Origin of the sequence: Streptomyces melanogenes, assembly GCF_014649795.1 — a bacterium.
GTDB classification, from domain to species: domain Bacteria; phylum Actinomycetota; class Actinomycetes; order Streptomycetales; family Streptomycetaceae; genus Streptomyces; species Streptomyces noboritoensis.
On the sequence record NZ_BMTS01000030.1, the window covers coordinates 1 to 57,094 of the forward strand.

General features: G+C 70.7%; 49 protein-coding genes and 3 pseudogenes. 30 read left to right on the forward strand and 22 right to left on the reverse strand.

The annotated features are described in order from the left end of the window. Positions 1-530: 530 nt before the first annotated feature. Positions 531-1,121: a hypothetical protein gene (locus tag IE252_RS37215; protein ID WP_190093911.1), complete on the reverse strand. Its 591-nt coding sequence runs from the start codon at positions 1,119-1,121 to the stop codon at positions 531-533. Positions 1,122-1,324: 203 nt separating this feature from the next. Between IE252_RS37215 and IE252_RS37220 the strand changes: the two genes are divergently transcribed. Then, the gene (locus IE252_RS37220; protein WP_190093912.1) at positions 1,325-2,773 is read left to right on the forward strand and encodes a M1 family metallopeptidase; all 1,449 of its coding nucleotides are present in this window, start codon (positions 1,325-1,327) and stop codon (positions 2,771-2,773) included. Between the two features lie 229 nt (positions 2,774-3,002). After that, entirely contained in the window at positions 3,003-4,136 is a 1,134-nt protein-coding gene (locus IE252_RS37225; protein WP_190093913.1) for an MraY family glycosyltransferase, read from the forward strand. 47 nt (positions 4,137-4,183) lie between these two features. On the opposite strand, the gene IE252_RS37230 is transcribed toward IE252_RS37225, so the two are convergent. Together IE252_RS37230 and IE252_RS37235 are read right to left on the reverse strand one after the other, a co-directional pair. Next, positions 4,184-5,218: a glycosyltransferase family protein gene (locus IE252_RS37230; RefSeq protein ID WP_190093914.1), complete on the reverse strand. Its 1,035-nt coding sequence runs from the start codon at positions 5,216-5,218 to the stop codon at positions 4,184-4,186. A 99-nt stretch (positions 5,219-5,317) separates the two neighbouring features. Continuing rightward, on the reverse strand, positions 5,318-5,977 hold the full coding sequence (locus IE252_RS37235) for a C1 family peptidase (RefSeq protein WP_190093915.1): 660 nt from the start codon (positions 5,975-5,977) through the stop codon (positions 5,318-5,320). A 283-nt stretch (positions 5,978-6,260) separates the two neighbouring features. On the opposite strand from IE252_RS37235, the gene IE252_RS37240 reads away from it, so the two are divergent. The 5 genes and pseudogenes from IE252_RS37240 (at position 6,261) to IE252_RS37260 (ending at position 11,727) form a co-directional block, all read left to right on the forward strand. Continuing rightward, positions 6,261-6,962, forward strand: coding sequence for a L,D-transpeptidase family protein (locus tag IE252_RS37240; RefSeq protein WP_190093916.1), 702 nt, complete (start codon positions 6,261-6,263; stop codon positions 6,960-6,962). A gap of 58 nt (positions 6,963-7,020) precedes the next feature. Continuing rightward, positions 7,021-8,838, forward strand: coding sequence for a SpoIIE family protein phosphatase (locus tag IE252_RS37245; protein ID WP_190093917.1), 1,818 nt, complete (start codon positions 7,021-7,023; stop codon positions 8,836-8,838). A gap of 415 nt (positions 8,839-9,253) precedes the next feature. Continuing rightward, positions 9,254-9,634 (forward strand): annotated as a pseudogene (locus tag IE252_RS43595) (CAP domain-containing protein); the annotation flags it as partial. A gap of 249 nt (positions 9,635-9,883) precedes the next feature. Further along, positions 9,884-10,021 carry a hypothetical protein gene (locus tag IE252_RS37255; protein ID WP_190093919.1) on the forward strand — a complete coding sequence of 46 codons (138 nt, stop codon included), beginning with the start codon at positions 9,884-9,886 and terminating at the stop codon, positions 10,019-10,021. Between the two features lie 1,166 nt (positions 10,022-11,187). Next, the gene (locus tag IE252_RS37260) at positions 11,188-11,727 is read left to right on the forward strand and encodes an SMI1/KNR4 family protein (protein ID WP_190093968.1); all 540 of its coding nucleotides are present in this window, start codon (positions 11,188-11,190) and stop codon (positions 11,725-11,727) included. On the opposite strand, the gene IE252_RS37265 is transcribed toward IE252_RS37260, so the two are convergent. Further along, the gene (locus tag IE252_RS37265; protein WP_190093920.1) at positions 11,728-11,958 is read right to left on the reverse strand and encodes a cold-shock protein; all 231 of its coding nucleotides are present in this window, start codon (positions 11,956-11,958) and stop codon (positions 11,728-11,730) included. It lies immediately after the preceding gene. A gap of 565 nt (positions 11,959-12,523) precedes the next feature. Here IE252_RS37265 and IE252_RS37270 point away from each other — a divergent pair. The 3 genes from IE252_RS37270 (at position 12,524) to IE252_RS37280 (ending at position 16,764) form a co-directional block, all read left to right on the forward strand. Beyond that, on the forward strand, positions 12,524-13,375 hold the full coding sequence (locus IE252_RS37270; RefSeq protein ID WP_190093921.1) for a DUF459 domain-containing protein: 852 nt from the start codon (positions 12,524-12,526) through the stop codon (positions 13,373-13,375). Next, positions 13,372-14,697: an acyltransferase family protein gene (locus IE252_RS37275; RefSeq protein WP_190093922.1), complete on the forward strand. Its 1,326-nt coding sequence runs from the start codon at positions 13,372-13,374 to the stop codon at positions 14,695-14,697. Before IE252_RS37270 ends, IE252_RS37275 begins: the two co-directional genes overlap by 4 nt. Before the next feature lie 126 nt (positions 14,698-14,823). Then, positions 14,824-16,764 carry a phage tail sheath subtilisin-like domain-containing protein gene (locus IE252_RS37280; protein WP_229849050.1) on the forward strand — a complete coding sequence of 647 codons (1,941 nt, stop codon included), beginning with the start codon at positions 14,824-14,826 and terminating at the stop codon, positions 16,762-16,764. Between the two features lie 277 nt (positions 16,765-17,041). Here the strand turns inward: IE252_RS37280 and IE252_RS37285 are convergent, their stop codons facing one another. Continuing rightward, entirely contained in the window at positions 17,042-17,824 is a 783-nt protein-coding gene (locus IE252_RS37285; protein WP_190093924.1) for a MinD/ParA family ATP-binding protein, read from the reverse strand. Positions 17,825-18,734: 910 nt separating this feature from the next. Between IE252_RS37285 and IE252_RS37290 the strand changes: the two genes are divergently transcribed. Next, on the forward strand, positions 18,735-19,400 hold the full coding sequence (locus IE252_RS37290; protein WP_190093925.1) for a hypothetical protein: 666 nt from the start codon (positions 18,735-18,737) through the stop codon (positions 19,398-19,400). 446 nt (positions 19,401-19,846) lie between these two features. Here IE252_RS37290 and IE252_RS37295 read toward each other — a convergent pair whose 3' ends face one another. Beyond that, on the reverse strand, positions 19,847-20,881 hold the full coding sequence (locus IE252_RS37295) for a Ppx/GppA family phosphatase (protein WP_190093926.1): 1,035 nt from the start codon (positions 20,879-20,881) through the stop codon (positions 19,847-19,849). Between the two features lie 157 nt (positions 20,882-21,038). Here IE252_RS37295 and IE252_RS37300 point away from each other — a divergent pair, with 157 nt between their 5' ends. Next, positions 21,039-21,452 carry a hypothetical protein gene (locus tag IE252_RS37300; RefSeq protein WP_190093927.1) on the forward strand — a complete coding sequence of 138 codons (414 nt, stop codon included), beginning with the start codon at positions 21,039-21,041 and terminating at the stop codon, positions 21,450-21,452. 172 nt (positions 21,453-21,624) lie between these two features. On the opposite strand, the gene IE252_RS37305 is transcribed toward IE252_RS37300, so the two are convergent. From IE252_RS37305 to IE252_RS37325, 5 genes are all read right to left on the reverse strand, one after another. Further along, the gene (locus tag IE252_RS37305; RefSeq protein ID WP_190093928.1) at positions 21,625-22,389 is read right to left on the reverse strand and encodes a hypothetical protein; all 765 of its coding nucleotides are present in this window, start codon (positions 22,387-22,389) and stop codon (positions 21,625-21,627) included. A gap of 533 nt (positions 22,390-22,922) precedes the next feature. Further along, on the reverse strand, positions 22,923-23,066 hold the full coding sequence (locus IE252_RS37310) for a hypothetical protein (RefSeq protein ID WP_190093929.1): 144 nt from the start codon (positions 23,064-23,066) through the stop codon (positions 22,923-22,925). 975 nt (positions 23,067-24,041) lie between these two features. Further along, complete coding sequence (locus IE252_RS37315) at positions 24,042-24,779, reverse strand: peptidylprolyl isomerase (protein WP_190093930.1); 738 nt, start codon at positions 24,777-24,779, stop codon at positions 24,042-24,044. Positions 24,780-25,014: 235 nt separating this feature from the next. Then, on the reverse strand, positions 25,015-25,644 hold the full coding sequence (locus IE252_RS37320) for a thiol:disulfide interchange protein DsbA/DsbL (protein WP_190093931.1): 630 nt from the start codon (positions 25,642-25,644) through the stop codon (positions 25,015-25,017). Between the two features lie 382 nt (positions 25,645-26,026). After that, positions 26,027-26,581: a hypothetical protein gene (locus IE252_RS37325; RefSeq protein WP_190093932.1), complete on the reverse strand. Its 555-nt coding sequence runs from the start codon at positions 26,579-26,581 to the stop codon at positions 26,027-26,029. Between the two features lie 319 nt (positions 26,582-26,900). Between IE252_RS37325 and IE252_RS37330 the strand changes: the two genes are divergently transcribed. The 3 genes from IE252_RS37330 to IE252_RS37340 all read left to right on the forward strand — a co-directional run bounded on the left by IE252_RS37330 (position 26,901) and on the right by IE252_RS37340 (position 29,760). Continuing rightward, positions 26,901-27,281: a hypothetical protein gene (locus tag IE252_RS37330; RefSeq protein ID WP_190093933.1), complete on the forward strand. Its 381-nt coding sequence runs from the start codon at positions 26,901-26,903 to the stop codon at positions 27,279-27,281. Positions 27,282-27,971: 690 nt separating this feature from the next. Then, positions 27,972-28,886, forward strand: coding sequence for a zinc-binding dehydrogenase (locus IE252_RS37335; protein ID WP_229849046.1), 915 nt, complete (start codon positions 27,972-27,974; stop codon positions 28,884-28,886). Between the two features lie 115 nt (positions 28,887-29,001). Further along, complete coding sequence (locus tag IE252_RS37340) at positions 29,002-29,760, forward strand: MIP family channel protein (RefSeq protein ID WP_190093934.1); 759 nt, start codon at positions 29,002-29,004, stop codon at positions 29,758-29,760. 127 nt (positions 29,761-29,887) lie between these two features. Here IE252_RS37340 and IE252_RS37345 read toward each other — a convergent pair whose 3' ends face one another. Next, positions 29,888-30,439, reverse strand: coding sequence for a hypothetical protein (locus tag IE252_RS37345; protein WP_190093935.1), 552 nt, complete (start codon positions 30,437-30,439; stop codon positions 29,888-29,890). A gap of 228 nt (positions 30,440-30,667) precedes the next feature. On the opposite strand from IE252_RS37345, the gene IE252_RS37350 reads away from it, so the two are divergent. Then, positions 30,668-31,492, forward strand: coding sequence for a DUF4344 domain-containing metallopeptidase (locus IE252_RS37350; RefSeq protein ID WP_268248454.1), 825 nt, complete (start codon positions 30,668-30,670; stop codon positions 31,490-31,492). A gap of 694 nt (positions 31,493-32,186) precedes the next feature. Here the strand turns inward: IE252_RS37350 and IE252_RS37355 are convergent. Continuing rightward, entirely contained in the window at positions 32,187-32,327 is a 141-nt protein-coding gene (locus tag IE252_RS37355; protein ID WP_190093937.1) for a hypothetical protein, read from the reverse strand. 589 nt (positions 32,328-32,916) lie between these two features. Here IE252_RS37355 and IE252_RS37360 point away from each other — a divergent pair. From IE252_RS37360 to IE252_RS37395, 8 genes and pseudogenes are all read left to right on the forward strand, one after another. Continuing rightward, positions 32,917-33,381 (forward strand): FxLYD domain-containing protein, encoded by a 465-nt coding sequence (locus tag IE252_RS37360; RefSeq protein WP_190093938.1) that lies wholly within the window; start codon positions 32,917-32,919, stop codon positions 33,379-33,381. Between the two features lie 17 nt (positions 33,382-33,398). Beyond that, entirely contained in the window at positions 33,399-34,694 is a 1,296-nt protein-coding gene (locus IE252_RS37365; protein WP_190093939.1) for a hypothetical protein, read from the forward strand. A 487-nt stretch (positions 34,695-35,181) separates the two neighbouring features. Next, entirely contained in the window at positions 35,182-35,733 is a 552-nt protein-coding gene (locus IE252_RS37370) for a carboxymuconolactone decarboxylase family protein (protein ID WP_190093940.1), read from the forward strand. A gap of 58 nt (positions 35,734-35,791) precedes the next feature. Continuing rightward, positions 35,792-36,757, forward strand: coding sequence for a hypothetical protein (locus IE252_RS37375; protein ID WP_190093941.1), 966 nt, complete (start codon positions 35,792-35,794; stop codon positions 36,755-36,757). Positions 36,758-36,770: 13 nt separating this feature from the next. Further along, positions 36,771-37,037 (forward strand): annotated as a pseudogene (locus tag IE252_RS37380) (LysR substrate-binding domain-containing protein); the annotation flags it as partial. A 98-nt stretch (positions 37,038-37,135) separates the two neighbouring features. Beyond that, positions 37,136-37,615 (forward strand): hypothetical protein, encoded by a 480-nt coding sequence (locus IE252_RS37385; protein ID WP_190093942.1) that lies wholly within the window; start codon positions 37,136-37,138, stop codon positions 37,613-37,615. A 118-nt stretch (positions 37,616-37,733) separates the two neighbouring features. After that, positions 37,734-38,921 (forward strand): PLP-dependent cysteine synthase family protein, encoded by a 1,188-nt coding sequence (locus IE252_RS37390; protein ID WP_190093943.1) that lies wholly within the window; start codon positions 37,734-37,736, stop codon positions 38,919-38,921. Further along, positions 38,918-40,195, forward strand: coding sequence for an MFS transporter (locus IE252_RS37395; RefSeq protein WP_190093944.1), 1,278 nt, complete (start codon positions 38,918-38,920; stop codon positions 40,193-40,195). Before IE252_RS37390 ends, IE252_RS37395 begins: the two co-directional genes overlap by 4 nt. 237 nt (positions 40,196-40,432) lie before the next feature. Here the strand turns inward: IE252_RS37395 and IE252_RS44420 are convergent, their stop codons facing one another. Further along, a complete protein-coding gene (locus IE252_RS44420) occupies positions 40,433-40,543 on the reverse strand; it encodes a hypothetical protein (protein ID WP_190093945.1) in 111 nt (36 codons plus the stop codon). 107 nt (positions 40,544-40,650) lie between these two features. On the opposite strand from IE252_RS44420, the gene IE252_RS37405 reads away from it, so the two are divergent. Both IE252_RS37405 and IE252_RS37410 read left to right on the forward strand, forming a co-directional pair. Then, the gene (locus IE252_RS37405; RefSeq protein WP_190093946.1) at positions 40,651-40,992 is read left to right on the forward strand and encodes a hypothetical protein; all 342 of its coding nucleotides are present in this window, start codon (positions 40,651-40,653) and stop codon (positions 40,990-40,992) included. Between the two features lie 177 nt (positions 40,993-41,169). After that, on the forward strand, positions 41,170-43,149 hold the full coding sequence (locus tag IE252_RS37410) for a heavy metal translocating P-type ATPase (protein WP_190093947.1): 1,980 nt from the start codon (positions 41,170-41,172) through the stop codon (positions 43,147-43,149). Here the strand turns inward: IE252_RS37410 and IE252_RS37415 are convergent. After that, on the reverse strand, positions 43,131-44,051 hold the full coding sequence (locus IE252_RS37415) for a helix-turn-helix domain-containing protein (RefSeq protein ID WP_190093948.1): 921 nt from the start codon (positions 44,049-44,051) through the stop codon (positions 43,131-43,133). The genes IE252_RS37410 and IE252_RS37415 overlap by 19 nt on opposite strands. A gap of 670 nt (positions 44,052-44,721) precedes the next feature. On the opposite strand from IE252_RS37415, the gene IE252_RS43600 reads away from it, so the two are divergent. Beyond that, positions 44,722-44,865 (forward strand): hypothetical protein, encoded by a 144-nt coding sequence (locus tag IE252_RS43600; RefSeq protein WP_229849047.1) that lies wholly within the window; start codon positions 44,722-44,724, stop codon positions 44,863-44,865. Positions 44,866-44,950: 85 nt separating this feature from the next. On the opposite strand, the gene IE252_RS37420 is transcribed toward IE252_RS43600, so the two are convergent. From IE252_RS37420 to IE252_RS37430, 3 genes and pseudogenes are all read right to left on the reverse strand, one after another. Next, entirely contained in the window at positions 44,951-45,196 is a 246-nt protein-coding gene (locus tag IE252_RS37420; RefSeq protein WP_190093949.1) for a chaplin, read from the reverse strand. Positions 45,197-45,553: 357 nt separating this feature from the next. Further along, entirely contained in the window at positions 45,554-46,597 is a 1,044-nt protein-coding gene (locus IE252_RS37425; RefSeq protein ID WP_229849048.1) for an MBL fold metallo-hydrolase, read from the reverse strand. A 108-nt stretch (positions 46,598-46,705) separates the two neighbouring features. Next, a pseudogene (locus tag IE252_RS37430) lies at positions 46,706-47,284 on the reverse strand (HdeD family acid-resistance protein). Positions 47,285-47,666: 382 nt separating this feature from the next. On the opposite strand from IE252_RS37430, the gene IE252_RS37435 reads away from it, so the two are divergent. Together IE252_RS37435 and IE252_RS37440 are read left to right on the forward strand one after the other, a co-directional pair. Next, on the forward strand, positions 47,667-48,290 hold the full coding sequence (locus IE252_RS37435) for a hypothetical protein (protein ID WP_190093950.1): 624 nt from the start codon (positions 47,667-47,669) through the stop codon (positions 48,288-48,290). 40 nt (positions 48,291-48,330) lie between these two features. Beyond that, entirely contained in the window at positions 48,331-49,002 is a 672-nt protein-coding gene (locus tag IE252_RS37440; RefSeq protein ID WP_190093951.1) for a hypothetical protein, read from the forward strand. Between the two features lie 64 nt (positions 49,003-49,066). On the opposite strand, the gene IE252_RS44050 is transcribed toward IE252_RS37440, so the two are convergent. The 3 genes from IE252_RS44050 to IE252_RS44190 are packed head-to-tail and all read right to left on the reverse strand — an operon-like array spanning position 49,067 to position 52,719. Next, entirely contained in the window at positions 49,067-50,317 is a 1,251-nt protein-coding gene (locus IE252_RS44050; RefSeq protein ID WP_190093952.1) for a cytochrome P450, read from the reverse strand. Positions 50,318-50,347: 30 nt separating this feature from the next. Then, on the reverse strand, positions 50,348-51,217 hold the full coding sequence (locus tag IE252_RS37450) for an SAM-dependent methyltransferase (RefSeq protein ID WP_190093953.1): 870 nt from the start codon (positions 51,215-51,217) through the stop codon (positions 50,348-50,350). Next, positions 51,214-52,719 (reverse strand): methyltransferase domain-containing protein, encoded by a 1,506-nt coding sequence (locus IE252_RS44190; protein WP_190093954.1) that lies wholly within the window; start codon positions 52,717-52,719, stop codon positions 51,214-51,216. Before IE252_RS44190 ends, IE252_RS37450 begins: the two co-directional genes overlap by 4 nt. A gap of 149 nt (positions 52,720-52,868) precedes the next feature. Between IE252_RS44190 and IE252_RS37460 the strand changes: the two genes are divergently transcribed. Then, positions 52,869-53,657, forward strand: a complete 789-nt coding sequence (locus IE252_RS37460) for a class I SAM-dependent methyltransferase (RefSeq protein ID WP_190093955.1) — start codon at positions 52,869-52,871, stop codon at positions 53,655-53,657. Between the two features lie 556 nt (positions 53,658-54,213). On the opposite strand, the gene IE252_RS37465 is transcribed toward IE252_RS37460, so the two are convergent. Further along, positions 54,214-55,068 carry a S1 family peptidase gene (locus IE252_RS37465; RefSeq protein ID WP_190093956.1) on the reverse strand — a complete coding sequence of 285 codons (855 nt, stop codon included), beginning with the start codon at positions 55,066-55,068 and terminating at the stop codon, positions 54,214-54,216. Between the last annotated feature and the right edge of the window lie 2,026 nt (positions 55,069-57,094).

The following is a 57,094-nucleotide window of genomic DNA, read 5'->3' on the forward strand; positions in this document are numbered from 1 at the left end:
CGAACTCCTCGCCAAGGAGAACCGCGCAAATCAGGGCTGAACCGACCTCGGGGGGTTAATTTTCCGAGATCCGTAGGGGGTCAGTTTTGAGGGAGCGTTGACAGCAGGAGTGCGAAGACGGCGTAGGGGTCGTCCCGGTCGCGACCCCACGGGTCGAACAGCAATCCGTATCTCGCCGCAGCGGTCATCCGCGCCGCGCCGCCGTGAGAGCGGGACCAGGCCGGCGGGGTGGCCGACGGGCGGGCCCGTGGCAGGGACTCCGTCCGGCCAAAGGCACAGGCAGCAGCGTTGGCAGTGTCATCGTGTTCTCCTCGCGCCATCAGCGGGCCTGGCCCACCGCCGATCGGCGCGCGCCCGCAGGACCCTCGTGGTGATCCAGGAGACACCCCCTGCGGACACGATTCAACCGCGTCCCCGCGGAGTTCGCCGATCAATCCCGTTACTGACGGCGCGTGAAGCACACCGGCGCACGGCTCACCACGGTGGTACGCCCGGAGCCGACGCCCGGACGCTGTGTCGCGCGGTCGCGGTCAGTGGGAACGGCTCTGCTTGTCCGACGCGGAAGAAGCCGGGGGACCTACGGGGGCCGCGGGCGGCAGCACCGCGTCCAGCCAGGTGAGGAACGAGCGGAAGGAGCCGCCGAAGTGCCCGCGCACCCGGGCTTGTACGGCGTGCCCTTCGTGGCGAGGGAGGAGGCCGTGGATCGACTTCTCTCCGCAGCCGCACTCGCAGTAGCGGGCGGACAGCACTTCCTCTTCCGGCAGTTGGCCATACGTGACGCTGTTGTGGGATGCGTTGACGAGCGGGTCGGGACGGTTGAAGTACCCGTCGTGGAGGGGGTGTCCGGGGCCCAGCAGATGCGCGTCGAGCGACTTCTTGCGGCCGAGGCCGGTGGTGTGTTCGGTGACGCCGTCGATCTCGGCGACCGCGCGGACGAGCCCCTCGCCCACCACGAGAGCGAACCGTTCGCGCACGACGAGTCTGGCGTCGAGCCTCCAGGGCCCGCGGCCGGCTTCCAGCGCCTCGGCCTCGGTCATACCGGGGAAGTAGCCGACCGATCCGCGTCCGAGCGGGTCGCCGGTGACCCGCTCGTGGTCACCCAGCCGGATCCGGATCACCACTCTGCCCGACCTCCTCTTTCGGCCTGTTCTCTACGGGACTTGACTACCACAGGAGCCTCCCGCGCCGTGCTTTTGCCACTCGTGCGGGTCGCGGTTCGGACAGGTCTCGGATTCGGGCGCACTGGCGCAATCGGCGCCATCGTTCGGGTGGCGCGGCGCGCGCCGTTCACGACCGCACCGCGGCACACTGGTAGCCGTAGTGCATGCAGCCCACTTCCCGACGATCCCGCCCACGCCGTGCGCGCCTGGCTCTGCTTGCCGCCGCCGCGGCCTGTGTCCTCGCTGCCGCGCCCTCGCCGACCGTACCGCTGGGCATCGGTGACACGCTCTACCCAAATCTGGGCAACCCAGGATATAACGTCCTGTCGTACGACATCGGATTCACCTATCAGGGCGACAACAGCAAGCCGCTGGAGGCCGTCACCACGATCGAGGCGCTGGCCACGCAGAAACTCGACCACATCAACCTCGATTTCACGCACGGCACGGTGCACAGCGTCGAAGTCAACGGAGAGGCGGCCGAGTTCTCCGCCGCCGAAGAGGACCTGGTGATCAGCCCCGGGCAGGAGCTGTCGTACGGCGAGCCGCTGCGCATCGTCGTACGGCACACCAGCGACCCGACCGGCGGGGGCGGCGGTTGGGTCCGCACGACCGACGGCCTGGTCATGGCCAACCAGGCCGATGCCGCCCACCGGGTGTTCCCCTGCAACGACCACCCCTCCGACAAGGCGTACTTCACCTTCCACGTGGCCGCGCCGCCGGACGTCGCCGTCGTCGCCAACGGACTGTCGACCACCCGCCGACGCAGCGGGGACCAGATCGTCTCCACGTTCGCGACCACGCACCCGATGGCCACCGAACTGGCCCAGGTGTCGCTCGGCCACTCGGCCGTCGTGCGCCGCGAGGGGCCGCACGGACTGCCGATCCGCGATGTCGTCCCCACGCAGGACAAGGAACTCCTCGAACCCTGGCTGAAGAAGACGCCCGCTGAGATCGAGTGGATGGAGCGCAAGGTCGGGCGCTATCCCTTCGAGACGTACGGGGTGCTGGTCGCGGGCGCGGACACCGGCTTCGAGCTGGAGACCCAGACGCTTTCGCTTTTCGAGCGGTCACTGCTCACCCGCAAGGACGTTCCCGAGGGGTACGTCGACTCGATCATGGTGCACGAGCTGGCACACCAGTGGTTCGGCGACAGCGTCTCTCCGCGCGCCTGGTCCGACGTATGGCTCAACGAGGGCCACGCCACCTGGTACGAGGCGCTGTACGCCGAGGAGTTCTCCGGCAAGTCCCTGGAGCAGCGGATGCGCGACGCTTACGCGATGTCCGACACCTGGCGCGCCCAGGGTGGCCCGCCCGCCGCGCCCAAGCCCGCGAAGGGGCAGATCGAGCTGTTCCGGCCGGTCGTCTACGACGGCAGCGCCCTGGCGCTGTACGCGCTGCGCCAGGAAATCGGCAACGACGCCTTCGCGACGCTGGAGCGGCGCTGGGTGGGCGAGCACCGAGACAGTGTGGCCTCGACCGCCGATTTCTCGCGGCTAGCCTCCGAGGTTGCCGGGCGTGACCTCTCCGGGTTCTTCCAGGAGTGGCTGTACGGGGAGAAGACACCGCCGATGCCGGGTCACCCGGACTGGCGGCCGCAGGCGCAGTCCTGAGCCGCAGCGCACTGGAGCCCGCGCGGGGTGAACCGCGCGGGCTCCGCCTACTCACCCGGACAAAATATTACTCGTGTTATTCAGCGTATATAGGTATTCATGCCACTAAATTGGCAAGAGCTCGACCGACACCCGCGAACGATCCGAATGGGCGTCCCATGACAGCTCTTGCCACGCGTCCGGACCCCATCGGCGCCCCTTCCGCCCCGACAGGCTGAGGGAGACAGACATGGTGCACGGGTTGGCCGTCGCGGCCACCGTCCTGCCGCCGACCGTCATGCTGGCCGGACTGGTCGTGCGCACGGCCGCACTGCGTCTGGCGCCGCACGGTCGGTTGGCGGGCTACGACCGCCGGTCCCGGTTCCACCCAGGAGGGGTCGCCGTCGTCCTCGCCACTCTGGGGGCGGCCGGCGCCGCGCCGCTGCTCGGCGTGGGCGGTCTGGGCAAGGAAACGGCCGTGCTCGTAGTGGCGTCAGCTGCCATGGCACTCCTCGGCGCTGTGGACGACGTGTGGCCCCTGGGCACGCGGATGCGGCTTGTCGTCGCGTCGCCCGCGGCGCTCGCCGTGGTCGTCGCGAGCGGCCTGGGACCGTGGCCGGGTGTGCTCGCCGTCGTCTGGATCGTGTTCCTCACCAACGCCTTCGGCCCGCGCGGCGACGCGGACGGTGCCACGGGGACCGTCGCCGCGATGACCGCGCTCGGCCTCGGCGCCTGCGCGCTTATCGCGGGACGGTCGGCTGACGCCCTGGTGCTCGGCGTGCTGGCCGCCGCCCTCATCGCGTTCCTGCTCACCACTCGGCATGCGGTACGAGCCTTCCTGGGCGGCTGTGGCTCGCTGTTCACCGGGTTCACACTCGGCGCCGCGGCGGTCGTGCTGCACGTGGGAGAACCGGCCCCCCGGTCCGCGGCCGAACTGTTCGCCCTTAATGCCGTGGTCCTGGCGGACGCCTGCGTGGTGACACTCTCCCGGCGCTGCGCGGGCCGCCCCCTGCTGCACGGCGCCCGCGACCACATCGCCCATCGACTGCGCCGCGTCGGCCTCACCCCCCGGGGCGTCGCCGTGGTCCTCGGTGGTGTCTCCCTCATCGGGACACTCCATGTGCTGCTCCTTCAAGGCGGGTGGCTGGCTCCGGCGGCGGTCCTGCCACTCGTGGGCGCGGACCTGGCAGCCGTTGTCCTGCTCCTGGGGGTGCCCGTGTACGGAGCCGCTGCGCGCGGGGAGGTCCCGCGCGGGGGCGCAGGGCACGTCCCTCACCAGACGTACGCGACACCGTCCCTGGTGGGAAGCGTTCGTATGCCGCCCGTGGACGCGTCGTTCACGGGCCGGACGGAGACGATCGCGGGCCGGCGCCGAGAGGAATGACGCCGTGCCCCAACGAGGACCCCTGCGGGAGACGGCCCGGCTCCGTCTCACCCGAAGTCGGCCCAGGGCCCGCTGGGTGCTTCGACCCCTGGCACGAACGGAGCCAGCATGTGGCGCAGCGCGTGGGTTTCGGTGAGGTGGGCGCGGGCCCAGGCACGGCCGCGAGCGGCGCGGGCACGGAGGTCCGCGGGGTCGGCGCGGAGCAGATCGCGCGCCAGCGCCGCCGCCTCCCGTGGGGTGTCCGCCAGATGGAGACCGTGATCGGCTCCGGGCAGCCATTCAAGACCCGGCTGGCGGGACGAGATATGTACCCGGCCCGCGCACAGGGCGATGGGCAGCTGATCCGAGTAGAAACCGGGATGTGAGCGGTGGCGGTTCCAGCCGGCCGTCACCAGCGCGCCCTGTATCGCGTTCAGCTGGCCGTCGTACGGAAGGGGCCCCCGCGCGTGCGGACCGAACCAGCCCCTGCCGTACACCGTGAGCGCCTTCGGACAGAGCCGGGCCAACTCCCGCGCGAGCACCCTGCGCTCCCGGTCGTCGCAGACCAGCTCGATGCCACCATGCGTGGGCCGGGTCCCCATGAGGACGAGTCCGCGGGGCACCGGCACGTCGTCCGCCGCCTGCACGAACCGCAGCGGCGCCACATGGGGGACATAGCGCACGCGGCGCGCTCCGCGCCGGTGCAGCAGCCGCTCCTGCGGGCCCATCGCCACGCTGTAGACGACATCGGCGTGTCGCAGCCACATCGCGCTGGAAGCCTGAAGGCGCCTCAGCCCGCCCCATGCGCCGCCCTCCCACACCACCACCCGGGGGGAGCCGAGCGACCGCAGCAAAGTGCCCACCTCCTTGCGACGCCAGGCATAGTGCTGCGGCGTCTGGACGAAGACCAGATCCGGACGGAGCAGGCAGACCGGCGTGCGGGTGATCCGCCCGACATCGGCCGGATCCACGGCCGGGATGGTCCATGTGTGGCGCAGCAGTCCTTGGTCGGCCAGTCGGCCGAAGGCGTCGAGGAACCCGCAAGCGTGGCTCATCGGTGCGCGCTCGTTGCTGATGTGCAGGACCAGGGGAAGAGTCGCCACTGTGCCTCCAGGCGGAACAGGTCCAGTACGCCGGGTGTCGGGACGGCATCATGTCACCGGGCGGCGCGAGGGCTGGACCTCCCTCGAAGGCGGCCGCCGTCAGGCGAGCGCCCGGACATCCTCGCCGATGCCGCAGACATCGCGGCCGTAGGCGATCCGGGCGTAGCCGCCTTCGCCCCAGTTCTTCCCCCAGCTGTTCTTGACGATGTAGTAGGGACGGCCGTTCTCCTCGCCGTAGCCGACGATGACCACCGCCTGCCTCCGTCCGTACTTGGGACAGAAGGGCGAGTCGTAGATACCGCCCGTGTACGCCTTGAAGCTGTGTGAGACGCCGATGGTGGTGAGCAGGGGGCCGTACCTGCGCAACGCGGCGAGCACCGCGTCCTCGTTGCCCGTCACGCGGTTCCACCGGCGGTAGGGGAAGACCTGGTCGGATGCCTGCGCGGCGAGTTGCGTGCAGGCGGGGGCGCCGGCCGCTTCGGCGTCCCGGGGGAAGGGCGTGGGCTTGCCCGCGGGCACGTAGACGTAGCGGGCTTCGCGGCCCATCCACATCTGATCCCTGGCCTCCATCGTGGCGGCGGCGGCGACACCCACGCTGTCCTGGCACGTGCCCTGGTCGACGATGTTCCACAGCACGGGCGCGTAGGCGCGCCAGTCGACGGAGTCGGCCGCTGCGGCCGGCGAGACGGTGGATGCCAGTGCGGCGCCGCACACGGCGGTGGCCACGCAGTGGGTTCTGAGCCGCGCGAGCAACTTCATGCTGCCGTCCTTGTGCTGACCGGCCGGAGTGGATCTCCGGACGCAGAGAAGCGCAGTTTACTTACAGATATGTTCAATTCAGTGCATTTAATGCAAACGATGTAGTTGTGCGGTAAAGGGGCGATCCTTCCTCCATCGCTCGCGCGACCCGCTGCCGGGCGTCACGCCCCTGCACGGCCGACAGGGCAGGGACACGCGGGGAAGCACAGCCGGGCCGAGAACGCAACTGCTGCCAGGATGAAGGTCTTCATCCGATGGCGGACTGAGCGGGACCGGTGGCGCGATGCATCCACATTCCTGCCGGGCGGCGCTGGGGTTGCTGCTCGCGACGGCGTTCCTCACCATGACCGGCCCGGCAACTGCGGCCGCGGCGGCACCTGCTGCCGAGCCCCGGTGCACGGCCGGGACCGGACCGTACCAGTGGCAGCTCGAGCGATACCTCAGGTTGAAGGCCGACGGCCGCCAGTCGACGGGCGACTGCGAGGCGATCCGCCGCTTCCAGCGACAGCAGCGCATCGAGCCGGCCGATGGATACGCCGGACTGCCCACCTACCGCCTCATGCTGGTGGCCCAGGCGGGGAAGAACCCCAACGCGCGGGGGCGCTGCCCGGTACGCCGGTTCAAGGTCGCCTGCGTCGACCTCGACAGGCAACTGCTGTGGGTGCAGAGGAACGGAACCCTCGTCTACAAGCCGGTGCCCATTCGGTCGGGCCGCAACGGCGAGGAGACCCGCACGGGCCGGCACCGCATCTACCTCAAGAAGCGCTACGAGGTCTCGCGCCTGTACGACAACGCGCCGATGCCCTACTCGCAGTACTTCAGCGGTGGTCAGGCCCTCCACGGCACCCCGCACGACCTGTTCAACGGCGCCGGATCCGCGGGATGCGTCAACCTGCGCCTGGCCGACGCCGCGCGCCTGTGGCGCACGCTGCGCGTGGGCGACCTCGTGTACGTATGGGGCCACAGGAGCGGAACGAAGGGCTGACGGTCGAGGCGGGCGCGGTGTTCGCGCGGATGCCGGGCAGTGGTGTGACGATGATCGCATGGGCGAGGAGGACGCGTGTGCGGAATCTGACCGGGGCGTGCTGACCGAACCGGAGGCACGCGCGTGCATGCTCCGGATCGAGGCCTTGGCCGAAGCGGACCGGCCGGAGTGGCTGCGGGTGTTGGGGTGCGACTACCGGCTGCTGCGGCAGGTCCTCGATCGCGCGGACATCGGCATCGCCGTACTCGATCCCGCTCTGCGGTACCGCTATGTCAACGCGGCGCTGGCCCGCTTGAACGGGGTGGCCGCCGAGGACCATCTCGGGCGGCGGATCGGTGAGGTCGTCCCCGGTATCAACGTGGAGGACACCGAGCAGGCGCTCACCGCCGTCCTCGAAGACGGCCGGCCACGCGGGCTCACCGTCAGCGGGACCACTCAGTCCGGCAACCCCGCCGGTCCACGCTGGTGGCACAACACCTACCACCGGCTGGAAGACGACCGGGGAGCGACGCTGGGCGCGGCCGCGATGGTTCTGGAGATCACCACCGATCGGGTGATCCGGGAATCACTGGAACGGACCCGAAGACGGCTCGCCCTGCTCGACCAGGCGGCCACACGCATCGGCACCACGCTGGACGTGCAACGCACCTGCGAGGAGCTCACCCAGGTGCTGGTCCCGCAGCTGGCCGACCTCGTCGCCGTGGACGTCATGGACTTCGAACGCTTCCCCCCACCGTCCCCGACCCTGCAGCTGCGCCGCCTCGCGCTCAGCTCCACCCGTGGCCTGCAGTGGGCCGGACACTACCTGGGCGCCCCGGGCGCGCTGATCGGCGTCCAACCGTCCTCGGCCGCGGCGCGGTGTCTGGACGAACAGCGTCCCGTCGTCCTCAACCGGATCGGGGCAGCCGAGGCACAGGGGCTGCTGGCGGACAGCAGACGCGCAGGCCTGTTCCGCAAGTTGGGCATTCACTCAGGCTGCTATGTGCCTCTCGCGGCAGGTCACGACACCGTCGGAGTCGTCGCACTGGCCCGCGGCGAGAGCAAGGATCCCTTCTCCGACGAGGAGGTCTCCCTGGTCACCGAGCTGGTACGGCGGGCGGCGAGCAGCATCGACGCCGCCCAGCGCTACACCCGGCAGCGCAATACCGCCGTTGTGCTCCAACGGGCGCTGCTGTCCACACGCACCGCTCCGCATCCCGAGGTGGAGTGCGCCAGCCGCTATCTGCCCACCGGCTCCGGAGCCGAGGTCGGTGGCGACTGGTACGACACCATCGCACGGCCCGACGGCACCACGGTGCTGGTGGTCGGCGACGTGATGGGCCACGGCCTGGACGCCGCCGCGACCATGGCCGAGTATCGCGCCGTCGTACGGACGCTGGCCTTCCAGGGCCTGCCACCGCACGAGGTCCTCACCCGAGCCGATGCCGTCGCCCAGGCACTGGAGCTGGAGCGGCTGGCCACCTGTCTGGTGGCCGCCATCGATCCCCTCACCAGTACCGCGACGATGGCCAGCGCGGGCCACCTGCCGTCGCTGCTGGTCACCGCTGAGGAGCCCGGCCTGCTGCTGGAGACGGTGGCGATCGGGCCCCCGCTCGGTGCCGCCTTCGAGCCGTACGAGTCGGACACCGTCACCCTGTCGGCCGGATCGGTGCTCGTGCTGTACACCGACGGGCTGGTCGAACGCCGCGACCAGGACATCGAGCAGGCTCTCACCGAACTTGCCGCCCTCGATCTGGACCCCGCAGCGCCGCTCGACCACATCCTCGACACCCTTCTGTCCCGCCTGGCCGCCGCCCCCTCCGAGGACGACGTGGCTCTGCTGGTGGCGCGGGTCCGCACCTCGCCGTCCGGAACCGCGGTGGACGGCGAGGTGTGACGCGCGGCACCGTGCGGGAAGTCGGCCGACGCGAACGGGGAAACCGGGCGGGATTACCGGGCCGCGAAAGGCACGTTCTCTACACTCTTTCATGGGCGTAGAGCACTCGGGGGGTCTGAGGAAGGCGCAGCGGATGCGACGACGGCGAGGCCACCCGGCAGAAACCGCACCAGCGGATCCCGGGGAGGGTTCCGTCGGCAGCTCCCGTGAGGGATCACGCCGCAAGAAGCGGGTCGTGGTGCCCGTGCGCCCCGGGCCGCTCGGCGTCCTCGCGACAGTGGGCGCCGTGGTCCTGGTCTCCTCGGGCTTGCTGCCCGGCGGCGGTACGTATGCTGCGGGCCCGGTGGCCGCAGCCTCGGTGCTGGCCCAAACGCCCTCAACCGCCCACCCCCAGCGGGGAGTCCAGGCGCCGACCGCGGAGTCGGCTGCTGCTGCCACCGTGATGTCGCTGGTCAACAAGGAGCGGGCGCAGGCGGGCTGCCGACCGGTGAAGGCGAACGCCGTGCTGGCCGCGCTGGCCACCGCGCTCAGCGAGGACATGGCCGCCCGCGGCTTCTTCGACCACACCGACCCTGATGGCAGGTCGACTTGGGACCGGTGGGCGGAGGCGGGCGTCGAGGCCTTCGGCGGCGAGAACATCGCCCGCGGCCAGGCCGACGCGAAGGCCGTGATGGACGCCTGGATGAAGAGCCCGGAGCACCGCGCGAACATCCTCAACTGCGGGTACCAGACCCTGGGCGTCGGCGTGCACTTCGGCGAGGGCGGGCCGTGGTGGACGCAGGACTTCGGCTACTGACCCTTCACCACGAGGCACCCGCGCCATGACCGCCCTGGCAGTACGGCCATCGGCCGGCGGGGTGAACGTCGGCGTTGCCGATCACATGCGCACGGATAAACGCGCATCAAGGATGTATCCCTTCGACGTCCGCAGTGTCGAAGGGCAGTTCCGCGCATGACCAGCCCCGTACACTCCCACTCCGCCACGTGTCTGCGGCACGATGCCCGGTGCCGTCAGCGGCTGCCGCCTTTGCCGCACCGGTCTCCCGTGGGCGCAGCCGGGGAACACCTGGGCGTCGGCCAGGACCTGCACGGCCAGGTGTCGGGAATCGTGCAGCAGGCTGAAGGCAAGACGCTCACTCAGACCTACGGCACCGGTTCCTCCAGTCCGGCGATCGGGGTCTGACCCCGACGCGTGGGCGGCACTCCGCGAGATCCGCTGAGCTTGCTCCTCAAGACGCGCCGTCGGCGTGCCAGTCCTGTTCCTCCCTCCGCGGAACGCGCCCCTTGCGCCGGGCGAGTTCGCGTTCGTCGTAGGGGGCGAAGAGGCGCTTGAGGTGGTCGTCGTCCATGGGGAGCCGGTCGCGGTCGGGGTGAGGGGACGAGTTCCTGGTCGGGTACTCCGAGCTGGGTGAACATCGCTTCCATCGGGAACATCTCCGGCGCAAACAGGAGCGCATTCAGTTCCGGGCCCGTTTCCCACCACCGGGTGCAGTCCTGCTTTCTGCCCCGAGATGGCCGCAGCGACTGAAGCGACCGGACTTCCGATATGCATACTGCTCGTTCGAGGGGGAGCGAGTGCATGGCTGACGGGGTTCGCCAAGGAGGCATGGCGCCGCCAGGGCGTCGCTGATCCTGAGCTCGTTCACCTGCTCTCGGGCCGTCGCCGCGAGGGTCGGAGCGATGACGACGCTTGCGATGGCTGACGGCGTTCCACTTCTCCGGTACGCGAGGCCCATCGGGTCGCAGGTAGCCGACACGGTGGTGCTCCGGACGATGAGGGCGCAGGGCGTCCTCGGCGAGCGGATGGGCGCCGTCCACGCGGGGGGCGTGCGAGACCGCTGGTCGGGGCGACGGAGCGGCGGTGCTCGCCCATGCGCCCGGTGCCTCCGGACGGCGATCGTGGTTGGCTGCCCGGAGGCGCTCGCCGCAGTGAAGCCCCTCATCTGCAGAGCGACCGAAGCGACTGGACTTCCGGCCTTGCCCGTACTCCCTGTGCCGGGGCACCTCATCGCAAACCTGTCGTCCGGGCATCTCCCCCGTGTCCTGCCCTCCGGGACCGTCGTTGCCATGACGCGGAAGGTCCTACTCGTGCCATCCGTCTGCCGGGCCCCGGGCGTGCACCTCTTACGGCAAATCCCGGGGCCCATCCCTTGCATGCGGCTCGTGCCTGCCCGCCGCGGTCTGTCCGACCGCGTCGCGGACGCGTCCGCTCGGCTCCTGTCCCATGCCAAGGCGTCTTCGACGAAACGGAGAACGCGCATACCTGGCGGGGGAGCGCGCACGAAGAGCAGATGGGCCGGCTTGCCTCCAGGCCGGACTGTCAGCGGGCCCGGATAACCTGTGCGGATGATGGGAACGACCACTGACGTAACCGCCGAAGACCGCCGCTTTCCCCTCGCCCTGGCTGAGGTGGCGCGGGTCGAGTTCGACTACGGCGAGGAGGGCGAGGGCGTCGACTTCGGCTTGTACGAAAAGTTCTGCTCCGCCGAGGCGACCACGGACTGGCTGCGCCAGTGGACCGCGAACCCTGAGCTGGACGGCGACGCGTATCGGGTTTTCGGCCAGGACGGCAACGGCGGCCTGGCCGCCCTGTGGCTGGCGCGCGCGGGGCGGCCCCTTTCCGAGCAGCCGGTGGTGTTCCTGGGCTCGGAGGGCGAGAGCGGCGTGGTCGCGGGCAGCCTGTCGGACTTCCTCTGGGTGCTGGCAGACGGCTTCGGCCCCAAGGAGGCAGCGCTGTACGAGGAGCGCGGGTCCCGGCCGGACGTAGAACTGGCCGAGCTGGCGGCCCGCCACGCGACGACGCCGCGCCGCCCGGCCAGGGAGATCATCGCGGAGGCGCAGACGGAGTTCGAGACGTTCTCCGACGACCTGGATGAGCTGTGCCGCTGATCACCGCTCGGCGGACCGGGGAACGATCCTCACCGCGCGGTAGTCGTACCCGTCCTGCTTGAAGCCGGGGGCTTCCCAGGCCAGCTCCACCCGCTGTCCGGCGGACAAGGCGGCGAACCCGTCCATCTCGACGGCGGAGAAGTGACCGAAGCACCCTCCAGGAGTCTCCGGACAGTCGAGCACACCCCACCCCTCCTCCTCGTACCACTCACGAACTGTCGCAGTCACCATGGCGGAATCCTATGCACCCCCACAGGCCTGTCCCGTGCGGGTTGGCGGTGTAGCGGGTCGATCTGATCTTCTCGCGACCGATCCGTCACCCGGACTGACTCGATTCCGTCCGCCGTAAGCTGTCGGAGTCAGTCATGCTGGCACAAGGCCATCGCGCGCCCTTCAACGAGTCTCTCCGCTCGGAGAGTTGCGCGATGGCCGCCTCTGCTTATGGGGCGGCCGCACGCGGAGCTGCGGATACGACGGGCCGTTCGATGGGCCCGGCGTTCCTCGTGGATCACCATGGCGCCGAAGGAGAAAGTCCCTCTTCATCCGTCAGCTTTTCGGCGATTCATCCATATAAGGGGTGAGATTCCGGGTACGTTGAAACAGCCTTCGCGTCATACGTCTGCGAAGTCGAGGCTCAGAACGGAGAGTTGCCGACGCCTGCCGCGCGCCGCATCCATCATCCGGTTCACGGTGTTTCAGCGGATGTCTGTTCTTGGGGCGCTGTCCTCGGATGAATGGTTGTGTAGCTGTGCCAAGGCGAATGTCCCGTGCGGTGATCGCGGTGACCGTAGTGGGCATGCTGACCTCCACGGCGGGATGTGGCAAGGGGTCCGGCTTGTCGCGCCTCTTCGGCGGGGCCCCAGACTCCAAGGGGTTTCCATCGAGCGAACCGCTGGGTTCGGGTCCGCCGCCGGTGGGGGCCGCCTCGCTCGACCCGGCGGTGCAGGGCAAGACCGTGCTGGTGGTCGGCGACTCCTGGGCCGGCCGCCTCGCGGAGGGAATGAACGCCGTCGCCTCGGACAGGAACCGGATCGTGAACGGGGGCATGGGCGGGTGCGGCATCATGCTCCCCAGCACCCAGTCCGGGAAGCCCCCTCTCGCCGCCTGTCTGCGGTGGCCCACGCAGTGGCGCCTCGACATGAACGTGTTCAAGCCCGACGCCGTACTGCTGCGTACGGGCAACTGGGACCTGGAACCCGCCGCCTTCGACGGCATCGCGACCGAGGTGGACATCACCGACAAGCGGTTCCGCAAGCGCTTCGAGACGCAGACGGCGCGTGCCATCGACATCCTCACCGCCCACGGCACCCCGGTGTACCTGACCAATGTGCGGATCGCGGAGGGCGAGTACCAGGAGAAGTCGATCGCGATGAACAACGTCATGCGCGCCATCGCGGTACGCAACAAGGGCAAGGGCGTGCACCTGCTCAACCTCGCCAGGCAACTCTGCGACGACAGCGGCTGTCCGCAGGAGAAGGACGGGCACCGGATGTACGACGAAACCCAGCACCCCTCGAAGTGGAGCCGCGAACGACTGGCGACATGGGTGCTCAACGCGATGTTCGCCAGGCGGTCGGTTCCGTCGGCCCCGGCCGGGTCGGCCGACCCGGCGGGGAACCCGGCCCGATCGGGAGCCCCCGCGCGATGACCCTCCCCCTGACCAGTTTGGACGCCGCTCCGAAGGCCCGCACCGGACGGACGGCCTCCGGGCGCATCCGCTCCATCGACGGGCTGCGCGCCGTGGCGGTCCTCGCCGTGATGAGCTTCCACTTCGGGTCCGGACCGTCCGGTGGCTTCCTCGGCGTGGACCTCTTCTTCGTCATTTCCGGATTCGTCATCACCCGCCTCCTGCTGACGCAGAAGGAGGCGGGCACCCTGTCCATGCGCGCGTTCTACGCCGCCCGCGTCCGCCGTCTGCTGCCCGCGCTGCTCACCGTACTCGCCGCCGTGCAGCTGTGGTTGTGGCGGGCCGACCTTCCCGGACTGCGTACGACCGCCAACGCGCAGACCCTGGCCTCGCTGGGTTTCGCCGGCAACTGGTACGCCGTCTTCGCCCAGGTCGACTACTGGTCCGTCCAACCGGCCCAGGCTCCGCTGAACCACCTGTGGTCGCTGGCCGTCGAAGAGCAGTTCTATCTGGTGTGGCCTGCCCTGATTCTGATCGGCGCCGCCCTCGTCGCCGCCCGTGGTAGCGCCGACGGCGCCCAGGGCGGCGTCCTGCGCCGCGTGCTCATGGCCACCACCGCCTGCGTCGCGCTCGTCTCCTACGCGCTCGCCCAGCACCTGTACGTTCCCGGTGCCCCGGACCGGGCCTATCTGGGCACGGACACCCGAGCCGGAGCCCTCTGCCTGGGGGCGTTCGCCGCCTGCCTGCTCCCGTCCTCGGCCCACGGACGGCCGCGTGTCGCCGGCCCTCGCGCCCTCTCCGCCCGGGCCGGGGCCGCGCTGTTCGCCCTGGCCGCAGTCTGGACCCAGACGAGCATGGACCAACAGGCGTTCTACGCCTGGCAGTTGCCGCTGGTCGGGGTGGCTGGTGCCGTCCTGCTCCACTCCCTGGCCGCCCTCGACCAGCACCCCGCCATCGCTGCCACGGGCGGTCCGGCCGCGGCCTTGCCTCTTCCCGCGCGTCTCATCGCCTCCAGACCGCTTGTCGCCGTCGGAGGCATCAGCTATGGCCTGTACCTGTGGCACTGGCCGGTGTGGGTCTGCCTCAACGCCACGGTGCCCCAGTGGAGCCAGCCGGTCCGCTGCGGCTTGGCTTGGGCCGCCTCCTTCGCCCTGGCCGCAGTCTCCTACGTCCTGATCGAAGCTCCTGCCCGCCGCTGTTCCTTCAAGCGCCTCGCACCGGTCGTGGCACTCGCCTACGTCATGGCGGCGGCTGCGGCCGGAGGTGCGCTGCTTGCCGGCGTCGGTCCCGAGCATCCGGCCGACGACGGTACCCCCGTGGTCACCGGAGACGTGAACGGCTGATGCGAAAAGGGGGAGTTCGGGTGACTGCTGCCGTGCGCCGCGCAGGTGCGGGCGCCGTTCGGGCGTCGTATTCGCTACTCCTGGGACGAAGACGAGGCGATGGGAGAGGGAGGTTCGGTGGGGCTGATGGATGAGGGCGCGGCACCGTACTGGTGGGCGTACGTCGAGGACGCGGACGGCGCGCGGAACCTGGTGCGTTTCTCGGAGAGCGACGAACTGGACGAGGACTTCACCCGTCCCCTGCCCACGGCGTTCCAGGGTGACGCGCAGGCTGTGCGCTGGCTTGCGAGGGCGGAGGCGTCCGGGCGGCGCCTGCCCGCTCTGTACCTGCCGGAGAGCGGCAAGCTGCTCCTGCTGCACGGCGGGCAGTACGTGCGGTGCACCTTGGCGACGATGACGGTCGACGAGGGCCATCCCCTCCCGATCGGCTCGACGTGGCCAGGCCTGGCGGCGGCCGGGTTCGCGGACACGGTGGACACGGTGCTCCAGTGGGACGGGGCCCGCGCCTATTTCTGCAAGGGCACACAGTGCGTGGAGTACGACCTCGCGGCGGACCGGGTCGTGGAGGCGGCGGCTCCCCAATCCATCGCCCGGTTGCTCGGCGGGCCGCAGCAGGCCGGCTTCGACGGCGACCTCGATGCGGCCGTGCGGTGCGACACGGAGATGTACCTCTTCAAGGGGGAGCACTACGCGCGGTACGACATCGGCGTGGGGCGCATCGACCCCGGCCACCCGAGCAGAATCGCGGCCCATTGGAAGGCGCTGGCACAGGCGGGTGCGGTTCGGGTCCTGTCGATGTGGCGTGCTCCGCGGGGCGCGGCGCTGCCGTCGCTCGTGCCCGGCGCCGTACGTGCCATCACGCCCGTCGCCACCTCCACGCCGGCCTTCCTCGGTCCGGGGCCCGGCACGGTGCGCACGGCGGAGCCGGTGCTCGTCAGGGGCTGGGAGGAGTTCGCGCGACTGTGGGAAGCCCCGGTCCCGGCCGGACAGCTCCCGCGAGAGCCGGGGGGCTCCGGCCCGCGCCCGCACGTGGTCATGGCCGACGCTGTGCACGGGTACTTCGGCAACGGCGGGGGCTCCTGCTACGTCGTCCCGGTCGCCGAAGAGGCCCCGGACTACACCGAGGCGGTCCGGAGTCTGGAGAAGCTGCGGGACGTGGCGATGGTCGTGACCCCCGCACTGTGGCTCCACACGCCGGACCTGGCCGCGGCCCGCACGGTCATGCAGTCGGTGGTGACGCACTGCGAGAGGGCGGAGAACAGGATGGCCGTCCTGGACGCCCCGCCCTGGACGTCGACCCAGGCCGAAGCCGCCGGACTGCGCGAGACGCTGGACATCAAGAGTGCGCACGGGGCGCTGTACTACCCATGGGTGATGGTGTCGGGACACGACGGTCAGGAGAGGCGGGTGCCGCCCAGCGGTCACGTCGCCGGCCTGTGGGCACGCGTCGACACCGAGCACGGCGTGCACCGCACCCATACCAACGAGCCGCTGTCCGGAGTGGTCGACGTGCCCGGTGTGCTGAGCGACGCTGAGGTGGGGGCGCTCAACGAGGCGCGGGTCAACTGCGTGCGCGCGACCGCGGCCGCCCCGGTGGTCTGGGGTGCCCGCACGCTGGCGTCCGACGCCGACTACCGCAGGCTCAATGTGCGGCGGGTCGTCAGTTTCCTGAAGGAATCCGTTGACCGGGGCACGGTGTGGGCCGCGTGCGAGGCCAAGGACGAGCGCCTGTGGTCGGCCGTCACGGAGTCCGTGACCTGCTTCCTCGCCGACCAGTGGCACCGCGGCGCCCTGGCGGGTCGCACCGCGACCGAGGCGTTCCACGTCACCTGCGACGCCTCGAACAACACGCATGCGGCGGCCGGCTCGGGGCAGCTCCGCGTGGACGTCGGTGTGGCTCCGGTCTGGGCGGGCGTGTTCCTCCCCTTCCACGTCGTGCAGCAGGCGCCCGCCCCCACGGCACTCGCCTCGGAAGGCGGCCGTGGTGAGCGCGGCCGGATCGCGAGACGTCTGCCCGCTCATCTCCTTGGGCTGAAGGGGCTGATCGGCGGCCGGGGATGGCGATGAGACGGCTCCCCGGGCCCCCGGGCACTTGTTGACGGACGGGCCCGTGACACCGACGGCTGCGCCGCGTGGGCGCTCCCAGTCACGGACAACCCGCAGCACAGCGGCTGTGCTTCCAGGGGAGCGGCGCGGGCCGAGCGGCACCCGGCCCCCGCTCCCCGCACCCTGGGCGCGCATCCGCCGAGGTTCTTGCGACGCACTGGGCGGCAGTGGGCTCCCAGGTCCCGCGCGCCACCGGGGCCCCATCGCGGCTGTCCGCACCGGTCCAGCCCGTAACCGCCTACATCCACCCGGGCACCGGCACCCTGGCCGATGCGGCCCGGTGGTGTGTCCGCGCCCTGGCCAGGCTGCGGGAGAGCCTGCGCGCGGCAGTCATCAGCGCTGGCGTACGGAATCCGGTGGCGCGCAGCGTGCCCAGCCTGGGACCGCTCATCGCGGCGACGCTCCCCGGGTCCCAGGGCAGGAAGACGACCCGCTCGATGCCGACCGTCTCCGCGATGTCGTCCGCCCGGTAGGAGCACGGTCCGATCACGGCCAGGGTCGACCGATCACTCGGCAGACCGTCGTCCGCCCCGTGGACGGTCACGTGCATCAGGGGCTCCGCGCCGCCGCGTGTCACCAGCACCACTTGGTCGGCCGCGTCCAGGAGGGGCTCCACGTCCTCGGTCAGGCGCCCGACGTCCAGGACGACCGTGCCCCTCTCGCCCGCCTCGCCGAGCAGCATGCGCCGGCCGTTCTCGGTGGCCAGCGTCCGCACGGCCTTCCTGCACGGGCCGCGGCCCGGTACCCCGGCCACTACCCTTACCCCGAAGGGCAGTTCACTCGCCGCGTCCGCGAGCGCACCTGGATACGGCATCGCCACCGCCGCGGCGACGTCCAGCACCGAGGGCGCGGTCAGCAGACCCGCGCGGATCATGAGGTCTCCACCGGAGCCGTCCGCCTCGACCACGATCGGCCGCGTCCCGCCATCGGCCTCGGTGGGCCAGGCGGCCGCCAGCGCCAGCGCCGTCGTCGTCACCCCGGGTGCGCCCGTGAGCGACCCGACCACCACAAGCCGCCTCACAGCCCTTCACCTCCTCGCGCCGTCATCGCGAACGCGTCGCCTTGCACAGGCGAAAGAGACGTGGATGTACTCACAGCCCACCTCGCACGAATAGGCATGTCTCTCATTTCGCATCACTCTCCTCGCACGACTTGACACTCTTGGTGAACATCGCAAGGTGGGGATACCCCTCGATGTGACGGCCAATCACATGGGAACGCCTAATTCGCTGTCTGTTTCTGTCCTGTGACCTGACCGTTCCTTGCGAGAATGCGCCGCCGTCGGCGAGTTGGCCTGTAGTAAGACTCGAGTAAGTAAAAAACTGTGTTTGCCGAGACCGGGAAGATGTTGAATGTCGGTCGCAAGTCGGGTTACGTACCGAGTGGGCAACGTTTTGGTGGTCTGTTTCTCGCTGTCGTACGGGCTCTCTTTTTGTTTTGCGCTTCTCGCCTTTCGAGGCGGGATTTTCCGGCTTGCGGAAGAGTCGGAGAGGGGGTTATTACAAAACGGTGGCGAAGATGTCACAAGATGGGCAGCCGTCAATGTCGAAGGCATGGGGCGTCGTTGGTCCTGGTGTGACCCATCTGGATGGGATGGGAGGGAGTCGAAAATTGAGCGAGTGCCGGGTTCCCGACTGGCCCGCCAGAATAAGGATGTTCATACTGTCGTTCTCGGTGGTCACCGTCGTCTGCGGACTGCTGGCAACCCTGCTCGCCTGAGACCGCCGCTTGCCGTGAATTCTTCGAGCGGGCGGGTAGATGCTGTCGGTCGGCCCCGCTGCGCCCACGATCAGATGCGGTGCACTCCGCCGCCAGGCCTCGCGCGGCAGGGGGGACGCGGGTGTGCCGAACAAATCCGCCAAGGGTGATCGGGTCCTCGGCGTTCCGCGTGCCACCTCGTTCTCCTCGGGCCGTGCCGTACCGTTCGCTGGGTGAATTCGGTCGTTACTCCGATCAGCTCCGTGCCGGTTCCTCCCGCACGGACCGACCGTTCCGAGTGCGGTGGCGACTTTTCCCTCGATGGGGGCTATGTTGTCACTCCCGGCCACGGTCTGCTCGCCATCGCTTTTCTCGCGGCTGCCGACAAGCGCCGGGCGCGAGAGGCCGAGGGAAAGCGCTTCCGTCCCCGAGTGGACAACGACGGCCTTGAGACGCACCTCATCATGTGGCTCATCGGGCATCTCAACGGCGATGTTCCCGTCCTGCTCGATTTCCGGGCCGCCGCCATCGAGATCGGAGTCGCCCCGGCTCGGCTGCGCACTGCCGAGGAGTGGCTCGCCGGTTTGTGTGCCATTGCTGAGGACGTCTCTGACGCCAGGGGCAATCCGTATGTATGGATCAATCCCTCGCTTGCCTACCTGCCCGGCACCGACCCCTACACGGCGGCCCGACGACACCGCTTTCCCCGGATCGACGTCGACCGCACCCGCACTCCGAACGTGCCGTTCATCGAAGAGTTCGAGGCCATCGTCTGGGGTGTGGCCCAGCTGTGCAACGCCGACCGTGCAGACGGATCGCTGTGCGACTGGAACCTGGATTTCGGCCTCTGCCCACTGCACGCCACCAGCCGCGCCCAGGGGCAGGAGCGGCATCGGTAGCGGCAAGGGCGGGAGCGGCGGCGCGATTCCCTCCCGGTGACTCCGGCCGATCCGAGAGATGTCCGGTGGGCTCCGCCCCGTGCCTGGAGCAGCTTGGGGGCGGGGCGGAGCCGTACCGGGCCTGTCGAACACCCCTGTGAAGAGCAGGTATCCAGTACCAGTCACGATCATCACCTGCTGACCGCCCACCCGCCCGGCGCGACACGCGGACGCCTTCCCTCCCGCTGCTCCGGCGGGTCAGACGCGGAAGGCGAGCGGAGGAGACGCGACCGTCCCCTCCGGCAGCCGGGGCACGGTTTGATAGTGACCGGGTCAGACCCGACGATGCGTATCGTCGCCCGGTCCTGTCGGCCCATCAAGGCGAAATCGGGAACCTCCAGGTTTTGACGGGAGTTGCCCGATCATTACGCCTACGCTGTCGTGACTGGGGCGGGCAAGTGATCACTTCAGTCTGTCGTTTCCGCGTTCTCCTCGGGTTCTTCCGCCGCACCCCTGGTCGCGTTCGGCTCCCGCTCTGCTGGGAACCCGAACCAGGGCGACAGGCCCGGTGCAGGGCACTGGTCGCCCCGCTCGATGAGGCGCAGCAAAATCCCCTCGCGCAGGGCCCACGGGCACAGGGTGACGGTGCGGATGCCGAGCATCTTCATCGCGGTGTGGGCCACAACGGCGCCGGCCAGGGACTGCTCCGCACGCGGCTCGGAGATCCCCGGTAATTGTGCGCGCTCCCTCGCGGGCAGGGCGGCGAGTTCGCGGATCGCCGGTTTGAGGTCGCTGCGGTCGAGGGTGCGGTGGACGAACGGCCCCCGGCGCCCCGGCGCAGCCCCGCAGAGCCGGGCCAACTGCTGGAAGGTGCGTGAGGTGGCCACGGCGGTGCGGGGCTCCTCCCACCGCATCCGCACCGCCGCATCTCTCAGTTCGTGACGCACCCGGCGCCGCAGCGCCCGGAGCGCCTGCGGATCCGGTGGATCCCCGCCCTGCAGAAAGGCGTGGGTGAGCCGGGCCGCGCCGACAGGGAGCGAAACGGCGAAGTCCGGTACACCGGTGCGGCCGAAGGCCACCTCCAGGGATCCGCCGCCGACGTCCAGAAGCGCCAGCGGCCCGGCCGACCAGCCCAGCCACCGCCGCACCGCCAGATACGTCAGTTCCGCCTCCGCGGGACCGGACAGCACCGCGACCTCCACCCCGGATGCCGCGCGCACCGCCTCCAGCACACCTGCGCAGTCGGGGGCGTCACGGATCACCGCCGTGGCGAGCACGAAGGGCTCGGCCACGCCCCATGCGGCCGCCTCGTTACGGGCCGAGGCCACCGCGCAGGCGAGATCCGCAACGGCCTGCTCGTCCAACCGGCCGTCCGGCCCGCGCCGCTCGGCCAGCCGTAGCCGTCGCTTGGAGGTGTGCAGGGGCAGCGGCATCATGCCGTCCGCCTGCGCGATCAGCAGGTGTACCGTGTTCGATCCCGCGTCTATGACCCCCAACCGCATCTCACCTGCATACCCGGCCGCATGGCACGGCACTCCCGGCCGCACCGCCCGGCCCGTCGCCGAGCGTACGGGGCACCCCCGGCCGGCCTGTCCCGCTGTGAGTGCCCCCTTCGGCCGTATGCCGTGACCGGTCGACTCCTGCGGCGTTTGGAAGATCGTGAAAGCCAAGAACGTATGTCCGCGCCTGCGCCACGCCCTGGTCGCCGCCGGTGCGGCGGTTGTGATGACGGCCGTGCCGGCTCACCCCGCCGAGGCCGCCTACGACGTACCCTCCGTGGAATTCGGCTACAGGCCGCTGCAGTTCTCCGAGGACGGCGGTCGTGTCACGGTGATCTGGCACGTCGAGAACACCGGCGACCGTCCGGTCCACGACCTCGTGCTGACGCACAGGATCAAGCCCGAGCTTCCGGTCGCTGCGGTCGCTCCGCCGTGCGCACGGCAGGCGAGTTCCATCGTCTGCCCGGTCGGTGACCTCGAGGCGGGGGAGCACGTCGGCGGTACGATCGTCGCCAAGACGCCCGCGGGACGGCCCGGTAGCGTCGAGGTCAGCGGATACGCGAGCTGGAGGTAGCGGCGGCCTCAACGCCGAGCGGGTCAGCGGATGTTGCCACTTGGAGGCACTCGGATACCCGGGCGGGCGCAGGACGCGGGTCCTGACATCGCAGGACCGGGGAGGCGAGCGGGACCGATGGCCGGGCTGCTCCGCAGGGCCTCGGAGCGGAGCAGCCCGGCCGGTCAACCGCTCAGGCCTCGCAGTTTACTGTCATGCCGTTCTTGATGTCCTTGGTGACACACGTGTCCATGCCGGCGCCGCCGTCCGCGGTTGCCGCGTGGCCGCCGACGGTCATGGTGTCGTCGGTGGTCTCGGGGTCGCCGTCGTTCCCCATGATCGTGTCGTCGCCGGCGCCGCCGAGGACCGCGGAGTTCTCCCCGGTACCTCCGACGTTCGGCGCCGCGATGACATCGTTGCCCGCGCCGCCGTCGACCTTGCCGCCGTCGACGACGGCGCCGTCGACGGTGATGCGGTCGTCGTCGTCTCCCCCGAGGACACTGCCGCTCTTCGTGACGGCGCCTTCGACGGTGATCGTGTCCTTGCCGGCCCCGCCGAGCACACTGCCGCCGCGGAAGACGGCGCCGGTGACAAGGACGGTGTCGTCGCCGCCCTTGCTGTCGACCTGGCCGCCGTTGACGGAGCCGTCGATGGTGATGGTGTCCTTGCCGGCCCCGCCGAGCACGCGGCCGCTCTTGTTGACGGAACCGGTGATGGTGATCTTGTCGGTGCCACCCTTGCCGTCGACGGTGAAGTTGACTATGCCGTCGCAGACGATGACGTCATCGCCCGGGGTTCCTGTTCCGGTGGCGCTTGGCTGGTCGTTGACGGTGCACGGCGAATCGGCGGCGTGGGCGGGTGAAGCCCCGACCAGGGCGGCCGCGGGCAGGGCGCAGACGGCCAGCGCGGCGGCGAGGCGGGTCCGGACGCGGGGCGTGTCGGTCGTTCCCATACGCATGGTGTGGTGTTCCTCTTCTTCTCGATTTGTTGTGGCTGCTCCCGGACGGCGGCCCTGTTCCTTTCGCAGGGACGGGCTCGGGCCGTGCGGATCACCCTGGGCAGGGCTCCGCGGCGTTTCCCGCCGTCGAGAAGGGGGCGTTCCACGCCGGGGAGCCGCCGGTACGGGGGTGCCGAGCCCCGGGAGGATGTGCCCGGCGGCCGAGTGAGCCACCTTGGGCCATCGCCTCCCCAGGAGGAGAGGGGCGCCCGGCGCCGGCTCTCTCACCCTGCCGCCGCCCTGGCAGTCGGGCCACCCGGCGCTCAGGCGCTCGGCGAACCGTTGCGCCGATACCGTCCGCGCGCTCGCACGGCGCCTGACAGGGAAAACTGCCCTGGCACACGGGTTTCCCGGGGCGCCCGGTTGGACAGAGGCGGCCGGGCTCCAGCGGGGGGCAGCGGTGTTCGGGTCCTCCTTGGGGGTGAACACGATCGGCCGTCTGCCGGACGCGGCCCCCGTCGCGGAACGGGGGGCCGGGCAGCGTGCGGCAGCGGCTACAGGTTGGGGGGCTCGGTGGCGGTGGTCACAGCCACGGCCAGGGGCTGTTCGGGCCCGTGCCCGCGTCCGCTTCCCCGACGTGCGGACAGGACGGCGGAGGAGCCGAGGAGGAAGAGGACTCCGGCGCTGGTGGCGAGCATCGTCGAGCCCTGGCCGAGTCCGGTCGCGGCGAGTTGGCTGCCGTTGCGGGGGAGAGGGCGATGGGCGGGGCTGACGGAGAGGGCGGCGCCGGGGACGGGGTGTCCGTGTACCGGTGGCGTGGCGCTCGGCGTGTGGGGATGCGCTGCAGGCGGGGTGTGTCGTCCCACCGGGGGCGTGCTCGGCGGGACCGTGGACGGGGGCGTCGCGGACGGCGGCTGAGAGGACTGTACGGGCGGAGCCGCTGGTGGCGCCACAGGCGGTACGGACGGAGGTGTGACGGGCGGCTCCGCCCCCGTGCAGGTTTGCCGCACCGTGGAAATCTGATCGGCCGGCATCCCGTCACCGGTGCCAGGGTGGCCGGTTGGCGCTCCGGCCTCCCTGCCGTGGTGGTCGGCCGGTGCCCCGGCTTCTCTGCCCGGGTGGTCGGCCGGCGTCCTGCCCTCTGTGCCCGGGTGGTTGGTCGGCGTCCCGGTCTCGGCGGCCGCGATCCCGTTCGTGCACCCGCATCCCCGCTCGGTCCCGTCGGCCGCTGCTGCCGGGGACTGCCCGGCGGCGAGGGCGAGGATACCGAGCACCGCACATGTCACCGCGGTCGCTGGTCGACTCGTTCTCATCACGTATTTCCTTCATTCTTAAGACCGTTGGAGGGGGGCGTGACCCGGTGGGAGCTGCTGTCATCGCCTTGGCTCTTCCGTAACAGTGGTGAACTGCCTCTGGTCGCTTCGGGCTGCCGGAATCGCTCGAATGGCGTACAGGGGAGTGCGCCGCACACGGCCGTACACCGACCGCCGGTCGTGTGTGTCCCTTTCATGGGACCCGGGCCGCAGGAGGGGGCACTCGGTTGGGTTTACTGGTCGCGCTTCGGCGTGGGCAGGGCTGTGCTGAACGAGGGGCGCTCTCAGCGTCAGGGGGTGCGGCACCCTTCCCTCAACCCTTCTGGCTCCGCATCTGACCACAGGCCGGGCCTACGAAGGTCAATCCCGCCTGACCGCGAACGAGTTGAGGGCCACCGGGGCAGCAGGGGGGCCGTCAGGGGCCCCTGCCCGGACGCCGCCGGCAGCGATGTTCTGGAGCACGTCCATACCACCGGAGATGCGGCCGAAGGGGGTGTAGTTCGGAGGCAGCGGGCTGTCGGAGTAAACGAGGAAGAACTGGCTGCCGTTGGTGTTCGGACCGGAGTTCGCCATCGCGACCGTTCCGGCCGGGTAGGTGGCGCCGGCCAGGTTTTCGTCCGGGATCTCGTAGCCGGGACCGCCGGTCCCGGTCGCGGTCGGGTCACCGCACTGCAGAACGTAAATGCCCTGGGTGGTGAGTCGGTGGCACTGGGTGTGGTCGAAATACTGCTGGCCCGCCAGAAACGCGAAGGAGTTCACCGTACGCGGGGCGTGGGCCGCGTCCAGCGTCAAGGTGATCGTGCCGCAGTTGGTCTTCAGTGCCGCGGTATAGGTGGCCTTGGTGTCGATCGACATCGCGGGACCGGTCGGCCATTGTTTACCGCTCGGATGACCCGGCGCGGGCTCGGCGCAGCCCTGCGCGGTGCCACTGTGGGGCATGCCACCGGTCCGCGCAGAGGCGCCGACCGCGATCAGGGCCGCGACGGCTCCGCCGACAGTCACGACCCCGATACCGCGGCGCACCCACCGGGGAGCCTCGCTCAGGCGCTGCCGCACCTGCCCTTCGCTCCCTGCTGGCCCTGGCACCTTCTCGGGCATCTGTGTGTACTCCTTCCAGAAGACCATCTGGACTCGGTCCGCGTACCGGACGAGTACACCCTGTGCCTGAGGCACCGCCCCACCGCCGCGCACAGGAACCCGCAAGGCCTCACCCGAACGAGAAGTCGTAGCCACCGTGAGGTGCCCGACACATCCGAGTTCAGCCGCTGATCAGCCACCGAGGCGGAACGGCAGCTGCGGACAACTCCGCTCTCCGGCCGTGATCGGACATTTCCTAGTGGCTGGATTGGCGGTAGAGGTAGTCCACGACCGAGATGGTGGTGGCCACGCTTCTGGTCAGGGAGAGGTTGGTGTGGAAGCGGCCTCCCACGATCACGGTTGGCTGTTCGCCGACCTGGTATCGCTCGCGTAGTGCGGGAGCCTGCCGGACCAGGTCGCTCACCTCGCGGGATTCGTAGGCCTTGCGCACCGAGGCGGTGTCCAGGCCCTCGCCGGCCGCCCAGGCCAGGACGTGGTTCTCCGTGGTGAGGTCCTGGTGCAGGTCGCGTACGGCGTGGAAGACCGCGAGCGTTTTCTGCTGGGCGAGGCCGAGCTGGTCGAGCGTGTAGTAGAGGCGGGCGTGGGCGACCATGTCGTGCTGGTTCGGCCAGACGGCTGGGATGTGCAGCACCTGGACGGGTGGCCGCTGTCGAGCTGCCCAGTCGGCCAGCGGTTTCTCAATCTCGTAGGAGTGCGGGCAGTTGTACGAGAACAGCTCGGCCACCTGGCGCGGATCCACCCCAGCCGGCTTGGCGAGGCGGAGGTACTGCACGCCCTCCTTCGGGGCGTCGGCCGGTGCCGCGGCGGCACCCAGCAGGCAGGTCAGGACGGCGGGAAGGACGGCGAGGCGCTTGAAGATCTTCATGGCCGCCACCCTGACAACGCGTTCCCGCCCCGCCGCTGCGGACACGCGCAGCGTAGCCCGATCGGGCGGTCCCGGCCTGTTCCTCGGCCCCGGGGCGGCACTGCCCCTCGGGTAGAGGCGTGCTCCGTGTGAAACAGCGCGGATTCGTGTGCCTGTGAGCCTCACCGATCGAAGAGCGGCCCCGGGATAGCGTCGGGGGACGCGGCTTTGCCCTTTCGTTGGTCATCCCTGCGGGGAGGGTTTCCTCGCAGGGCAGGGGCAAGGCCGCCCACGTCCCCGGTTGCTGCCACCGAGGCGCGGGCGGGAGCGTGGCAGCCAGCCCGTTCACGAAGGAACCGCCGAATTCTCGCGCGGCCCTTGTGGCGCACGGGCAGGAAGCCGTTCAGGCCCCGGTGTCCTCGCCGGCCTCCTGCCGCCCCGCGCCGGTCAGGGAGTAGAAGACCGACTTGCCCCGCTTGGCCCTGGCCGCCAGACCTCTGGCGACCAGGCTTTCAAGCGCGGTGCGTACCACCGTGGCCGTGATGCGGCGCGCGGGGTGGGCCGCGGCGAGGACGGCGGTGATCTCGGCTGTCGAACGGGGTTCGGCCTGTCGCCCCAGGTGGTCGCGGACGAGCCCGACTAGGGTGGGCGCGAGCGGCTGGGCGGTCGGTTGGAGGCCTGGGTCCCCGGTGGGTACGGGCCCGACTGTGGCCTGCCGGGGCGTCGGGACCACCGCTACCCCGCCCTGCGCCCTGCTGGGTGGCGGGTACCCGCTCAGCGTCTGCCGCATACTGGTGAGCATGTCGTGGTCACACCGCAGCGCGGTCAACTTCTCCTGAAGCACGGCCAGTTCGGCACCGACACGCTCCTGTTCCTTGGCATTGCGCTCCAGGTCGCCGGTGACCTGGAGCGCGTACTGCTCCCTGAGTTCAGCGGCTGTTCGCTGGATTTCCGACATGAGTTTTCCTCTCTCGCGTACGAGGGACGTGCCGGGAAGTACATCGCACCCACCCGGTTCAGGCCACGATCACGCCCGACTCCGTGCCGTTTACCGGGTTGCCGCCCGCAGCGCAACCGCGGCCCTGGGCCATTCGGGTGGTGCCGGTCGCCGTGGCCGGCCCGGAGTGCGCAACCCTTGCGGCCCGGGCTCGTTGAAGAAGGCGATCCCACCGAGGCCATCGGGGGCAGTGCAGCCGGGGCGGTTGGCAGACCCGATGGCCGAACCGCCCGCGGGACGCGGGCGGCGGTGTGGTCACCCCGGGAGGAGGTATGAGTCCGTGGTGAACGTGGCAACGCAGCGGCGCCTCGTCCTCGACGACATGAGCCATGTCCGGCTGGCCGCGTGCCGGGTCGGCAACCCTTTCTTCGTGCGTGCCGATGTCGACGGTGCCTACGCCCGTACGGTCTTCTGCGGCCGGGGAACGCTGTTCGTCGCCCGGCCCGACACCGCGCGGGCGGGTTGGCGGGTGCATTTCGCCTTCTTCTTCACGGCGGGGCAGCACGGCGCCCGGTTCGCCCTGCTCCCGCACGCCGACGAGCACGCTGACGCGCGATCGGCCCGCAGACACGCGGAGAACATGGCAGCGCGGCTGCACAACGGGACGTGGCAGCAGGCGCTCGGCCTGTTCGTGGCACGGCGTCCGCGCGCAGTGGCCTGAACCCGGCGTGAGAGGCACGCGCGGCACGCGGTCGTCCTCGGGGGAGGCCGCGCCGGGCTGTTCGCGGCAGGCGTCTTGAGGGACTTCCCCCGGGTGACCGTGGTGGGGCCCGACGATCTGGCCGCGGCCGCGTCCGCGCGCGGCGCTCCGTAAGGTGCCCATGTGCACGGGCTTTCGCAGAGGCGTCCGGTTGGCTGTCCGATCTCGTAGCCGAGGCCTGGATCAGCTGGGCGGGGCAGCGGGAGCTTCGGGCCGCAGCCTGCCATGAGGGGGCTCGCGCACACTGGATTCTCCGGCCCGGTTCCCAACGCCGTGTGGGCTGCGGGGGAGTGACGGGTATGGGCCTGAACAGCTCTGAGTCCATGGGTTTTCGGCGCTGGCCGGGCAGGCGGACTGTGGGCAGGGAGTCTGCTGCAGCGTGCCCGTACGACGCGGGCGATGCCGAGCCGGGGTATGTCCCCGGCGTGCGGGGTCTGCTGCCCCAGGGGACCATGACCACATGCTTGTCGCACCTGTGAGTTCGCCCCCGCCATGTGCGTGGATCCCGGCCATGAGGATCGAACGTGGATCTCTGTATGTCCCGCTGACCGGATGGCGGGGGCGCAGATGAAGGCGATGCGGTTTTCCGGGGTGGGGCGACCGTTGCGTCTGGAGACGGTGCCCGATCCGGAGCCGGGGCCGGGGTGGGTCGTGGTGGATGTCGAAGCGGCCGGCCTGTGCCATTCGGACCTGCACATCATGGCGGGTGTGGAACTGGGCGCCGGCCTGTCCGTGTCCACCCCCCTCACCCTGGGGCATGAGGGTGCGGGAGTGATCTCCGCTGTCGGGGCCGGGGTCGAGGACTTCGCCGTCGGCGACCGGGTGGGTGTCGCACTGGTGGTGCATCCCGTCGGGGAAATGGGTTTCGCGCCGGGTGTGGTGTGCGACGGCGCGTTCGCAGAGAGACAACTGGTGCGGGCGTCGGCGCTGGTCCGCATCCCGGACGGGGTGTCGTTCGCCGAAGCAGCCGTCGCCACCGACTCGGTCGCCACCGCCTACCACGCGGTACGTGCCGCCGGTGCGGTTCAGGCCGGCGAGCGGGTCGCGATCATCGGGCTCGGCGGGCTCGGCCTGAACGCCGTCCACGTCACCGTGCTCCTGGGCGCCGATGCGTACGGGGTGGACATCAGCCCCGCTGCGCGGACCGCGGCCAAGGAAGCCGGCGCCCTCTCGTGCTGGCCGGACCCTGGTGCGCTCAACGCTCTGGCCCCGGATGTCATCGTGGACTTCGTGGGGGGCACGGCTACCACGACGGCCGCGGTGGAGGCCGTACGACCCGGCGGACGCGTCGTCCTCGTGGGCCTGAGCGAGGAGACGGCCCCGGTGCCCATCGCCTCGTTCGTCACCCGCAACGTCCAGCTCACGGGCTCACTCGGCGCCAGCAAGGACGAACTGCGCCAAGTCTATGACCTCATCGCCTCCGATGCCTTCAGGCCGACAGTGGCGGAGGTGGACTTCCACGAACTGCCCGTGGCCATGGACCGCCTGGCCCGGGGTGAGGTGCAGGGCCGCCTCTACACCCGCCCTCGCGCCCGGCGCGGACCACTGTCCATCCGCGCCGCCTGACGGTGTCCAAGGCGGCAGCGGGTAGTCCCCCGGCACACCGCTGACAGGCGCCGACGTCCCGTCGGACGGAGAATGCGAGGAGTGCACATGTTCGGTTTCTCGGGAGGAGGCTGTCATGCGGACTGCGGAGACCCGCAGCGTCATCAGCGAATTCCTGGGCACCTTGCTCTTGGTGTTCTTCGCCGTCGGCGCCGCCGTGCTCGCAGGCGAGAGTATCGGTACGCTTGGTATCGCGCTGGCCTTCGGCTTCACTCTGCTGGCCTTGGCCTACGCGCTCGGCCCGATCTCGGGCTGCCACGTCAACCCGGCGGTGACGCTGGGCATGCTGGTGGCCCGGCGCATCAAGGCCCGTACGGCTGTCGAGTACTGGGTCGCCCAGTTGCTGGGCGGCATCGCCGGTGCGGCGCTGCTTTTCCTGCTGGCCAAGCAGGTGCCGGGGCTCAAGACCAGGGAGGCGTTCGGCACCAACGGGTACGGCGACCGCTCCGCCGTGCACCTCAACGTCGGCGGCGCTTTTCTCGCCGAGGTCGTGCTGACTTTCCTGCTGGTGTACGTCGTGCTCGCGGTAACTCACCGCGTGGCCGTGCTTGGCTTCGACGGGCTGCCGATCGGCCTGGCGCTCGCCGTGATCCACCTGGTGGGCATCCCGCTGACCGGCACCTCGGTCAACCCGGCCCGCAGCCTGGGCCCGGCGCTGTTCGCGGGTGGCGCGGCCCTGTCCCAGCTGTGGCTGTTCCTGGTCGCCCCGCTGGTGGGCGGGGTACTCGCCGCGGTCGTGCACCCGCTCACCCACCCTCCGCGCGCCGCGCTGAACGCGGCGGCACGGGCGGCGGAGGAAGCTGCGGACGAGGTCAGGGCCGAGAGCACCGAGTGAGAACCCGCATCCGGTGCCGGAGCGGCGCGGTGCGCGGAGGCAGTGCCACTGAGCTCCCAACCGCCGTCGCAGCTAGGCACCTTGCTTCGGCGACGGCCTGGGCAGCACCGCACATCGGCGAGGGCGCCTAGACGCGGACTCCGACTTTGAGGTCCACCTGGTTGTTGGACGCGTACAGGTCGCCGAAGACCGGGAAGACCTGGGCGCAGCCGCCCGGAAGGTCGAGCACGCCATCCGGTGAGACCACGGCGGGATTCGGCGTGAGGCCGTTGGGCTTCAGGCCGATGTTCACCGGGCGGGTGACCGTCGCGTGCAGCTTGAGGACGCAGGTGGCCGTGGTCTTGGTGAAGGAACACGAGGTGTAGTGGAAGGCGGGGTAGTCCGCGTCCGGGCCCGGGTCGACGGAGGTGATGTCCGCCCCCTCGGGCGCGGTGATCTGCAGGGTGTAGTCGGTGCTTCCGGCGTTGATGTTGTAGGCACCGGTCTCCACCGTGAGGGTTCCGCCGGCCGCTTGCAGCACGGCGGGCTGGTCCTGGCGGACGAAGAAGTCGGTTTGCGGCCAGGGGTGGGGCGGGTTCGCCCATGCGGTCTGTGCGGGCAGCAGCATGCCGCCGAGCACGGCGGCGGCGGCCAGCGCGGCGGTCTGTTTGCTGATTCCGCCGCGATGGGGTCCGGTCATGGTGGAGCCTCTCTGATGGACGGGTCCGGGAGGTCCTTGGAAAGGACCTGCGCGAGACAGGCGGGGTTCGTTCGGTCTTCAGATCATCACAACCACAGTGGCCGGGTGTGTTCGCTTCATCCGGTCGGCCCACACAACCGCAGCGATCAGGTGAGACGCCCTTGGTGCAGGACATCCGCGGTGCTGTTGCCCCCGTCCCTTCGGCGGACAGGGCAGCAGCAGGGCACAATGAACGACGTGCGGGGACGGGACCGGTGTAGACGGACACGGCGCTTGGTCTGGACGGTGCTGGGTGCACTCGTGCTCGCGAGCTGCGAAGCGTCGAGCCAAGAAAACCCAGGTCCCCCAAAGGACACCTCTCAGGTTGGCTCCGGCTTCGTCGTCCGCTATGAAACCCCTGCTACGACCGATCGCCGCGAGGCCGCCCTCCTCCGTATGGGAAAGGTGTTGGAGAAGGGGGCGGCAGCACTGGACACCTTCCTCGTGCTGGATCGCACGGTGACTGTCGTCGGCCGTTCCTGTCACGGTCAGGGATCCTCTTACGACGCCGAATCCCGTCGCCTTGAGATCTGCTACGACGAGGTGGCAGAGGATCGCTCGCTGTTCCAAGAGGCCCGCGATCCTCGCCCCGACGATGCGGCCACCGCAGTGGTGGCCGAGACGGTCTTCCACGAAGCCGGCCACGCCCTCGTCGACGACCTGCGACTCTCCCTCAGCGACCGCAACGAGGAAGACGCGGCAGACCAGTTCGCCGCTCTCATGCTGATACGGCAAGGCGTGGAGGGCGAGCGCCAACTGAGGCAAGCTGCCCGGGAGTACGAGCTCTCCGCTCCCACGGGCGACGCCTCCGCCACCGACGACAGAGACGAACACTCCTCGGATCTCCAGCGAGCGGCCAACCACTTGTGCTACCTCTACGGCGCCTCTCCCACCCGCAACGCCGACCTCGTTCACACGCGCTACCTCTCCGCCCGCCGTGCCGCGGGATGCGGGACGGAGTGGGCTCACGTACGCAGTACGTGGACGAGGAACCTCGCTCCGGCACTCAGGTAGTCACCACCGGCCGCGTCCGTCTCGGGTTCCGGAAGCTGCGCGCACATGCCCGGCGTGATCGGTAAGGAGACCGGAACACCCCCCATCGGGTGACTTCCTCTCCAGGGCTGAGCGCGTCGTGAGTGCCTGCCGCGAAGTGGCGGCGGGCGGCGGTAACTTGTGTGCCGCTGGGTTCTGCCGGTCCGCGTCTGGCGGGCTCGGTTCGGCAGGGCCTCGCCTCGTTGTTGCGGGGATGCTTGTCCAGGATCGGTGCGCTCGTGGGCGGGTGGGCCCCGCCGCTGTGGCGGCTCCGCAACGGCATCGGCCCTGCCCCGGGCTAGGGGCAGGGCCATTGATGGGGTGAAGGGCCAGACCGACGAGGACCCGCCCGACCGCACTCTTGTCGGCCCCGCCCAGGTGGACCATCCCGCGTCATTCCGCTGACGGGGGCGGCGGGGCCCGTGCTTCGGCGACTTCGGTGTGGCCCGCGCGTCGGGCTTCGTTTTTTGGGGGCCCCAGCGGTCCGTTGGGCCGGGGCGGGCGCCGTCGGCGAGAAGGTACTGAACCACCTCCAGCTGTCCTTCGCAGGCCGAAGTGGAGCGGGATGCGGCCGTCGTGGTCGGCTGCATCGAGGTCGGCGCGTGCACGCGGTGCGTCTCGACCACTTTGCGGCAGAAATCGATGTCGGGTACCTCGTACACTCCGCACGAGGTCATCAGCGACAAGCAGTGGTCGCCAGCAGGTCGGTGCCGCCTGCCAGGCACTGCCAGGTGTGTTGTACGTATGCGAAGCGGTCGGCGTCCGGCAGGTCGGGGCGGATCATCGAGCAGGTCCTGATGGCACCTGCGTTGATCATCGGGTTGTACCCGGGCGAGCTGCGGCATGCAGTCGGCGACCGAGCCGTCCCTTGCGCCGTGACAGCGTTCCGCTGCCGTCGTCTGGGGCAGCGAACAGCACGCGGTACCCGTTGCTCTTCAGATCAGTGCTCTCTGCGCGGTCCTGCCGCGTCCGAGGAACGGGCATAGCGGTGCCTCACTTCCCGGGCGAGCGGAGCGAGTGGCGCGGCAGGTCCCCGGCGGCCGCAGGCGCCGGGATGTCAGACCGCGAACTTCCCCTCGCGCTTGCTCGTCGTGTCGGTGTGCGCGGTCACGCAGATCAGGACGCCGAGGCAGGGGAAGCAGCAGGCAGTACGATCCCGCCTGCCTGGGCCCAGCCTCCCAGAGCGTCGGGTAGTCGTCCACGGCCCCATTGGACGCCGCCCTCCTACCCCTTGCATGCAGTGCGGGGCCGAGTGAGTGAGGCGTGGTGCCGGGCGTCGGCTCCGGTGGCCGCGCCTTCCGGCGCGCCATACGGTCAGGACCATGCAGACCTCACATGTCACCGCCGCATCGTGTGTATCCGGTCGGCGGCGTGGCCGGGCAGTGGCCGCGGCTGCCGCTGTGGTGATGATCTCGACCGCTGCCGTCGGCTGCGGGAACGACGACGCGTCGCCGCCCAAGCCGTCCGGGGCTGCCTCGGTCGCTTCGGCGGCCGTCTCCGCGGCGGGGAAGGTGCAGCAGGGGCTGGAGTCCGCCGCCTCTGCCATGGCGTCCGCCTCCGCCGCCGCGGAGTCCGAGATGGCGAAGATCCGCAACGGCATCGACGCCAAGGCGGACGTGAGGGCGGAGAGCCCCGAGACGGGCTCCGACGGCCTTACGACAGCCCGGCTCACCGTGGTGAACAGCACCGCCGAGCGCCACGACTACACCGTCCAGGTCAACTTCAAGGACAAGAACGGCAATGTGCTCGACACGGTCCTCCTGTCCGTCAAGGACGTGGGGGCCGGCGAGTCCAAGCCCGCGACGGCCCGCAGCACCCACCCGCTCACCGGCGCGTCGGTGGCCGAGGTGGCCAACGCGGTGCGGCACTGACCGGACAGTCGGCTCCGGTGAACCGCCCCGAACCCGCGCACCCGGCGGGGCAGCACGCCGAACTCGGCGTGCTGAACGCACGCGTCGCCGCCCTGGAAGCCCAGATGGGGGTGGGGCCGACCGGTCGGCTCCGGGCCTGCGCCAGCGCGCTGCTGATCACGCTCGCCTGTCTGCTGGCCCCGATCGGCCTGCTCGCGGTATGGACGAACAACCTCGTCAGCGACACGGACCGCTATGTGCGGACCATGGCTCCGCTCGCCTCCGACCCCGCCGTCCAGCAGGCGGCGACCGACCGGGCCACCGACGCGATCATGGACCGTGTCGACGTGGCCGCCCTCCTGCGCACCGTGAGCCCCACCGACCGGCCGAAACTGGAGCTCGCACTGGGCGCGCTCACGGGCCCGCTCACCAGCGGCGTACGAGAGTTGGTCCGGCGCGGCGTCCAGGGCATCGTCGAGAGCCCGCAGTTCGCCGCCCTGTGGACGCAGGCCAACCGGGTGGCCCACACCGCCGCCGACAAAGCACTCACCGGCGAGGGCGGCAGCGCGGTCAAGCTCACGGACAACGCCGTCACCATCGATCTCGGCCCCCTGATGGAACAGGCCAAGCAGCGGCTCGCCGACCAGGGTCTGACCGCCGTCGCGAAACTCCCCACCGTACATACCGACTTCACCGTCCTGCAGTCCAAGGACCTCGCCAAGCTACGGACAGGGTTTCGCCTGCTGGATCTGGCGGGGACCTGGCTCCCGGTCAGCGCGGGGTTGCTGGCGGTCCTCGGTGTGCTCCTCGCCCGTCTGCGCCGGCGGGCGCTCATCGCGACCGCGCTCGCCGCCGCGGCGACCGTGGCCGTCCTCGGCCTGGTCGTCGCCGCGGCCCGCCCGCTCTACCTCGACCGGCTTCCCGTCGACGTCTCCCGCCCCGCGGCCGCGGCGGTCTATGACACCCTGACCCGCTTCCTGCGGGCCGACGTCCGCATGCTCGCCGCCCTCGGCGTCGTCGTCGCGCTCGGCGCCTGGCTCGGCGGCCCCGGCCCGTGGGCCGAGCGGGTCCGCACCATGTGGGGACACGGCATCGCGGCGGTACGCCGCACCTCCGGTGCACACACCGGGCCGGCCGGCGCCTGGGTACACCGCCACAAGAACTGGCTGACCTGGGCTGTGGTCATCGCGGCCGCCTTCGCCCTGCTGCTGTGGCACTACCCCACCACAGCGGTCATCGCGTGGCTGGCCGCAGGCGTCGTCCTCGCTCTCGCCCTACTGGAGTTCCTCGATGACGGTGACGTGACGGACGAGTTCGGTGGAGAACAGACGTAGCAGGACAGGAGCACGCTCGTGCTGACCCGCCATCGGACGGACACCACGGGACGGCGGGCCATTCGAGGGGAGAATCGGCGACATCTTCGTGTCGCACCGTGGGACGGGACGGGAGGGGACACGATCGGTGCAGCCGCCGGTCCCGCCGCTTCTCTACTCCCCAGGGGGATGTGGCCGGGCCGGCGCAACGACCGCCGCCCACGGTAGGCGGGGTCGGGTTCCTCATCGGTCATGTGGCCGACCGGAACCACAGTGATCGCTACCTCCGCGTGGTCGGGCGGCGTGTTTCGGCTGTGCCGCGGGCGAGCAGAATGACGGCGCGTCAGTACCTCGCCGGCTTCGACTCGGCCACGGCACGGCCCTCGCCCTCAGGTGTCCAGCGGTGTGGCCCGTACGGTCCTACGCCCTATGGGAGCGGCGTTGCCGCGGTGAGGTGGGGGCAGGCTGCGGGGCGGCGCAGCCGGTGGCCCGACGGAAGGAGCCCTGTATGCCGCACATCGAGCTCGGCAACGACCTGCCCGGGATCATGTCCTTGTTCGCCTTCCGGCCCGAGACGGCCGGGCCGTTGAACGAGCTGGCCGAGGTCCTGCTGCGTGGGCCCAGCACCTTGAGCCGGGGCGAGCGGGAGCTGATCGCCGCCCGGGTCTCCCACCTCAACGGTTGCTACTTCTGCACTCACTGCCACGCCGCGTTCGCCGCCGCCCAGCTCGATGAGGGGATGCCGCTGGTCGACCGGGTCCGCAGCGACCCGGCGTGCGCGCCCGTCTCTGACAAGCTCAAGGCCCTGCTCGCCCTCGCCGGTGCGGTGCAGGACGGGGGACGGCAGGTCAAGGACCACCACATGGACACGGCCCGTGCCGCAGGGGCGACGGACACCGAGATCCACGACACCGTCCTGATCGCCGCCGCGTTCTGCATGTACAACCGCTATGTCGACGGCCTGGCCACCATCGCCCCCGACCGGCCGAGCGCCTACACCGAGATGGCCGAGTGGATCGCCGTCCACGGCTACCGCGCTGCCTCGCAGCCCCAGGCCTAGGGCCTGTCCGGTGGGTCCCGCACGGGCCGGCGGACCAAGCGACAGGAGATGAGTCACTGTGAGCCGTCTCGCCACCGCCCCGCCGACCAGCCCGTCCCCCCGGACCTCGCTCTTCGTCAGCGGAGCCTTCCCCCGGCGCCGCCTGCTCGTCCTGCTCCTCGCCGTCCTCGGCGGCCTGCTGCTCGCCTACGCCTGGTCGGCGGAGTTCGTCGACCAGGAGATCGGGGCCAGGAGCGCCAACGCCATGCTCGGCCACGACGCGCACGCCACCCCTATCGCCAACATCGCCTCCGGTGTGCTGTTCGCGCTGGTCACCGGCCTGGCCGGATCGTTCACCGCCTGCAACATCGCCGTTTTCGGGGCGGTCGGCCCGCTCGTGGGCAGTGCGCGCACCCGGCGGGCCAGGCTCCTGCACACCCTCAAGCCGATCGGCTGGCTGACCGCCGGCATGCTGCCGGTCTCCGCGCTCTACGGTGCGGTCGTCGGCCTCGTCGGCACGCACATGCCGCAGTACGCGCCGACGAAACCCGGCCACGGCCTCAGCGGGCGCATCATCCAGGCGATGACGGTCTTCGGTGTCGTCGGCGCCGTCATGATCGTCTGTGGTCTGGCCGCCCTCGGTCTGCTCCCGGACCCGCTCAAGGCCGTATCCCGCAGGTTCCCCAACGTGCCGCTCGTCCTGATGGGAGCCCTGGTCGGCGGTTTCCTGCTGGGCCGGCCCTACCCGCTGTTCCGCGACATGTTCCGCCACGCCGCCGACACCCACAATCCGGCCTACGGAGCCGCCGCCTTCGCGCTCCAGTCGGTCGGCAACATCATCGTGATGGCCCTGGTGTTCCTGCTGCTGTCGTACGGGGTCGGCGGACGCCTGCAACGTTGGCTGGCCGCCGCACCCTCGCGCGCCAGCGCCCTGACGGCGGCGGGCTTCTTGGTGGCCGGCGTGTTCACGGTCGTCTACTGGGACATCCGTCTGCTGGACCGGCTCGGCTACCTGTGGTTCCCGACGGCGCCCTGGAACAGCTGACCACCGGCTGCCGCACCGGGTGCGGCCGCGCATCGCGGTGGAGGCCGACTCCGTCCAGGCCCTGGTGGAGATCGTCCAGCGCACCCCGCTGGCCACCGTCCTGCCCGACGCGGTCACCCACGACCACCCGCGCCTTCACCCGGTGCCGCTCGAACCGGCCCTGCCCGCGCGCACGGTGACCCTGCTGCGGCGGGAGAGCGCGCACGAGAGCGCCGCCGCCCGCGCCTTCACCCGCCTCACCCGACGGCTCGTACGCGACCGCGCCTATCCGCCCGCCTGATGCGCGTAGGCGGCGTTCGGGTGACTCAGCGCTTGGATGATTCACCTGTAGGTGAGGGAGTGCTCACGTACAGCAACGTTCTGCTTACGATCGACGGCATGCCGCCGGAATCGGCCGGCCGCGCGGGGGCGCGCAAGCCGGCTCTCGCCCTCCTCATGGGTCTGGCTCTGCTGCTCATCGCCCACGTCGTCGCGTGCGCCGTCCACTCGGCCGGGCACCACGGCCGGCCGGCGGCCGTCGCGTCGTCATCTCCTTCTCCGACGCAGGCGTCGGCGCGGTGTGGTGCGCCCGTCCTGCTGTCCCCGTCCGACACGGTGCTCTGTTCCGCCGGTCACGGAGGCGACGAGCATCCGGGACACGGCGCAGTGTGCTGCGACCCCGCCCACTGGCCCGCGGAGGTGCGCGCACCGGTGCAGGCCCTGTTCCTGGTCCTCCAGCTGCTCGCACTCCTGGTTCTGCGTCGTCCCGGGACGGCCGTGGAGGCGTACGGCGCACCGCCGGGGCGCAGCGACACCGCCGACGTGTCCTCCCTCACCGGACCGCACCTGCTGCGGCTCGTCTGCGTCAGCCGTACCTGACATCGCCCGCCCGGGACCGCGCGCACGCGTGCACCGCCGGGCGTTCGGCACACCTTCCCCGTATGGCACAAGACGGCACAGACACGCGGTCCCACCGTGGCCGCGGAAGGATCACGACATGAGGACGGCCCTGCGCGGCATCTCTGCGCGCGACATCGACATCGACAGTGACTTCTTCACGGCGGCACGCGAAGCTCTCGACCCGGTGGGCGAACCCCTGCGGTCGCCCGCCGGCATCGTCGGCAACACCCCCGTCCTGTGGATCGGCCAGCCCTTCAACCCGGCGGGGCGCGGGTTCTGGGCCAAACTCGAGGGAGCCAATCCCGGCGGGATCAAGGACCGGCCGGCGCTCCACATGGTCTCCGCGGCCCGCAGCCGCGGCGATCTCGCGCCGGGCGCTCCCGTCATCGAGTCCACCAGCGGCACCCTGGGCCTGGGACTCGCGCTGGCCGGGATCGTCCACAGCCACCCGGTCACCCTGGTCACCGATCCGGGTATGGAGCCCTTGATGGTGCATCAGCTCCGGGCCCTCGGCGCGCGGGTGGACACCGTCACCGAGCCCCACCCGGTGGGTGGCTGGCAGGAGGCACGCAGAGCGCGGGTCGGCGAACTGCTGGCCGCACAGCCGTCGGCCTGGTGCCCCGATCAGTACAACAACCCCGACAACGTCGCCGCCTACACCCCGCTCGCCCTCGAACTCCTCGTCCAGCTCGGCCGCATCGACGTCCTGGTGACGGCGGTCGGCACCGGCGGCCACTCGGCCGGGATCGCCCGGACGCTGCGCGCCTTCTGCCCGGAGCTCAGGCTCGTCGGCGTCGACTCGGTCAACTCGACCGTCTTCGGCCAGCCCGCGGGCCCGCGCCTGATGCGGGGCCTGGGCAGCAGCATCCACCCCGGCAACGTCGACCACGCGGCTTTCGACGAAGTCCACTGGGTCGCCCCCGGCGAGGCGGTGCGAGCCTGCCGCGACCTGGCCCGTGGCCACTACGCCAGTGGCGGCTGGAGCGTGGGCGCGGTCGCGCTCGTGGCCGGCTGGCTCACGCGTACGGAGCCCGAGCACATCCGTATCGTCGCGATCTTCCCGGACGGCGTGCACCGCTACTGGAACACCGTCTACAGCGACGACTACTGCCGCACCCACGACCTGCTCAGTGGCGTCGCCGCCACCGAACCGGACGAGATCGCGCACTCGGGCGAGCGCACGGTCCGGCGCTGGACCCGGTGCACCACCGTCACCGCGCCCGGCACGCCCGGCGCACTCGATGAGCCCGCTGTGCCCGCAGCGCCAAAGGGGGCGGCGCGATGAACCGCCTCGCCACGCAGTTCCGCTCGTTCAGCGGCTGCGTCCGGCTGCTGATGGTCCAGCAGTTCACCATCAACACCGCCTTCTACATGCTCATGCCCTACTTGGCCGTGCACTTGGCCAACGGCCTGGGCATGGCCGCCTGGGCGGTCGGCCTGGTCCTGGGCGTACGGAACCTCACCCAGCAGGGTATGTTCCTCGTCGGCGGCATCCTCGCCGACCGGCTCGGCCACAAGCCCTTGATCATGGCTGGGTGCGTACTGCGCACCGTCGGATTCGGCCTGCTCGGCCTCGTCGACTCACTGCCCGCGCTCGTCGCCGCGTCGGCGGCCACGGGCTTCGCCGGGGCCCTGTTCAACCCGGCGGTCCGTGCCTTTCTCGCACAGGAGGCGGGGGAGCGGAGAGTGGATGCGTTCGCGGCCTTCAACGTCTTCTACCAGGCCGGGATGTTCGTCGGCCCGCTCGTGGGCCTCGCCTTGCTGACGGCCGACTTCGCTCTCGTCTGCTCCGTGGCCGCGGTGCTCTTCCTGGCCCTGACGGTCATTCAGTACTGCTGGCTGCCCGCTCGTCAGAGCATCGCCCCTGAGTGCGGCAGCGTACTGGCCGATTGGCGAACCGTCGTACGCAACCGGCCGTTCCTGTACTTCGCCGCCGCCATGACCGGCTCGTACGTCCTGTCCTTCCAGGTGTACCTCGCGCTGCCCCTCCAGGCGCACCGCGTCGCCCCAGACAGCGGCGAGGCGGTGACCACGGCCCTGTTCGCGGTCCTGGCCGCGGTGGCCGCGGCGGGTCAGCTGAAGATCACGGCATGGGCCCGGACCTGGTGGACCTCGCGGCGGGCCGTCGGCTACGGCGTCGCCCTCATGGGCGGATCCTTCCTGCCGATGCTCGCCGGCTGCGGGGCGGTCAGCGGGGATTCCAGTGCCCTGGGCCGGGTCGCGGCGCTGGCACCCCTGTTCACGACGGTCACCCTGCTCGGCCTCGGCACGGCCGTGGTCTACCCGTTCGAGATGGACACCATCGTCTCGCTCGCGGGCGGACGCCTGGTCGCCACGCACTACGGGCTGTACAACACCGTCTCCGGCCTCGGCATCACCCTGGGGAATCTGGCGTTGGGCGCCCTCTGGGACTCCGCCGAACGCTGGGGACACCCGGAGTTGACGTGGTGGGCGCTGACGGCGACGGGCGCGCTCTGCGCCGGGTGCGTCGGCCTCCTCGCACGGTCCGGCCGACTGGCAGGCCCGGCTGCACCGAGGCTCGCGGCGGTTGCCTCATGAGGGCGTGGACGGCGAGCCGGACACAGCCGATGGCCGCCGCACTCGCCACCGAGTCCGCCACCGGGGTCGCCGCCTGCCTGCGGTTGGCAGGCGGCCTCACTCCGGTTCTCCGCCGCCACCGGACTCCCCGCCCTGCCCCTCCTCTGGGCGCGGGCGTCCCGAGTCCGCCGGTATCGGGGCCGGTACCGGCAGGCGCCGGTCGGCTGCAGGGGTTGTGCGGCTGCGGAGCGGGGGGTTCTACGCGGTGCAGCTGGTGGGGCGTTCGGTGTCGGGGCAGGTGTCGGGGCCGTTGCCGCCGTTGAGGATGTCCTTTCCGGCGCCGCCGTAGACGGTGTCGTTCGCCGCCAAGGTCGCAGATCACGTCGTCGCCGCGGGTTCCGGTGATCGTGTCGCGCGGGGGGCGAGCGGACCGACGGCAAGCTCTCGCCGGAGGCGACTGGAGATGGCGCGACGGCATGGGCGGCTTGAACGGCCCGCTCGGCTGGAACTTCTACGGCGGCCTGTTCACCATCACCATGGACCTCGGCAAGAAACAGGACGTCGCCAGGGTCGATCTGCTCACCCCCTACGATCAGCCGGCCGGCATCCGCCTGGCCCGTCAACCCGGTGGCCATGGTCGGCCTGGACAATCCCGCCCGCGACGCGGGCATCGAACCGCTGACGGAGAAGGCCGCCGGCTCCTCGGGGGCGTCCGTCAAGACCTGTTCGACGCCCAGGTCACCGGCGTCAAGGCCGACCTGGCCCCGACTCCGGGGAGCCACGGCTGGTACATGGTCAGCGAGATCACCGCCCGATAGCGGCGCACCCGCCGCCCAGGGCCCCGGCACGCGCGCGTGCCGGGGCCTGCGGCTGCCTCGCAACGGGGCACGGCGGACTCGCCCGGGGCGGCCGGGGGTGACGAGTGTCCGTTTATCACCAGTACGGTTCCGTTCTCGGCCTCGTTCGGTCCGCGACGGCGAACGAGCATGAAAGGTATGAACTCCGACAACGCGATCCCCCCGGGCACCGGGCCGTCGCTCGCGGACCGCGGTGAGACGGGCTTCGCCGCCATGGCCGCCCTCACCTTCCTCACCGGCTTCGGCCTGAACCTGTTCACCGACGGTCTGGACGCGCTCGCGCTCGGTCTCTTCGCCGCCACGTACTTCTTCGGCGGGTTCTTCACCCTGCGTGAGGCGATCGGCTCCGTGCGTGCCGGGCGCTTCGAGGTCGACTTCCTGATGCTCGTCGCGGCGGCGGGCGCGGCGGCCGTCGGCAGGTGGGAGGAGGGCGCGGTGCTGCTCTTCCTGTTCAGCGTGGGCCACGCCCTGGAGTCGTACGCGATGAGTCGCGCCCGCCGCTCCATCGAGGCGCTCGCCTCGCTCACCCCGAAGACCGCGCTGCTGGTGCGTGACGACGGCAGCAGCGAGGTGCCGGTCGAGTCGCTGGTCGTCGGCGACACCGTCCTGGTCAAGCCGCACACTCGGGTACCCGCCGACGGCTTCGTACGGTCCGGCGTCAGCGCGGTCGACCAGGCATCGGTGACCGGCGAGAGCGTGCCGGTGGACAAACTCCCGGTGGCCGATCCCACCACCGCGCTGCGCAACCCCCGCATCGTGGGGGACGACAGCCGGGTCTTCGCCGGGACGGTCAACGGCGCCGGAGCCCTGGAGGTGACCGTCACCAGCCGCGCCGAGGACAACACCCTGGCCAGGGTCGTGGAGCTGGTCCGCAGTGCAGAGTCGCAGCAGTCGCCTACTCAGGCGTTCACCGCCCGCTTCCAGCGGATCTTCGTGCCCGCCGTGCTGGTGCTCGTCGGTGTGCTGATGCTCGCCGGGCTGGTGGTCGACGAGCCGTTCTCCGCGACTTTCTACCGCGCGATGGCCGTCCTGGTCGCCGCCAGCCCGTGCGCCCTGGCGATCGCGACCCCGGCCGCCGTGCTGAGCGCGATCGCCCGCGCCGCCCGCAGTGGCGTGCTGGTCAAGGGCGGTGGCCCGCTGGAGAACCTCGGCAAGCTCACGGCGTTCGCGTTCGACAAGACCGGCACCCTCACCGGGGGCCGCCCGCGCCTGACCGATGTCGTCACGGCTCCCGGTGCCACCGAGCGTGAGCTGCTCGCCACAGCTGTCGCTGTGGAGCGCTCCAGCGACCATCCACTCGCCCTGGCCGTGGTCGAGGGCGTGGCGGCCCGGCTCGACGACGGCGGGGCCGTCCCCCCGGCGGCGCAGGAGCTGCGCGCGATCATCGGGCGGGGTCTTGAGGCCCGGATCGACGGGGAGCCGGTGTGGGTGGGCAGCGTCGCGCTTTTCGACGAACTCGGTGGCCGCGCCTTGGGACATGAACTCCTCGCAAGCGTACGGGAGTTGGAGGAGGGTGGGCGGTCCGTCATCATTGTGCGGCGGGGCGAGCGCTATCTGGGCGCCCTCGGCGTCATGGACACGCCGCGCCCCGACGCCGCCCTGGTCGTCGCCCAGCTGCGGAGCCTCGGTATCCGTCGCACCGTGATGATCTCCGGGGACAACCAGGCCGTCGCCACGGCCGTCGGGCGGCAGGTGGGCGTGGACGAGGCGCGCGGCGGGCTGCTGCCCGAGGACAAGGTCGCGGCCATCGCCCGGCTGAACAGCGGCGGCGCGAGGGTCGCCATGGTCGGCGACGGGGTCAACGACGCCCCCGCCATGGCGAACGCCACCGTCGGCATCGCCATGGGCGCCGCCGGATCGGCCGTCGCCCTGGACACCGCCGACATCGCCCTGATGGCCGACCGGCTCGACCGGCTGCCGCTGGCGACCGGGCTGAGCCGCCGGGCCTCCCGGATCATCAAGCAGAACCTGTACTTCAGCCTCGGTGTCGTCGCCGTACTGATCCCCGCCACGCTGCTCGGCCTCGGCATCGGCCCTGCGGTTCTGGTGCACGAGGGCTCCACGCTGATCGTCGTGGCCAACGCGCTGCGGCTGCTGGGCTACCGGCCCGGCGTCTGAGGCCGGCCGCCGTCCAGACCGAGGCCGCGGCGGAAGTCACCGGGCGCCACGCCCGTGAGCCGGGCGAAGAACTTCCCGAAGTGGCTGGCCTCGGTGAAGCCCAGGTGGCGGCCGACGGCGGAGGCGGACAGGTCGGTATGGACCAGCAGACGCTTGGCTTCCAGGACCACGCGGGCGTCGACGAGTTGTTTGGCGCTTCTGCCGACCGCCTGTCGGCAGGCCCGGGTGAGGGTCTTCGGCACGACCCCGAGCCGGGCGGCGTAGGCGTCGACGCTGCGCGTGGTGGCGTACGAGCGTTCCAGCTCGGCGCGGAAGCGGGTGAAGAGCTCGTTGGGTCCGAGGGGCGCGGGTTCGCCCTCCGGCTCTGGAAGGAGGGCGATGCGCAGGAGCAGCGCGGCCAGCAGGTGGCGCAGCAACTCCGTGGTGGTCTCGGCCAGTGCGCTGCCGTGGTGGACGTGTTCTGAGGCCAGCAGACCGGTCAGTGTGGTGAGGGACGTGGCATCGGGCACGGCGAGCTTCCAGTGCGCGGGGCCGGAGGGTGCGTCCACGAGGGCCCGGGCGGGGAGCTGCGGCGGCGGGAAGTCGGCGGTGAACAGGACCAGGCGGGCCTCCAGGCCGGGCTCGGCGGGATACCGGTGGACCTGACCCGGACGGATCCACAGGAGCGTGCCCGAACCGCAGTCGTGGTCAACGAAGTCGATCATGTAGGTGCCGCTGCCCCGGGTGACCAGGACCAGCAGATGGAAGTCGAGGCGTTGGGGCAGGGCCTGCTGCTGCGGCGAGGAGCGCTTGCGAAGCGCGGAAAGGGAGCCGACGTCGATGCCCAGGGCCGGGCAGTGCGGATTGCGGTACTGGATGTCCACGACAAGCGCAGGATGCGCGGTAGGTTCGGATCTGGTCATACCGGAAGCTAACCCGGCGCTCTCCTTCGCGTGGGCGCCTTGGCCGCTCGGCGGCCCCGGCGGTGGTCCTGGCCGTGCGCGTCTCCGGTTGCTGGGGCGATATCCGCGGCCCCCTCCGCCGCCAAGCCCTGTAACCGCCGGGCCGGTTCAGAGCTCATCCAGATTTCCGGTCGGTCGCCGTTGGCGAAGAAAGGTTCGGTTGAATCTGGTCGTCCTTCACGGCAGGAAACTCTCCTCGTCCGCGCAGGGCTGTGGGTCTCGCAGCGATGCGGAATGGGGGGGGGTGATGATCCGGGTGCGGCGGGTGGTTGTGGCATACCCGTCGGTGCCGTACTCGGCGATCCAGTGGCCCGGTGACGGTGCGGGCGAAGCTCACTGCGTCTTCACGTCAGACCACGACTGCCAGTTTGTACAGGTAACCGGCGGAGATCTGGGTGATCTTCTTGCCCTGTAGCCGTGAGCAGGTTCCCCCCTTCAACCGCACTGCAGCCCGGCGACGGCGTCACCGGTGCGCCGCCAGGCCGGCGCGAGAAGTGGTTCTGCAACGGTCTCGGCACCGTACTCGCCACCCTCTGGACGGTCCGTACGGTCGGCATGGACGTCCACAGGGTCGAACACGCCGTCCCCTTCGCCGAAGAGGCCGCCTGGGGACGCCACCACCGACAGTCGGTTGGAGCTCGGCCGGGTCCCGGCCTGGGAATGTCGGCGGCCCGAACAGGGCACATGGTGGCATCTGTTCGACGCGACCCTGCTCAGCGACCCTCCGGTCGCCCTCGCGTTCGACCGCACCCCCGGGTGGAACAACACCCCGTGATCGAGGGCTCGGTCTACCTGGCGGACAGGGGTGGGGGTGCCTCCGGGGCTTGGCCGCCTCGCGCACCCCCACACCTCTGTCGCGGTCAGCGGTTGACGCACTCGTTTCCGATGGCCGGGTTCAGGATGCCGACCACGTTGAGCGTGTTGCCGCAGACGTTGACCGGGACGTGGACCGGGACCTGGACCACGTTGCCGGAGACCGCGCCAGGGGAGTTCTTGGCCGTGCCGTCCGCGTCGGCGCCGCTGTGCGCGGAGGCGGCACCGGCACCGATGGCGGCGAGCCCACTGGCGAGCATGGTTACGGCGGCGGCCTTCTTCAGGTTCTTCACTGCAGGTTCCTCCTGGTCTCGCTGCGGCGGACAGCCGCAGCACGCCCTGGAGAACGCCCGCCGGCCGCCGGAGATACGCCGGATGGGGGACATCCACCCGACGGTATGAATCTCCCACCGGTATGCGACGATCCGTATTTACAGACCTCACGTACAACGAACCTGATGTATATGGCGTTGATACCTTCGTCAGCGGGACCGGCAGGGCGAGCACCTCGGAGCCGAGTGCGCCGGCGGTGCGGCCGAGGCTCGAGTCACCGGACGGGAAGTCCCCCCCGAGGGTGCCCCGAGCGCTGCCGTCCCGCTGGCTGTGGAGCCGTCGCGCAAGGCCGCGGTCTGCCGATGGCGGAGGGAACATCACTGTGGCGCAACGCTGTTCACCGATCGCACGGTGTCCCCGAGCGTCCCGAGTCCGTCCGCCAGCTCCTGGCGCGATGCCACCACCTCCGGTACACAGTCGGGCGCGAGCCGCACCGCCGACGCGAGCACCTCGACCAGACTGAGGGGTTCCTCGACGCCGCCCAGATGCCGGTACTCCACCGCCGCCAGCACCCCCAGCCGCTCCCACAGCCCCAGCCCCGGCCGCCGGTGCTCCCGCAGCAGCACCCGCGAGGCCTCCTCGACGTCCACGCCCGCGCCGTGCAGCTCGTGCAGCCGCCCCCGCAGCTCCTCCATGTACGCCATGTACGCGCGCACTTCGGCCTGCCCCACCACCGGCCCGTGCCCCGGAACCACCACCCGAGGATCCAGGTCGAGGATCTGCCGACACGCGTCGACGACGCCACTCAGCGGCCCGGCCCAGTGCACCGGAACATCCCCGACGAACAACACGTCCCCGGCGCACACCACCCCGCTCTGCGGCAGATGTACGACCAGGTCCCCGACGGTGTGCGCGGGCCCCACCTCGTACAGCTCCACCGGCACCGCCCCCACCAGCAGATCCAGCCGCCCGCTGAACGTCCGCGTCGGCGCGGCGACTTCGAGGCCGCCGTAGTCGTACCGCCCGAAGTGCGCCAGCAGATACCGCTCGAAGGCGACCTCGCCCCGGCACCCGTCCAGCATCGCCTGCAACTGCCCCGGCGTCGGCTCGGCGCACAGATGCGTCAGATTGGCGTCGGTACTGATGATCTCCGCGTCCGGGAACAGGCCGTTGCCGTAACTGTGGTCGCCGTTGGCATGGGTGTTGACGACGGTCGACACCCGCGCGCTCGGTACCGTGACGCGCCGCGCCGCCGCGGTCAGCGCCCGAGTGAGATCAGCGGTGTAAGGGGTGTCCACCAGCAGGACCTCGGGGCCGGAGGCCACCACGACGCAGTTGGCCATGCCCCAGGTGCCCGGGAACTGCGGGAGCCACGCGTGGACTTGGTCGTCGAGCCGGACGAGCTCGGTAGGAATACGCATGCCTGCATTCTGCGCGCGGCCGTTCGGGTGCGGCCGAGTGGGGTCACCCCCGCCACGCGCCACGAGGTCGGCCGGGCAGCCCCCGCAGCCGGGCGACCGGCAGCGTGTTCACGTCCTCGGGACGCTCCTGGCGTGGCCGCGGAGCCGGAAGGCGGTGACGATCTCGGTGACACCGAGGGCGAGGAGCCAGCATCCTGCGAGGACCGTCAGGACGGCCACCGACTTGAACGGGGAGGCGATCAGGACGATGCCGCCGAGGGTGCTGGCGATGCCGGCGAAGAGCAGCCAGCCGCGGGCAGGCATGTACGGATCGCCGGCGGCGGCGAGGGTCAGGGTGATGCCGCGGAACAGCCAGCCGGTACCGATCCACACGGCCAGCAGCAGGACGGACTCCAGGGCGCTGCGGAAGCAGAGCAGTCCGAGCAGGATGGACAGGGTGCCGCTGATGAACGCCATCACGCGCAGACCGGTCGAGGCGTGGGTGCCCAGTGCGCTGGAGAGCTGGAAGATGCCGCTGACCAACAGGTAGACGCCGAAGAGGACACCTGTCACGAGCAGTGTCGCGCCGGGTCAGGCCAGGACCAGCACGCCGAGGGCGACGGAAGCGGCCCCGGCCAGCAGCACGTTCTGCCAGGCGGCGTCCGCGAGCCACCGCAGTGCGCCCGGGAGCGGAGGCCGGGGATCCATGGCCGTGTCGCGCTCGTACACCCTGACGCTCCTCGCCGGTATCCGGAGGGGATACCTGCTCGCCGGTGCCGACACGCTTCCGGCGGGTCGCTGGGCCGACCGGCCTGTCAGCGCATAAGACGTTCACGTCATTCGATCATGCGGCCATGCGGGACGCCGCGCAACGTCGGGCGGTCCCGGTGGACAGCCGGGCCCACGGCAGGCCCCGCGCCGGACAGGCCGATCGGATGATATATCCGCGCAACGCCGGTGGGGTTGCGTGACGGCGGCACGGCCGGGCGGTGGGATGGACCTCTCCAGGCGGATGCGGGCGCCGACGCCTGCCCGTGCCGGATTCCTCCCCGCAGCGGCGGTGACGGCGACGACAAGGACACAGGGCCACATGACGGGTACGCAGGAGACGGCCGCACCACCGGTAGCCCACCGGCCGCCAGGCCCGCCGCACCGCCGCACCCTCCGGTGGGCGTGCCGGTTGGCGGCCGTAGCCCTCGCGGTGGGCGCCGTGGTCGGGCCGGCCGTCGGCCCCGCACAGGCCCAGGCCACCGCGCGGGCCGGTTTTCCCGAGAGGCTCGTCGACGCGTCGGGGGACTACCCGCTGCCGGTCATCCCGCCCGGGACGTCGGGCCCGGCGCGGATCGGCCTGAAGAACACCTCCGACTGGAGCGGTGAGAACTACGGGCGTATGAAGTTCACCATCAACGCTCCGAGCACGGCTCGGTTCACCGACAGCACCCTGGCCCCGGTGGGAGACGCGCCGGGCCCGTGGGCGTGCCACCGCTCCGTCGACGCCCGGCAGTTGTTCTGCGTGTCCGAGTACAAAGGGGTGGTCGTCCCCGCAGGACAGGTCCGGCAATGGCAGGTGAACCTGCAGGTTCCCGCCGACCTGCCCTACGGCGTTCAGCAGCGGTCCGGCCTCGCCTGGCTCTCCTACAACCTCTGCACGCCGGACCCCGAGGACGAGACGACCATGCAATGGGGGTTCGACACCGGCAGCGCGCCCGCGTAGCCCGGACCGATCGAGGACGGACGGAAAGGACACGCGGCTCATGACGGACCCCCAGAGGCCGGTCACACCACCGGCGCCCCGCCGCCGCACCACACCCCGGCGGACGGACAAGTGGCTGGCCGTCGCCCTCGCGGCCGTCGCCGCGACGGTCCTGGGCGCCGCACCCGCACATGCTGACGACACCGACCCGTCCGTCGGCCATCCCGACGATCCGGTCACCGTCATCGCGCCGGGGACCACGGGCACGGTCACGATCGGCGTCAGGAACAACACCGCCGACTGGAACGGCCGGAGCACCGGCGACCACATGAGCCTGACCGTGTTCGCGCCGCGGGGCACGATGTTCGCGGACGCCACTTTGACCCCCGTCGGCGAAGCGCCGGGCCCGTGGACCTGTCAGGTCTACGCCGCCTACGGGGAGATCTACAACTACGGACCCCAGCTGTTCTGCACCTCCCCGTACCAGGGCGCGGTCGTCCCCCCGGGAGAGGTGCGGCAGTGGCAGTTCCACCTCACTGTCCCCGCCGACGCGCCGAACGACGCACAGGGCCAGGGCGTCTTCTCCTTCGGTTACGAATTCAACGGGTCCTGGACGCTGTCGCAGACCAACCTGCCGGTGAAGATCAGCACCGGCGACCCCGCACCCACGGACCTGCCGTGCCCTGCCGTGCCCGGGACGCCCCGATCGTGGTGCGGGCGGTCCGCGGTGTAACCGGCGCCGTTCAACGGGGAGGAGCGACAGACGGACGAGGGTGCGGTCGTCCCCCCCGGGGGGGTCACCAGGTGACGTGAAGCCGAGTGGAGCGGCGCAGGATGAGGTTGGTGGGTCGGGGCGCCGGGGTCTGGGAGGTCAGGGTGAGGCCGGGCAGGGTCCGGGTGAGCGCTGCGACGGCGTGCCGGGCGACGAGGCGGGTGTACTGGGTGCCGGGGCAGTAGTGGATGCCCGCGCCGAAGTTGAGGGTGGGGGGTGTGTCCCCGCGCCGGTGATCGAAGGTGTGGGTGGCGTGGACTCCGTGGGTTTCGTCGTGGGCGGCGGAGTGCATGAGGAGCAGGACGCGGGCGCCTTGGGGGAGGTCGGTACCGGCGAGGGTGACGGGGCGGGTGGTGGTGCGCAGCCACCCGATCAGGGGCGGGTCCAGGCGCAGGGTTTCCTCAATGGCTGCCGGGGCCTGGTCGGGGTGCTGGGCCAGGTGGCGGTAGCCGCTGCCGGTGAGGAGGTGCTGCAGGGTGGTGGTGGTGAGCAGGGCGAGGGTTTCGGCGTTGGTGGTGAGGACCTCCATGAGGGTGGAGGCGATCTCGGCGTCGGTCAGGGGGACGCCGGCGTCGTCGCGGTAGGAGATCCACCTGGTGGTGAGGTCGTCTTGCGGCTGGCCGCGCCGCTCGGCGACGAGCCTGGTGCACAGCTTCCACAGGTCCACGACCGACTGGGCGCAGCGCTGTTGGTCGGCGGCGGACTGGAAGGACCACAAGAGGTCGGCCATGCCGGATGAGCCTGAGATGACGCACAGTTCGTCCTCGGGGGCGATGCCGATGAGGTCGCTCATGATGCGTGCGGTCAGGGGGCGTGCGTAGTGTGCGGTGAGTTCGCCGACGCGGTCGGGTCGGGCGGCGAGGGCCTGCGCCGCGTGCAGGGCGCGCTGTTCGACGTGGGAGTGCCAGGGGGCGAGCTGGATCGCGCTGGTGGGCCATACCGCGGTGAGCGCGTCGCGGTAGCGGGTGTGGGCCGGGGGATCGGTGGAGGCGGCGACGGGGACGTCCTGGACGCTGCTGTAGATGCGGGCGGCCTCGGGGTCGGTGGGCTGGATGGGGTCGTAGCTGTGGGCCGGGGTGAAGGCGCGATGCCGGTCGCGCAGGACCTCGTCGATGTCGCGGTGGCGGGAGACGACCCACAGGTCGAGGTCGTGGTCGTGGTAGACGGGGTGCTCGCGGCGCAGGTGCGCGTAGGTGGTGCGGAAGTCACCGGCGGCGTGGCGGGCGATGGTGCCAGGCGTGTCGGCCGGGCATCCGCTGTGCGTGGTGGTGGTCACGGGTTCCTCGATGAGCGGACGGGGCGGTGGTCAGCTGTGGGCAGCGTGGCGCAGCAGGCAGGCCAGATAGCCCGTCTTGTCGGTGAGGAAGGTGAGTGTGTCGGCGAGGGCGGTGTCCATGGCGGCGGCGTACGGGACGCCGAACTTCTCCGCGATCAGGGCACGGTTGTCCTGGTAGATCCGCTCGTACGCCCGGCAGGTGGGGGCGATGTGCGCGCTCATGTCGTGGGTCTGTTCGAGGGTGAGCCCGGCGGCGCGGATCTGGCCGAGAACCTGCTCGTGGGTGGGCAGGGGGCAAAAGGCGAACGCCTCCCGGCACATCATCAGTTCGGCGTCGGTGGCGGGCACGCGCTGGGTGTAGAAGGTGACGAGGATCGGCGCGCCGGGCCGGGCTGTCCGGGCGAGCTCGCCAAGCCCCTGCACCGGGTCGTTGAGGTGGGGGAAGCTGTCGAGCGCCCACACCGCGTCGAAGCGGCCGCTCTCGTGGGGCAGGTCCATGGCGTCGCCGAAGGCGAAGCGGACCCGGTCGGCCATCCCCGTAGCGGCGGCGCGACGGATGGCTTCGGTGATCTGGGCGCGGCTGATGCTGCAGCCGGTGACCTGGATGCGGCGTTCGCGGGCGGCGTGCAGGGCGGGGCTGCCGTGGCCGCACCCCACGTCCAGCAGGTGCTCGCCCGGCTTGATCGCGAGCAGGTCGCAGAAGAAGTCGGTCATCCGGTTCTGGGCCCGGGTGGCGAGTTGCCGCGCGGGCAGCGGCTCGCCGAAGTCGTCTGGCTGCCACATGCCGTAGTGGAAGCTGTCGCCACTGATCATCTTGCACAGCTCGTCGGAGGCCTCGTACCAGGCGGCCACCTCCGCCGAGGTGAGGGGGGTGGCGGGACTGACGGGCGCGGAGGTCATCGTCGCGTTTCCTGTCGGGCGGTGCGGGGGCGGGCGGTGAGCATCACGGCGTCGTCGTTGAACCGGTCGGTGCCGTGGGCGAAGTGCTCGCGCAGGGCGGGCAGCAGGGCCTGGCGCAGCTGGCCCAGGCGGGGGTGTCCGGTGTTCCAGAAGTCGGCCAGCACCTCCGCCGCGGCCGCGGCCTTGGCCTCGGGGCCTTCTTCGGGGAAGACCACGTCCACGCGGGCCCGGGTGAAGGCGATGTCGTCGAAGCCGTGCTCGGCCAGGACGCGGGCGGCGAGGTCCAGCAGATAGCCCTGGTGGTCAAGGGGTTCGCCGATCAGGTGGGCGCACGTGCGGTTCCACAACTCGATCAGCTCGTTGTCGGGGGCGCCCTGCACCAGGACGACCTTCGCCTCGGGGTGGGTGCGGTCGACGGTCCGGGCCATCTCCGCGACGGCGGCCGCGGGGTCGTCGGTGTAATGCAGGACCCAGGTCGCCACGGCAGCGTCGAAGTGTGCGTCGGGCAGGGGGAGTCGTTCGGCGTGGCCCGGCAGCACGGTCACCCCGTGTGCGGTCAGCGGCCGCATGCTCTCCTCGCGTGCCGCGTGCGGCTCGACGGTGGTCACCGACTCCAGGCGGGCGGCGAGCTCTCTGACGACCGCTCCGGTGCCGCCGCCGACGTCCAGGACCCGGGTATTGGCGGCGAGCTCGTCCACGACCAGCTTGATGTCCTGGCGTTCGAAGCGGACCTCCATGCCCAGCCAGCCCTGCTCGCTCAGCTCGTGCGGTCCCCGGTAGACCTTGGGCAGTGGGTGCGGGCCGGTCAGCGCGTGGGCGGGGGCGGCGGGGCCGCCGGGCTTCACCGCGTACACGAACAGGTGCTCCTCCGGGCCCATGCCGGGGAAGTCGGGGTGGAAGACGCTGAGTTGTTCGTGGACGACATCCAGACCGGCCTTGCGCAGCAGCTGCCCGAACGTCTTGGCCGGGTAACTGGTGCAGCGGACGGTCTGGCCCATCCACTGGATCTCCTCGTCCTCCGCGTCGAAGGGCACGGTCGCGAGGACGAACAGGCCACCGGGGGTGAGCCACTGAGCGATGCGGGCGAGGGTGGCGTCCAGGTCGGCGCGCGGCATCTGCAGCAGCGGGAAGAACGCGGTGATCGCGTCCCACTGCCCCGGCGTATCGGGCAGCTCCCGGACGTCGGCGAGCTCGAACCGGGCCTCGGGGACCTGAGCGTGGGCGAGGTCGACCATGGTCTGCGACACGTCGTACCCGGTGACCTGGTGCCCGTGTACGGCGATCCGGTCGGCGGTGGGGCGGCCGGTGCCGGAGCCGATGTCCATCACCTTGGCGCGCGCGGGCAGCCGGGCCAGCAACCAGTCGATCGCCGCGAGTTGCTCGGGCAGGTGGGCGTAGGTGTCCTCGTAGGTCTTGCCCAGGACGTCGAAGGGCCGCGCCGCGCTCTGTGCCGAGCCCGGCAGCGGGACCCCAGCGGGAAGAGCCGTTGTTTCCATGGTCATCGTACGAAAGCTCCTGTTCCTGACGGGGCAGTCACCACCCCCAGCGGGACATTACACTGCGGAACCGTTCCATCACGCACAGTGGTATTTCTGTGCTGTCCCTCATCTCCTCTGCCAGCAGGGGCCCTCACCGGGAGCTGACCTCTCGTATGACCACCGCCATCACCGACAGTCACACCGCCTACTTCGCCTTCCGCGACCGACTCCTGGGTGAACTGCGCACCACGGTCCTGACCGGCGAGCAGCTCTGCGAGGCCGGGCGCCTCATCTACGGCCGTCCCGAAGGGCTTTCGCTGTACGGGATCCCCGCCCCCCGGATGGAGTCGGCCGGTATCCGGCTGCTGGGGCGCACCACGATCGAGTGCTGCGTCGACGGCTACGCCGTCGCCGTCGCCGACGCCCTGGCCGAGATCCACACCACCCTGCCCGAAAGAGCGGGGAAGGAGGAGCCGCTGGTGCTCGACCTGTTCTGCGGCTCGGGCAACTTCAGCCACCACCTCGGCACCCGACTCGACGTGGTCGTGCACGCCGCGGAGCTCGACCTGGACGTCCATACCGCCACCCGCCACAACCTCGACCGCGTCGGCGCCCGCACTCAGCTCCACCTCGGGGACTACCGGGACCTGCTCGGCAAGCACCCCGCTCGCGGCCCCCGCGACACCTACTTCGTCGAACCCCCCTGGGGCCCGGCCTTCACTCCTGCGGGCCTCGACCTCACCCGCACCTCCCCGCCCGTTCCCGAGATCCTCGACGAGGTCCGCCGCTCCCGGGACGGCCTGCCCTGCCTCGTCGCGATCAAGACCAACGACCACATCGCCCACGACTCCCTGCACCACTCCTTCGCGGGCGCGCAGCACCTGCGCACCGTCACCCCCGCCCCGACGCTCCCCTTCGGCGCCAACATGGACTTCCACGTCTACCGTCTGGACGGGAACTGACCCACCTCACGGGCCGGGCAGGCCCGTGAGGCGCTACGACTGCGGGCCGCCGCACTCTGGGATCCGCCGGGCCGATGCGGCCTGAGGCCAGACACGTTCGTGAGCGATGGCGCCGACACCGGCTGGGCGCTGACCCTCGTATCCCTCGAGTGAGGCGTGCCACACGCCGAGAAACGGGCGCGGGTGGGTGTTGGCCGGCTCAGCGACCAGCCGCGGCAGTGGAGAGTCAGCGCCTTCCCCACCGATCCGGTGCAGCACCTGCAGGGCCGAGGTGAGCAGGCTGTAGAGCGAGGACGGCCCCAAGACGCCCCGCGCTGCGTCGGCGGCCCGCTCGCCGCGGGTGACGGCACCGCAGGTCCCCTGATTGCACAACGTGCCATCAACCCAGTCGGCGTCACGGGCAACCAACCCGACAACCACACCACGAACAAAGCGGGGCATGTGACGATCCCGCGCTGGAGCGCCGTGGGGCTGTCCGCGGGCGCACCCCCGTGGGGGTTGTCGCCGCGCGGTGAGCCGAAGAGGGGGCGCCGACGGGCTGAGGTGCCCAGATGCGCTACAAGGGTGGCCGGATGCCGCTCAGTACACCGGAGATCCGGGTGTAGACGCCCGGCTGGTGCGCTTGCCCGCACCCGGTGCCCCAGGAGACAAGGCCGATCAGGCGTCCGCGGGCGACCAGCGGCCCTCCGGAATCGCCCTGGCAGGCGTCGTGCCCTCCTCCCGGATCCCCCGCACACAGCATGGAGTCGGCGGTGAACGTGCCGTCGGGGCTCCCCGCATAGGCCTCCTGGCAGGTCGCGTCGGGAAGGACCTGCACGCGCGCGGCCCGCAGTGTCGGCGAGTAATCTCCGTATCCGGTGGTGTCGCCCCAGCCGTAGACCTCGGCGGTCGTGCCGGGCGTGTAAGCACGGTCGCCGGCTTGCGCCATCAAGATCGCAGAGTGTGCCGGCAGGGGATGCGCGAGGGTCAGGACGGCGACGTCGCCCGCGTGGGTCCCTGTGTCGTACCCCGGGTTGACCCACATCCCCGCGAGGGGAACCTCCGTACCCGCTGGTGACTCCATGTCGCCGCGCTCGGCGATCACCATGAGATCGTCCGCCTCCTCATACGGCACGTCCAAGCCTCCCCTCGCCAGGCAATGAGCCGCAGTGAGGACCTTGTCGGGCCCGACCAGCACTCCACCGCAGAACTGGCCGGACCGCCCGGGGCCGAACTGTGCCCGGCTGGACAAGGCAACCACCCAGGGGGAGTCGGCGATGCCCACTGACTGACCGCCGACGACTGCCGGTGCCGCGTGCGCCGGCGGCTCCACCGCGGTTGGCAGCACCAGGGCAACTGTGGCGGCGAGGGCCCCGCAGACCTGCGCACATCGTCGGGCCAGCAGGCGGTTCGCAGGACGTGCTGCAGCCATGGACGGTCTCCTACAACTGACGGGCGTTACCCTCAGCGCAACGAACGGCGGGCCCACCGGAAACGGCGGGAAGAGTCCCGTCTCGGTTGGGTGGGGCAACGACTGTTGCCGTCGCTGGGGTCGGGCGGTCGGTGCGGTCATGCCGCGTGCCGCACCGGATGCGGTGGTGGCCCGGGGGACGCCGGAAGCGACGTCGGTCGCCGAGTCCAGCAACCCCCGAATCGCTCGGCGCCCCGCTCGTGCCGGGACGCCCCCTCCCCTCCGGGGATATGCGTGTTGTTCTGGCGGAGGATGCCGTGTGCGCGGGTAGCCGAGAGGTGCCTCGCCGTTCATGGCCCGCCGCCTGGGGCGTGAGAGTGCTTGATCAGCCACAGGAGCTGATCAGTCACAAAGGGGGACGCTGTGGCCCCGGCCACTCGCTCCCCGTGCTCTCCCAGGCCGCCGTGGAGAACTCGTCCTCCGTCGTCACCCTTGCTCATCTGGAGGCCTGTGTGCGGGTGCGGGTCTTGGGGCCGTCCGCCAGCGGCAACGTCGCTGCGCGCCGGCTTCATCCCCCCGCCGGGAAGCCGGGCGTCGTTCGGCGGGCACATCACCGTGTGTGACGCCGCCGGGAGCCATGTGGGCGACCGCTGCACGGAGCGTGCGCTGGACGCCACGGGGAAGTACCGTGACGATCCGCTGCGACAGGCACAGGGGCAAACGCCCCGCCGACCCCGCGTGGGGTCTGTGTCTGACCGACCCGAGCTGGGACCTGCACGATCCGGGCTGGGAGCGCTGGTGATGCGGGTCAGTCCCCTGTCCGGGGGGTGCGGGCGGGTGGCCGGAGCCCGGTCGACTGCCGGCACAGAGGTATCCGCGCTGGTAGTCGGACGTCTCCAGGGCCTAGGCCAGGGCGAGGAGTTCGGGCTCGGCCCGCTCTTCGGCGCGGCCGCTCCCCGCTGCCGTAGGTACGGCAACTGAGGCCGAGCCGTTCGGCGACGGCCTCCTGGCTGACTGGGGCGAGCCGGCTCGGCTTCGCGGGGCAGCTGACTCTTCCTCATCTGGCGGGGCCGGGCCGCGAACCCGGCGAACCCGGTCCGGCGCTTGGTCCGACGGGCCCGGTCCGTGATGACCTATCAGCGACTCGCCGGGCTTTCAACCGGGCAGGCGCGGCTTCTGCAGTAGCCTTGCCGTGCAGCGTGGTGCGCTGCTCCTTGCGGGCCGGTGGTCCGGCGCGTTGCGCGTCGGGCCACCGGGCTGCGGCCAGAATCTCCCCCATGGCATTCACGAGGCCGAATCCTCCGACGGTGATCAGGCGCAAGCGCAATGGCGCGCCCCGGAGGATCGATGTATCAGCACAACAGTTGAGCCGGGTGGTCAAGCTTCTCAGTACCCTCGATGATCCGCAGGCCAGGCGGCTCGTCAAGGAGCTCAGTCCGGCACTGCAGCCCTTGTGTTGGTGGCACTCGCCACAGCGTTGCCCGCATTCGGCGCAGCCCCTTTGGGGTTTCTGTGCCCGGGTTGTGAAAGAAGCCTCGCAGCGCTGTTCCGAACATGCGCACTGGCCGCTTTCCGAGGGAGCAACTGATCCCTTTCCGAAGCGATGCACCGCCACCCTTGACCAGGAGCTCTATGACCACAGATGGGTGGAGAACTCAACCGGTTTGCGGTGTGTATACGAGAAGCGGGTGGGGAGCGACCGATGTGTGCACCACGATCCCCGGCCGGACGAATTGTGCGCCTATCTCCTCGAAGACGGTGCTCAGTGCAACGTGCCTGAGAGCATCCACCCCTGCCGCGCTCACCGGCACACAAGGCTCCGGGATCTGGAAGCCGCTTGCGAGGCACTGGTTCTCGCCACATCGTGTGGCCAGTGCGCTGCCGTCCCGTCGGCGCCGTGCATTACACGGGCCGGACGACAGCTCGCCAAGGTGCATGCGAAACGCAAGGACAGTGCCCTGGCCAGTGATGACGGTGAGAGGCTTCTCGAAGAGATCAAATTCTACGGGCCTCAGTACACCACGATCTGGGAGTAGCCGACAGGCCT

Excerpts from the sequence above, each read along its gene's own strand:
- IE252_RS37220 (WP_190093912.1), top strand. The coding sequence starts at position 1,325 with ATGCAGCCCACTTCCCGACGATCCCGCCCACGCCGTGCGCGCCTGGCT.
- IE252_RS37225 (WP_190093913.1), top strand. The coding sequence starts at position 3,003 with ATGGTGCACGGGTTGGCCGTCGCGGCCACCGTCCTGCCGCCGACCGTC.
- IE252_RS37235 (WP_190093915.1), bottom strand. The coding sequence starts at position 5,977 with ATGAAGTTGCTCGCGCGGCTCAGAACCCACTGCGTGGCCACCGCCGTG.
- IE252_RS37240 (WP_190093916.1), top strand. The coding sequence starts at position 6,261 with ATGCATCCACATTCCTGCCGGGCGGCGCTGGGGTTGCTGCTCGCGACG.
- IE252_RS37245 (WP_190093917.1), top strand. The coding sequence starts at position 7,021 with ATGGGCGAGGAGGACGCGTGTGCGGAATCTGACCGGGGCGTGCTGACC.
- IE252_RS37260 (WP_190093968.1), top strand. The coding sequence starts at position 11,188 with ATGGGAACGACCACTGACGTAACCGCCGAAGACCGCCGCTTTCCCCTC.
- IE252_RS37265 (WP_190093920.1), bottom strand. The coding sequence starts at position 11,958 with ATGGTGACTGCGACAGTTCGTGAGTGGTACGAGGAGGAGGGGTGGGGT.
- IE252_RS37270 (WP_190093921.1), top strand. The coding sequence starts at position 12,524 with ATGCTGACCTCCACGGCGGGATGTGGCAAGGGGTCCGGCTTGTCGCGC.
- IE252_RS37275 (WP_190093922.1), top strand. The coding sequence starts at position 13,372 with ATGACCCTCCCCCTGACCAGTTTGGACGCCGCTCCGAAGGCCCGCACC.
- IE252_RS37280 (WP_229849050.1), top strand. The coding sequence starts at position 14,824 with ATGGATGAGGGCGCGGCACCGTACTGGTGGGCGTACGTCGAGGACGCG.
- IE252_RS37295 (WP_190093926.1), bottom strand. The coding sequence starts at position 20,881 with ATGCGGTTGGGGGTCATAGACGCGGGATCGAACACGGTACACCTGCTG.
- IE252_RS37305 (WP_190093928.1), bottom strand. The coding sequence starts at position 22,389 with ATGCGTATGGGAACGACCGACACGCCCCGCGTCCGGACCCGCCTCGCC.
- IE252_RS37310 (WP_190093929.1), bottom strand. The coding sequence starts at position 23,066 with ATGCTCGCCACCAGCGCCGGAGTCCTCTTCCTCCTCGGCTCCTCCGCC.
- IE252_RS37315 (WP_190093930.1), bottom strand. The coding sequence starts at position 24,779 with ATGCCCGAGAAGGTGCCAGGGCCAGCAGGGAGCGAAGGGCAGGTGCGG.
- IE252_RS37320 (WP_190093931.1), bottom strand. The coding sequence starts at position 25,644 with ATGAAGATCTTCAAGCGCCTCGCCGTCCTTCCCGCCGTCCTGACCTGC.
- IE252_RS37325 (WP_190093932.1), bottom strand. The coding sequence starts at position 26,581 with ATGTCGGAAATCCAGCGAACAGCCGCTGAACTCAGGGAGCAGTACGCG.
- IE252_RS37340 (WP_190093934.1), top strand. The coding sequence starts at position 29,002 with ATGCGGACTGCGGAGACCCGCAGCGTCATCAGCGAATTCCTGGGCACC.
- IE252_RS37345 (WP_190093935.1), bottom strand. The coding sequence starts at position 30,439 with ATGACCGGACCCCATCGCGGCGGAATCAGCAAACAGACCGCCGCGCTG.
- IE252_RS37350 (WP_268248454.1), top strand. The coding sequence starts at position 30,668 with ATGAACGACGTGCGGGGACGGGACCGGTGTAGACGGACACGGCGCTTG.
- IE252_RS37355 (WP_190093937.1), bottom strand. The coding sequence starts at position 32,327 with ATGATCAACGCAGGTGCCATCAGGACCTGCTCGATGATCCGCCCCGAC.
- IE252_RS37360 (WP_190093938.1), top strand. The coding sequence starts at position 32,917 with ATGATCTCGACCGCTGCCGTCGGCTGCGGGAACGACGACGCGTCGCCG.
- IE252_RS37370 (WP_190093940.1), top strand. The coding sequence starts at position 35,182 with ATGCCGCACATCGAGCTCGGCAACGACCTGCCCGGGATCATGTCCTTG.
- IE252_RS37385 (WP_190093942.1), top strand. The coding sequence starts at position 37,136 with ATGCCGCCGGAATCGGCCGGCCGCGCGGGGGCGCGCAAGCCGGCTCTC.
- IE252_RS37390 (WP_190093943.1), top strand. The coding sequence starts at position 37,734 with ATGAGGACGGCCCTGCGCGGCATCTCTGCGCGCGACATCGACATCGAC.
- IE252_RS37395 (WP_190093944.1), top strand. The coding sequence starts at position 38,918 with ATGAACCGCCTCGCCACGCAGTTCCGCTCGTTCAGCGGCTGCGTCCGG.
- IE252_RS37405 (WP_190093946.1), top strand. The coding sequence starts at position 40,651 with ATGGGCGGCTTGAACGGCCCGCTCGGCTGGAACTTCTACGGCGGCCTG.
- IE252_RS37410 (WP_190093947.1), top strand. The coding sequence starts at position 41,170 with ATGAACTCCGACAACGCGATCCCCCCGGGCACCGGGCCGTCGCTCGCG.
- IE252_RS37415 (WP_190093948.1), bottom strand. The coding sequence starts at position 44,051 with ATGACCAGATCCGAACCTACCGCGCATCCTGCGCTTGTCGTGGACATC.
- IE252_RS37425 (WP_229849048.1), bottom strand. The coding sequence starts at position 46,597 with ATGCGTATTCCTACCGAGCTCGTCCGGCTCGACGACCAAGTCCACGCG.
- IE252_RS37435 (WP_190093950.1), top strand. The coding sequence starts at position 47,667 with ATGACGGGTACGCAGGAGACGGCCGCACCACCGGTAGCCCACCGGCCG.
- IE252_RS37440 (WP_190093951.1), top strand. The coding sequence starts at position 48,331 with ATGACGGACCCCCAGAGGCCGGTCACACCACCGGCGCCCCGCCGCCGC.
- IE252_RS37450 (WP_190093953.1), bottom strand. The coding sequence starts at position 51,217 with ATGACCTCCGCGCCCGTCAGTCCCGCCACCCCCCTCACCTCGGCGGAG.
- IE252_RS44190 (WP_190093954.1), bottom strand. The coding sequence starts at position 52,719 with ATGACCATGGAAACAACGGCTCTTCCCGCTGGGGTCCCGCTGCCGGGC.
- IE252_RS37460 (WP_190093955.1), top strand. The coding sequence starts at position 52,869 with ATGACCACCGCCATCACCGACAGTCACACCGCCTACTTCGCCTTCCGC.
- IE252_RS37465 (WP_190093956.1), bottom strand. The coding sequence starts at position 55,068 with ATGGCTGCAGCACGTCCTGCGAACCGCCTGCTGGCCCGACGATGTGCG.